At 71.9% G+C, this 57,671-nt stretch carries 45 protein-coding genes and 1 pseudogene (2 of these 46 only partly in view); 23 read left to right on the forward strand and 23 right to left on the reverse strand.

Annotation, left to right across the window (positions count from 1 at the left end):
* The 4 genes in view from ABZT87_RS28785 to ABZT87_RS28800 are tightly spaced (at most 26 nt apart) and all read left to right on the forward strand, a layout consistent with a single transcriptional unit that may run on beyond the window.
* A protein-coding gene (locus ABZT87_RS28785) for an SIS domain-containing protein (protein WP_354858387.1) crosses the window boundary here: on the forward strand, positions 1–54 show its 3' portion. The gene continues 696 nt to the left of window position 1, outside the view; only the last 54 of its 750 coding nucleotides appear in the window; its start codon lies beyond the left edge, outside the window; its stop codon occupies positions 52–54.
* Between the two features lie 26 nt (positions 55–80).
* Positions 81–1,520: an N-acetylglucosamine/diacetylchitobiose ABC transporter substrate-binding protein gene (gene ngcE, locus ABZT87_RS28790; protein ID WP_354858384.1), complete on the forward strand. Its 1,440-nt coding sequence runs from the start codon at positions 81–83 to the stop codon at positions 1,518–1,520.
* A gap of 18 nt (positions 1,521–1,538) precedes the next feature.
* Positions 1,539–2,447 carry a sugar ABC transporter permease gene (locus ABZT87_RS28795; protein ID WP_355067162.1) on the forward strand — a complete coding sequence of 303 codons (909 nt, stop codon included), beginning with the start codon at positions 1,539–1,541 and terminating at the stop codon, positions 2,445–2,447.
* Positions 2,447–3,373 (forward strand): carbohydrate ABC transporter permease, encoded by a 927-nt coding sequence (locus tag ABZT87_RS28800; protein ID WP_354858380.1) that lies wholly within the window; start codon positions 2,447–2,449, stop codon positions 3,371–3,373. The genes ABZT87_RS28795 and ABZT87_RS28800 overlap by 1 nt, the downstream gene beginning before the upstream one ends.
* A 4-nt stretch (positions 3,374–3,377) precedes the next feature.
* Here the strand turns inward: ABZT87_RS28800 and ABZT87_RS28805 are convergent, their stop codons facing one another.
* Positions 3,378–5,075, reverse strand: coding sequence for an ABC transporter ATP-binding protein (locus tag ABZT87_RS28805; RefSeq protein ID WP_355139490.1), 1,698 nt, complete (start codon positions 5,073–5,075; stop codon positions 3,378–3,380).
* 50 nt (positions 5,076–5,125) lie between these two features.
* On the reverse strand, positions 5,126–6,859 hold the full coding sequence (locus ABZT87_RS28810) for an ABC transporter ATP-binding protein (RefSeq protein WP_355139492.1): 1,734 nt from the start codon (positions 6,857–6,859) through the stop codon (positions 5,126–5,128).
* A gap of 99 nt (positions 6,860–6,958) precedes the next feature.
* Here ABZT87_RS28810 and ABZT87_RS28815 point away from each other — a divergent pair, with 99 nt between their 5' ends.
* The gene (locus ABZT87_RS28815) at positions 6,959–8,668 is read left to right on the forward strand and encodes a bifunctional 3'-5' exonuclease/DNA polymerase (RefSeq protein ID WP_355139495.1); all 1,710 of its coding nucleotides are present in this window, start codon (positions 6,959–6,961) and stop codon (positions 8,666–8,668) included.
* Between the two features lie 371 nt (positions 8,669–9,039).
* Positions 9,040–9,633 carry an NTP transferase domain-containing protein gene (locus ABZT87_RS28820; protein ID WP_355139497.1) on the forward strand — a complete coding sequence of 198 codons (594 nt, stop codon included), beginning with the start codon at positions 9,040–9,042 and terminating at the stop codon, positions 9,631–9,633.
* A 158-nt stretch (positions 9,634–9,791) separates the two neighbouring features.
* Here ABZT87_RS28820 and ABZT87_RS28825 read toward each other — a convergent pair whose 3' ends face one another.
* From ABZT87_RS28825 to ABZT87_RS28885, 13 genes are all read right to left on the reverse strand, one after another.
* Complete coding sequence (locus ABZT87_RS28825) at positions 9,792–10,169, reverse strand: hypothetical protein (protein ID WP_354858377.1); 378 nt, start codon at positions 10,167–10,169, stop codon at positions 9,792–9,794.
* A gap of 155 nt (positions 10,170–10,324) precedes the next feature.
* The gene (locus ABZT87_RS28830) at positions 10,325–11,734 is read right to left on the reverse strand and encodes a GH1 family beta-glucosidase (protein WP_355139398.1); all 1,410 of its coding nucleotides are present in this window, start codon (positions 11,732–11,734) and stop codon (positions 10,325–10,327) included.
* Entirely contained in the window at positions 11,731–13,971 is a 2,241-nt protein-coding gene (gene yicI, locus ABZT87_RS28835) for an alpha-xylosidase (protein ID WP_355139400.1), read from the reverse strand. Before yicI ends, ABZT87_RS28830 begins: the two co-directional genes overlap by 4 nt.
* Complete coding sequence (locus tag ABZT87_RS28840; protein ID WP_354858371.1) at positions 13,968–14,849, reverse strand: carbohydrate ABC transporter permease; 882 nt, start codon at positions 14,847–14,849, stop codon at positions 13,968–13,970. The genes yicI and ABZT87_RS28840 overlap by 4 nt, the downstream gene beginning before the upstream one ends.
* Before the next feature lies 1 nt (position 14,850).
* Entirely contained in the window at positions 14,851–15,819 is a 969-nt protein-coding gene (locus ABZT87_RS28845; RefSeq protein WP_355139402.1) for a sugar ABC transporter permease, read from the reverse strand.
* A gap of 67 nt (positions 15,820–15,886) precedes the next feature.
* On the reverse strand, positions 15,887–17,191 hold the full coding sequence (locus ABZT87_RS28850; RefSeq protein WP_355139404.1) for an extracellular solute-binding protein: 1,305 nt from the start codon (positions 17,189–17,191) through the stop codon (positions 15,887–15,889).
* 86 nt (positions 17,192–17,277) lie between these two features.
* Complete coding sequence (locus ABZT87_RS28855; protein ID WP_355067179.1) at positions 17,278–18,327, reverse strand: LacI family DNA-binding transcriptional regulator; 1,050 nt, start codon at positions 18,325–18,327, stop codon at positions 17,278–17,280.
* Between the two features lie 315 nt (positions 18,328–18,642).
* Positions 18,643–19,575 carry an amidohydrolase family protein gene (locus ABZT87_RS28860; RefSeq protein ID WP_355139406.1) on the reverse strand — a complete coding sequence of 311 codons (933 nt, stop codon included), beginning with the start codon at positions 19,573–19,575 and terminating at the stop codon, positions 18,643–18,645.
* Positions 19,572–20,381: a metal-dependent hydrolase gene (locus ABZT87_RS28865; protein ID WP_355067169.1), complete on the reverse strand. Its 810-nt coding sequence runs from the start codon at positions 20,379–20,381 to the stop codon at positions 19,572–19,574. Before ABZT87_RS28865 ends, ABZT87_RS28860 begins: the two co-directional genes overlap by 4 nt.
* Positions 20,382–20,483: 102 nt before the next feature.
* Positions 20,484–22,118, reverse strand: a complete 1,635-nt coding sequence (locus ABZT87_RS28870) for a serine/threonine-protein kinase (protein WP_355067170.1) — start codon at positions 22,116–22,118, stop codon at positions 20,484–20,486.
* A 118-nt stretch (positions 22,119–22,236) separates the two neighbouring features.
* On the reverse strand, positions 22,237–24,186 hold the full coding sequence (locus ABZT87_RS28875; RefSeq protein ID WP_355139408.1) for a protein kinase: 1,950 nt from the start codon (positions 24,184–24,186) through the stop codon (positions 22,237–22,239).
* Between the two features lie 82 nt (positions 24,187–24,268).
* Positions 24,269–25,603 carry a glycosyltransferase family 4 protein gene (locus ABZT87_RS28880; protein ID WP_355139409.1) on the reverse strand — a complete coding sequence of 445 codons (1,335 nt, stop codon included), beginning with the start codon at positions 25,601–25,603 and terminating at the stop codon, positions 24,269–24,271.
* A 137-nt stretch (positions 25,604–25,740) separates the two neighbouring features.
* Positions 25,741–27,684, reverse strand: a complete 1,944-nt coding sequence (locus ABZT87_RS28885; RefSeq protein ID WP_355139410.1) for an amylo-alpha-1,6-glucosidase — start codon at positions 27,682–27,684, stop codon at positions 25,741–25,743.
* Positions 27,685–27,726: 42 nt separating this feature from the next.
* Here ABZT87_RS28885 and ABZT87_RS28890 point away from each other — a divergent pair, with 42 nt between their 5' ends.
* The 3 genes from ABZT87_RS28890 to ABZT87_RS28900 all read left to right on the forward strand — a co-directional run bounded on the left by ABZT87_RS28890 (position 27,727) and on the right by ABZT87_RS28900 (position 32,392).
* Entirely contained in the window at positions 27,727–30,435 is a 2,709-nt protein-coding gene (locus tag ABZT87_RS28890; RefSeq protein WP_355139412.1) for a glucosidase, read from the forward strand.
* Positions 30,436–31,018: 583 nt separating this feature from the next.
* Positions 31,019–31,639 (forward strand): TetR/AcrR family transcriptional regulator, encoded by a 621-nt coding sequence (locus ABZT87_RS28895; protein WP_355139414.1) that lies wholly within the window; start codon positions 31,019–31,021, stop codon positions 31,637–31,639.
* Positions 31,640–31,681: 42 nt separating this feature from the next.
* Entirely contained in the window at positions 31,682–32,392 is a 711-nt protein-coding gene (locus ABZT87_RS28900; protein WP_355139416.1) for an HAD family hydrolase, read from the forward strand.
* Between the two features lie 366 nt (positions 32,393–32,758).
* Here ABZT87_RS28900 and ABZT87_RS28905 read toward each other — a convergent pair whose 3' ends face one another.
* The 5 genes and pseudogenes from ABZT87_RS28905 to ABZT87_RS28925 form a co-directional block, all read right to left on the reverse strand.
* Positions 32,759–33,076 carry a hypothetical protein gene (locus tag ABZT87_RS28905; protein WP_354860947.1) on the reverse strand — a complete coding sequence of 106 codons (318 nt, stop codon included), beginning with the start codon at positions 33,074–33,076 and terminating at the stop codon, positions 32,759–32,761.
* Between the two features lie 46 nt (positions 33,077–33,122).
* Complete coding sequence (locus tag ABZT87_RS28910; RefSeq protein ID WP_234589839.1) at positions 33,123–33,554, reverse strand: hypothetical protein; 432 nt, start codon at positions 33,552–33,554, stop codon at positions 33,123–33,125.
* Between the two features lie 185 nt (positions 33,555–33,739).
* Positions 33,740–33,958: pseudogene (locus tag ABZT87_RS28915) on the reverse strand (VOC family protein); the annotation flags it as partial.
* Positions 33,959–34,069: 111 nt separating this feature from the next.
* The gene (locus ABZT87_RS28920) at positions 34,070–34,258 is read right to left on the reverse strand and encodes a DUF397 domain-containing protein (RefSeq protein WP_355139418.1); all 189 of its coding nucleotides are present in this window, start codon (positions 34,256–34,258) and stop codon (positions 34,070–34,072) included.
* A complete protein-coding gene (locus ABZT87_RS28925) occupies positions 34,246–35,046 on the reverse strand; it encodes a helix-turn-helix transcriptional regulator (protein ID WP_355139420.1) in 801 nt (266 codons plus the stop codon). The genes ABZT87_RS28920 and ABZT87_RS28925 overlap by 13 nt, the downstream gene beginning before the upstream one ends.
* Before the next feature lie 279 nt (positions 35,047–35,325).
* On the opposite strand from ABZT87_RS28925, the gene ABZT87_RS28930 reads away from it, so the two are divergent.
* The 6 genes from ABZT87_RS28930 to malQ all read left to right on the forward strand — a co-directional run bounded on the left by ABZT87_RS28930 (position 35,326) and on the right by malQ (position 42,297).
* Complete coding sequence (locus ABZT87_RS28930) at positions 35,326–35,580, forward strand: flavin reductase (protein ID WP_354860951.1); 255 nt, start codon at positions 35,326–35,328, stop codon at positions 35,578–35,580.
* Between the two features lie 194 nt (positions 35,581–35,774).
* Positions 35,775–37,064 (forward strand): ABC transporter substrate-binding protein, encoded by a 1,290-nt coding sequence (locus ABZT87_RS28935; RefSeq protein ID WP_355139422.1) that lies wholly within the window; start codon positions 35,775–35,777, stop codon positions 37,062–37,064.
* A complete protein-coding gene (locus tag ABZT87_RS28940; protein WP_354860953.1) occupies positions 37,061–38,041 on the forward strand; it encodes a sugar ABC transporter permease in 981 nt (326 codons plus the stop codon). Before ABZT87_RS28935 ends, ABZT87_RS28940 begins: the two co-directional genes overlap by 4 nt.
* 1 nt (position 38,042) lies before the next feature.
* Positions 38,043–38,879 (forward strand): carbohydrate ABC transporter permease, encoded by an 837-nt coding sequence (locus ABZT87_RS28945; RefSeq protein WP_355139424.1) that lies wholly within the window; start codon positions 38,043–38,045, stop codon positions 38,877–38,879.
* 10 nt (positions 38,880–38,889) lie between these two features.
* Positions 38,890–40,098, forward strand: coding sequence for a sn-glycerol-3-phosphate ABC transporter ATP-binding protein UgpC (ugpC, locus tag ABZT87_RS28950; RefSeq protein WP_354860957.1), 1,209 nt, complete (start codon positions 38,890–38,892; stop codon positions 40,096–40,098).
* A gap of 174 nt (positions 40,099–40,272) precedes the next feature.
* Entirely contained in the window at positions 40,273–42,297 is a 2,025-nt protein-coding gene (gene malQ, locus ABZT87_RS28955; protein ID WP_355139426.1) for a 4-alpha-glucanotransferase, read from the forward strand.
* On the opposite strand, the gene ABZT87_RS28960 is transcribed toward malQ, so the two are convergent.
* Positions 42,279–43,400, reverse strand: a complete 1,122-nt coding sequence (locus tag ABZT87_RS28960) for a winged helix DNA-binding domain-containing protein (RefSeq protein WP_355139428.1) — start codon at positions 43,398–43,400, stop codon at positions 42,279–42,281. The genes malQ and ABZT87_RS28960 overlap by 19 nt on opposite strands.
* A 135-nt stretch (positions 43,401–43,535) precedes the next feature.
* Between ABZT87_RS28960 and ABZT87_RS28965 the strand changes: the two genes are divergently transcribed.
* The 4 genes from ABZT87_RS28965 (at position 43,536) to wrbA (ending at position 46,032) form a co-directional block, all read left to right on the forward strand.
* Positions 43,536–43,928 carry a hypothetical protein gene (locus tag ABZT87_RS28965; protein WP_354860962.1) on the forward strand — a complete coding sequence of 131 codons (393 nt, stop codon included), beginning with the start codon at positions 43,536–43,538 and terminating at the stop codon, positions 43,926–43,928.
* Positions 43,929–44,004: 76 nt separating this feature from the next.
* Positions 44,005–44,763 (forward strand): HipA family kinase, encoded by a 759-nt coding sequence (locus ABZT87_RS28970; RefSeq protein WP_354860964.1) that lies wholly within the window; start codon positions 44,005–44,007, stop codon positions 44,761–44,763.
* Positions 44,760–45,128: a DUF3037 domain-containing protein gene (locus ABZT87_RS28975; RefSeq protein WP_354860965.1), complete on the forward strand. Its 369-nt coding sequence runs from the start codon at positions 44,760–44,762 to the stop codon at positions 45,126–45,128. Before ABZT87_RS28970 ends, ABZT87_RS28975 begins: the two co-directional genes overlap by 4 nt.
* A 286-nt stretch (positions 45,129–45,414) precedes the next feature.
* The gene (gene wrbA / locus ABZT87_RS28980) at positions 45,415–46,032 is read left to right on the forward strand and encodes an NAD(P)H:quinone oxidoreductase (RefSeq protein WP_354860967.1); all 618 of its coding nucleotides are present in this window, start codon (positions 45,415–45,417) and stop codon (positions 46,030–46,032) included.
* Positions 46,033–46,145: 113 nt separating this feature from the next.
* On the opposite strand, the gene ABZT87_RS28985 is transcribed toward wrbA, so the two are convergent.
* The gene (locus tag ABZT87_RS28985) at positions 46,146–48,077 is read right to left on the reverse strand and encodes an anthranilate synthase family protein (protein ID WP_355139499.1); all 1,932 of its coding nucleotides are present in this window, start codon (positions 48,075–48,077) and stop codon (positions 46,146–46,148) included.
* Positions 48,078–48,348: 271 nt separating this feature from the next.
* Between ABZT87_RS28985 and ABZT87_RS28990 the strand changes: the two genes are divergently transcribed.
* From ABZT87_RS28990 to ABZT87_RS29000, 3 genes are all read left to right on the forward strand, one after another.
* Positions 48,349–49,761, forward strand: coding sequence for an FGGY family carbohydrate kinase (locus tag ABZT87_RS28990; RefSeq protein WP_355139430.1), 1,413 nt, complete (start codon positions 48,349–48,351; stop codon positions 49,759–49,761).
* Between the two features lie 95 nt (positions 49,762–49,856).
* Entirely contained in the window at positions 49,857–52,397 is a 2,541-nt protein-coding gene (locus ABZT87_RS28995; protein WP_355139432.1) for a nitrate- and nitrite sensing domain-containing protein, read from the forward strand.
* A gap of 5 nt (positions 52,398–52,402) precedes the next feature.
* The gene (locus ABZT87_RS29000) at positions 52,403–52,816 is read left to right on the forward strand and encodes a roadblock/LC7 domain-containing protein (protein ID WP_197281421.1); all 414 of its coding nucleotides are present in this window, start codon (positions 52,403–52,405) and stop codon (positions 52,814–52,816) included.
* Positions 52,817–52,895: 79 nt separating this feature from the next.
* Here the strand turns inward: ABZT87_RS29000 and ABZT87_RS29005 are convergent, their stop codons facing one another.
* Positions 52,896–54,239 (reverse strand): GH1 family beta-glucosidase, encoded by a 1,344-nt coding sequence (locus tag ABZT87_RS29005; RefSeq protein ID WP_355139434.1) that lies wholly within the window; start codon positions 54,237–54,239, stop codon positions 52,896–52,898.
* A gap of 845 nt (positions 54,240–55,084) precedes the next feature.
* On the opposite strand from ABZT87_RS29005, the gene ABZT87_RS29010 reads away from it, so the two are divergent.
* Positions 55,085–57,671, forward strand: the 5' portion of a protein-coding gene (locus ABZT87_RS29010) for a glycoside hydrolase family 48 protein (RefSeq protein ID WP_355139436.1). 320 nt of this gene lie beyond the right edge of the window; 2,587 of the gene's 2,907 nt are visible here — the first part of the coding sequence; its start codon is at positions 55,085–55,087; its stop codon lies off the right edge, out of view.

Below are 57,671 nucleotides of genomic sequence, written 5' to 3' on the forward strand. Positions count from 1 at the left end.
CACAACAACGCCCTCGAGTCGCGGTACGCCGGGCGTCTCCGGCGCACCGCCTGACCCGAATTCCACAAGGAGAGACGACGATGTCGATTACCCCCGAGCACCCGGCCGCACTCGACCGTCGCACGGTGCTGCGTCGCGCCGCCGCCGTGGGCATGCTCGCCACTCCGGCCATCGGCCTGCTCAGCGCCTGCGCGACGAGCAGCGGCGGTGACAAGGACAACGAGAAGGCCGCCGAAGGCACCAAGAGCGCGACCAACCCGCTGGGCGTCAAGGAGGACGCCCCCATCGAGGTGATCATCTTCAACGGCGGCTACGGCGAGAAGTACGCCACCGACGTGCACGAGCCGCTCTACAAGAAGGCGTTCCCCAAGGCGGAGATCAAGCACCAGTCCACGCAGGCCATCTCCACCGTGCTCCAGCCGCGGTTCGCGTCCGGCAACCCGCCGGAGTTCGTGAACAACTCGGGCGAGAAGCTGATGGACTTCGGCGCGCTGGTCGCCGACGGTCAGCTCCAGGACCTCACCGAGCTGTGGGACGCCCCGTCGGTCGACGACCCGGCCAAGAAGGTCCGCGACACCGTGGTGCCGGGCACCGTCGAGGCGGGCTCGTTCAACGGCAAGCCGTACGTGCTGTACTACGTCTCCACCGTCTTCGGCATCTGGTACTCGGCCAAGCTGTTCAAGGACAACGGCTGGGCGCCGGCGAAGACCTGGGACGACTTCATCAAGCTGCTCACCGCCATCAAGGCCAAGGGCATCACGCCGTACGGCTACGCCGGGGCGAACGCGGCGTACTACCAGTGGAACGTGATCCTCACCCAGGCCGCCAAGATCGGTGGCGTGGAGGTGCTGAAGAACATCGACAACCTGGAGGACGGCGCCTGGAAGCAGGACGCGGTCAAGCAGGCGGCCACGGCGTGGGCCGAGGTCGGGGCGAAGTTCAGCGACAAGAGCTTCGAGGGGCTCAAGCACACCGACGTGCAGCTGCGGCAGAACCAGTACAAGGTGGCCCTGTACCCCAGCGGTGACTGGCTGGAGGGCGAGCAGAAGCAGGACACCCCGGCCGGCTTCGACTACCAGCTCATGCCGGTGCCGAGCCTCACCGCGTCGGACAAGCTGCCGGCCACCGCGCTGCGGGCCACCGCGGGCGAGGGCTACTTCGTCTCGGCGAAGAGCAAGAACCCCAAGGGCGGCCTGGAGTACATGCGCCAGATGCTGTCCACGGCGGGCGCGAAGGGCTTCACCGAGGTGGTCAAGGCCCCGACCGTGGTCACCGCCGGCTCGGAGGGCTTCGCCTTCCCGCCCGGTGTGGCCAGCTCGCAGGCCGCGCTCAAGGCGGCCGGGCAGGACGTGTTCAACCTGTACTTCGACGGCTGGTACAAGGAGCTCGACACCGAGGCGCGCAGCGCCACGAACGAGCTGATGTTCGGCCGGATCAACGCGGACGCCTTCGTGGAGCGGATCCAGAAGCGCGCCGACGCGATCAAGAAGGACAGCTCGGTCGCCAAGTTCAAGCGCTGATCGATCGGAGCTAGGGTCATGCGGCACGGCAAGTATCCATTCGTGATCGGGTTCCTGTTCGCCCCGGTCGCGCTGTACGTGACATTCGTGATCTGGCCGTACGCCCAGGCGTTCCAGATCTCGATGACCAACTGGCGAGGGCTCTCCGCCCCGCAGTGGGTGGGCTTCGACAACTACCGGAAGCTGCTCGACGACGGCGCCTTCTGGAAGGCGGTCCAGCACCACGGCGTACTGCTGCTTGCCCTGCCGCTGATCACCATCGCCATCGCATTGTTCTTCGCCTTCCTGCTCAACGTGGGTGGCAAGAGCAGTGGCGGGCAACGCCAGGGGGTCTGGGGGGCGAAGTTCTACCGGGTGGTGTTCTTCTTCCCCCAGGTCCTGGCGGTGGCGATCATCGCGGTGCTGTTCCAGATGGTCTACCGGCCGAACGAGTCGGGTCTGATCAACGGCGTGCTGATGAAGCTCGGCCTGGATCCGATCCTCTTCCTGGTCAAGCCGAACCTGGCCCTCTGGTCGATCCTCGCGGTGCTGGTCTGGCAGGCCGTCGGCTTCTACGTGGTGCTCTTCTCGGCCGGGATGGCCTCCATCCCGGGCGAGATCTACGAGGCTGCGGAGATGGACGGGGCGACCAGGGTGACGCTGTTCTTCCGGGTCACCCTGCCCCTGCTCTGGGACACCCTCCAGGTCGCGTGGGTCTATCTGGGCATCGCGGCGTTCGACGCGTTCGCCATCGTGGCCGTGCTCTCGGTCGACGGTGGTGGCCCGGACGGCGCCACCACCGTGCTGGCCATGGAGATCTACCGCAACGCGTTCGTCTACTCGAAGTACGGTTACGCCTCCGCGATGGGCGTGGCGCTGTTCTTCCTCACCCTCACGTTCGCGGCGCTGACGCTGCGGCTCACCAAGCGGGAAAGCGTGGAGTACTGATGAACCCGCAGTCGACGCTGCCGCCGACGCCGGCGGCCCTACCGCCGAAGACCGGCGACCCGTCGCCCTCCGGCCGACGCGGCAAGGGCCCCCGCTCGGAGGTGCGGCTCTTCGCCGGCCTGGGACACATCGCGCTCGCCGTGTGGGCGGTGATCGTGATCGTGCCGATCCTCTGGACCTTCCTCGCCGCATTCAAGAACACCAGCGAGATCTTCAGCAGCCCGTGGACGCTCCCGGCGGAGCTGCGGTGGGAGAACTTCGGCCGGGCGTGGACCAAGGCGCACGTCGGCCGGTACTTCCTCAACAGCGTCCTCGTGGTCTCGTGCAGCACCTTCGGCACCATGCTGCTCGGCTCGATGGCGGCGTACGTGCTGGCGCGGTACCGGTTCTGGGGCAACCGGGCGATCTACTACCTGTTCGTCTCGGGGCTGGCGTTCCCGGTCTTCCTGGCCCTGGTGCCGCTCTTCTTCGTGGTGAAGCAGTTGGGCATGCTGGACACCTACCAGGGCGTGGTGCTGGTCTACATCGCGTACTCGCTGCCGTTCACGATCTTCTTCCTGGCCGCGTTCTTCAAGACGCTGCCGAGTTCGGTGGCCGAGGCGGGGATGATCGACGGCTGCGGGCACACCCGGCTGTTCTTCAAGGTCATGATGCCGATGGCGAAGCCGGGTCTGATCAGCGTGGCGATCTTCAACATCATCGGGCAGTGGGCGCAGTACCAGCTCCCGTTGGTGCTGCTCTCCAACGCCAAGGACAAGTGGGTGCTCACCCAGGGCATCGCCGACATCTCGGTCAACGCCGGCTACGAGGCGGACTGGTCCGGGTTGTTCGCCGCGCTGACCATCGCCATCCTCCCGATGATCATCGTGTACGCGGTCTTCCAGCGTCAGATCCAGGCCGGCCTCACCTCCGGCGCGGTCAAGTAGGCCGTCACCTCTGGCGCTCGTCGGCGTGGGCGTGCCACGAGCGCCAGAGGGCGGCGTACGCCCCGCCGGCCGCGACGAGGTCGTCGTGACTGCCGATCTCGGTGATCCGGCCGTCCGCCAGGACGGCCACCCGGTCGGCGTCGTGGGCGGTGTTGAGCCGGTGCGCGATGGCGATGACGGTCCGCCCGACGAGCACGGCGGCCAGGGCCCGCTCGGTCCGCCGAGCGGTGCTCGGGTCGAGCGCCGCGGTCGCCTCGTCCAGGATCAGCGTGTGCGGGTCAGCGAGCACCAGGCGGGCCAGCGCCAGTTGCTGGGCCTCGGCCGCGCCGAGCTGCCGGGCGCCGTCGCCGAGCGCGGTGTCCAGACCCTCGGGTAGCTCGTCGTACCAGTCGGCGCCCACAGTGGCCAGCGCGGCGCGCATCTGCTCGTCCGAGGCGTCCGGTGCGGCGAACGCGAGGTTGTCGCGTACCGAGCCGATGAAGACGTGGTGCTCCTGGGTGACCAGGGCGATCCGCCGCCGGCGTTCGGCCGGGTCCAGGTCGGTGACCGGGCAGCCGCCGATGCTGACGACGCCCCGTCGTGGCGCGTCGATGCCGGCCAGCAGCCGGGCCAGGGTCGACTTGCCGGCGCCCGACGGGCCGACGACCGCCAGCCGTTCGCCGGGCCGCACCTCCAGGTCGATGCCGTGCAGCACGTCGTGCCCGTCGGCGTACGAGAACCGCGCCTCGCGCACGACGAGCCGCTCACCCCGCGAGGTGGCCGTGGTCCCCGGCGGCTCCGGTGGGACCAGCCCGACGCCGAGCACCCGGGCGTACGACGCGAAGCCGCGCTGCGCCTGCTCCGTCCACTGCAACAGCTGGTCCAGCGGGTCGATGGCCTGCTGGAGGTAGAGCGCGGCGGCGACCACCGCGCCGAGCGAGACCCGGTCGGCGGCGAACAGGTAGCCGCCGACGAGCAGGACCATGGCGACGGGTAGCGGATAGCTGGCCTCCACGACCGAGAAGAACACGGTCCGCAGCGCGAGGGTCGCCCGGCGGGCCTGCCACACCCGGGTGACGCGGGTGGTGCCGTGCCGGATCCGGTCGTCGGCCAGCCGCAGCGCCTCGACCGTGCGGGCCCCCTCGGCGGTGGTGGTCAACGCCTCGGTCAACTCGGCCGCCTGGGCGCCCTCGGTGAGGTACGCGGAGCTGGCCCGCCGCAGGTACCACCGGGTCACCGCCACGATCGACGGCAGCCCGGCCAGCGCCGCGAGCCCGAGCAGTGGATGCAGCAGGAAGACCGCCCCGAACAGCAACGTCAACTGCACCGAGGCGATGACGATGGTGGGCACCACGTCCCGGACGGTGGTCCCGACCGTCGCCACGTCGACCGAGCTGCGAGTGGCCAGGTCTCCGGAGCCGGCGCGCTCGACGACCGAGACCGGCAGCCCGAGCGTCCGGGAGACGAACTCCTCGCGCAGCTCGGCGACGGCCCGTTCGCCGAAGCGGTGGCCGGCGTACTGGGCGTAGCGGGAGAGCAGGGCGCTGACCAGGACACAGCCGGCGATCGCCAGTGCCAGCCGGTCCACGGTGGCCACGCCGGCGCCGGCGCTGACCCGGTCGACGATGGCGCCCAGCAGCCAGGGCGGGGCGAGGCCGGCGACCGCGGCGGCGCTGTGCAGCGCCAGCACGACGCCGACGGCCCGGCGATGTCGGCTGATCATGTCCCGGAGGGCACGGCGTACGGTGCCGCGGTCCGCGATCGGCAGCCGGGTCACCGGTACGCCTCCTCGGCGTCGGCGGGCCGCTCGGCCACCGGGTCGTCGCCGCCCCGGGCCACCAGGTGCCGGTAGCCCGGGTCGTGGTCGAGCAGGTTCTCGTGGCTGCCGGTGGCGGTGATCCGGCCTCCGCTCAGGTGGGCGACCACATCGGCGCGGCCGAGCAGCAGCGGCGACGTGGCGAGCACCACTGTGGTCAGCCCCGCCCGAGCGGTCCGCAGCCGCTCGGCGATCCGCGCCTCGGTGTGCGCGTCCACGGCCGAGGTCGGGTCCACGAGGATCAGCACCTCCGGCTCGGCGAGCAGCGCCCGAGCCAGGCGGACCCGTTGGCGTTGCCCGCCGGAGAGAGTCCGGGCCCGGGCGTCCAGCGGGGTGTCCAGCCCGGCCGGGAGGGCGTCGACGATGTCGTCGGCCGACGCGGTCCGCAGGGCGGCGCCGAGCCGTTCGTCGCTGGCCCCGGGACGCAGCACGTCACGCAGTGTCCCGGCGAAGAGGTACGAGTCGTGGTCGGCGACCAGGATCCGGGCACGGACCTCGTCCAGGGCGACCCGGGTCAGCGGTACGCCGCCCCAGGTGGTGTCGCTGACGACGTACCGGCCCAGCCGGTCGGCCAGCGCCTCGGCGGCCGCCGGGTCGTCGGCGGCGACCGCGGTCAGCCGGCCGGCGCGTACGGTCAGCCCGGTCACCGGGTCGTGCAGGTCGGCGGGGCCGTTGGGCGCCGCCGCCGCGTGCGGGTGACGCGCGTCGGGGACGGCGGACGGCCACCGGCGACCCGGCCCGCCGACGTCGTCCGGGGTGAGCCGGAGCAGGTCGGTGATCCGCCGGGCGGCGACCCGACCCCGGATGAGCTGGTGGCTGCCCTCCAGGAGGAACCAGACCGGCACGATCAGGCTCGCGACGATGCCGTAGACGGCGACGAGTTCACCGACGCTGACGGTGCCGCTGACCACCATCCGGGCCGTCAGCCACACCACCGCCGCCAGGAACAGGCCGGGGATGGCGACGGTCGCCGCGTCGATCCAGCTGATGACCGCGCCGACGCGGTAGCCCTCGGCGCGCAGGTCCGCAGAGCGGGCCGCGTACCGTCGGGCGAAGAGGTCCCGGCCGCCCACCCCGGCCAGCACGCGCAGTCCGGCCACGATGTCGCCGGACCGGGCGGTGAGCGCGCCCTGCTGCCTCCGGTAGACCGACTCCGCGCGTTCCAGTCGGCGCAGCAGCGGCCCGACGACCAGCGCGACAGCCGGCATACCCACCAGCACGCAGAGCGCGAGCAGCGGGGAGATCGACCAGAGCACCACGGCGATGACCCCGTACGCGACGATCGCGCCGACCCCCGGCCCGGTCAGTGTCAGCACCTGCGCCGACCAGTCGATGTCGGAACCGCCCACGGTGGCGACCTCACCGGCGGCGGAACGGCGGGGCAGCGCCGCGCCGACCCGGGACAGCTGGCGCAGCAGCACCTCCGCCGAGCGGGCCTTGGCGTCCTCCCGGATGAAGGTCATCGTGCGGTGTCGCATGATGCCCAGGTACGACAACGCCACCCCCGCCACGACGATCGCCACGACCCACAGGGCCAGCGCGCGGCTGTCGCGGGCGCGCAGGCCGTCGTCGACGGCGCGGGCGATCAGGTAGGGCCGGGCCGAGAGCCCGACCATCCAGGCCGTGCCGAGCAGGCTGCCGCGCAGCACCCGCCAGGGCTGGCACCGGACCAGCCACCACAGGTACCGCATCGGACCGCGGGTGTCGGGGGTGCCGGGGTCGGAGTGTGGGATCTGGGGAGGCACCTGGCCACGCTATCGAGCACCGGGCCGACGCACCGACCTGTTTTCCTGTCGGAGGGGGAAGGCAGAATCACATTCGTGCTGGTGGCGGTGGTGGCGGGCGAACGCGGTGGGGGAGAGCTGCGTCCGCTCGACGCCGCCGGCCGACCCGTCGGCCCGATCGAGACCGTCAGCGACCTCGCGGCCGCGATGGCCGCACGGGAGGCGGCCGAGCACCCACGGTGGGTCTGGGCCACCGCGGGCGCGATCTACCCGGCGCTGTTGCGGGCCGGGGTGCGCGTCGAGCGGTGCCACGACGTGGAGTTGACCGAGGCCCTGTTGCTCGGGCAGGCCGGCCGTTGGGGTGAGCCCCGCTCGCTGGCCGCCGCCTGGGCCCGCCTGACCGGTGCTCCGGTGCCGGCCGACCCGCCGCCGCGCGCCGCCGCGCCGCCCGGGCACGGCCAGGGTGCGCTCTTCGACACGCTGCCCGGTCCGCCGGGGCCGGGCATCGAGGCACTGACCCGGGTGTACGCCGACCAGCTCGCCCGGGTCGCCACCACCGAGCACCCGGGCCGGTTCCGGCTGCTGGTGGCCGCCGAGTCGGCCGGCGCGTTGATCGCGGTGGAGATGGGCGTCGCCGGGCTGCCCTGGCGGGCCGAGGTGCACGACGCGATCCTCGCCGAGCTGCTGGGGGAGCCGTCCCCGGTCGGCGGGCCGCCGCGCCGGTTGGCCGAGTTGGCGGCCCGGATCGCCGACGCGTTCGGCGTCCGCCAGCTGCACGCCGACTCCCCGGCCGAGCTGCTCAAGGCGTTCGCCCGGGCCGGGGTGGAGCTGCCCAACACCCGGGCCTGGGTGTTGCGCGGGGTGGACCATCCGGCGGTGCCCCTGGTGCTGGAATACAAGGAGCTGTACCGGATCTGGACGGCGCACGGCTGGTCCTGGCGTGAGCAGTGGGTGCGCGACGGGCGGTTCCAGCCGGAGTACGTGCCGGGCGGGGTGGTCTCCGGCCGCTGGGCGACCCGGGGCGGTGGCGCGTTGCAGATCCCCAAGGTGATCCGCCGGGCGGTGGTGGCCGACCCGGGCTGGCGGCTGGTGGTCGCCGACGCCGGCCAGTTGGAGCCCCGCGTCCTGGCGGCGGTCTCCGGCGACGCGCGGCTGGCGGCGGCGGGCGGCGCCGGTGACCTGTACGCCGCGCTCGCCCGGGACTCGTTCGGTGGTGACCGTCCCCGGGCCAAGGTGGCCCTGCTCGGGGCCATGTACGGGCAGACCGGCGGTGCGGCGGTGCCCGCGCTTGCGGTGCTCAAACGCAGCTACCCGACGGCGTTCGGCTACGTCGAGGCGGCGGCGCGCACCGGCGAGGCGGGCGGGTTGGTGCGCTCGTGGCTGGGGCGCACCTGCCCACCCGGCTCGGTCGGCCTCGGTGACCCCGACGAGGGGCCGACCGATCCGGACGCCGCGGCCGATCGGCAGAGTCCTCGGGCGCGAGCCGCCCGGTCCCGGGGGCGCTTCACCCGCAACTTCGTCATCCAGGCCACCGCCGCGGAGTGGGCCTCGACGCTGCTGGCCACACTGCGCACCGAGTTGTCCGGCACCGACGCCGAGCTGGTCTTCTTCCAGCACGACGAGGTCATGGCGCACTGTCCGGCCGAGCAGGCCGAGGCCGTGGCGGCGGCGGTGAGCCGGGCGGGTGAGCGGGCCACCGCGCTGCTGTTCGGTGACACCCCGGTGCGCTTTCCCCTGGATCTGTCCATCGTCGACTGCTACGCCGACGCGGCCTGACCGGCTCGCACTGCGTGGCCGGTTCGGCGAGCGTGGCCGGTTCGGCGGAGGTCATCGCGCGCGATGATCAACTCCACATCGCCGACGTAGCGGCATCCAGGCACCTGAATACCCCCAGGTGGGCGACGTGGAGTCGATCGTCCACCCGGGGGTGCGCCAGTCGGTCGCCGGGCCGTCCGGTGCTGCGGCGGTGGCGGAGTACGCCATCGCAGGCCTCGCCGTCGGTGGTCCGGTGCGTAACGGTTGCACTATTTTCCCTTTTCGCCCCGCCACTCATGCGCGGCCCTCCTCGTTGCAGTGTCCGTAGGAGGGGGCCGGCCGTCAGGGTCGATCCCGTGCTTGAGGGGGCGCAGCTGAACCGGATCGCAGGAATGATCATCGCCGCAGGAGGGGGACGCCGTATCGGGGGTCCCGAGGCGCTGCTGCACCAGGGAGGAAAGCCCCTGGTCAACCAGATGATCGACACGATGACCGAGGCGGGCTGCGAGCAGATCGTGGTCGTGCTGGGGGCCGCCGCGGACCAGGTCCGGGAGACCACCGACCTGGGCAAGGCGACCGTTGTGATCAACAAGGCGTGGGGCACCGGGGTCGGCTCGTCCATCCGCGCCGGTCTGGCCGCCATGGACGACGCGGGGATCGAGGCGGTGGTGGTGGTGCCCGTCGACATGCCGGGCCTGACCGCCGCGGCGGTCCGCCGGGTGGCCGCGCTGCCGTACCCGGATGTGCTGGTCTGCGCCACCTACGACGGGCTGCGCGGGTACCCGATGCTGTTCGGCCGCCGGCACTGGCCCGGCATCGCGACCCTGGCCAGCGCAGACGTGGGCGCCCGGCCGTACCTGTTGGCGCACAAGGACCAGATCGTCGACATCGCCTGCGACTCGGTGGCCGACGGCAGCCGGGTCGACAGCCCGGAGCTGATGGCGCTCTACGGGCTCACCGTCCCGCCGCAGCGCGTCGGCGTCTAACAGATCACCACCCCGCCCCGCGCCGATCTTGTAGTTTCGGTTGTTGGAATGCGTTGAATGGGCAGAGTCGGCGCCGCCAGCGACAACGCCGCCATGGAATCCTTCTTCGGACTTCTGCCGAACAACGGAGCAATTGTCAAGACCTGTGGATGGATCGCTCAGGGGACGTAGACGAGGTGCACGCGGTAGCGGTATCCGGGCCCGTGCTCGAAGACGTGGACATCGAGGACCAGGTCGCTCCTGCCTTCTTCTTCGGTCCAGAGGTCGACCAAGCAGCGCCAGTGATCGCCGTACCACAGTGCAACAGACGTGTTCCAGGATTCGTCTGGTGGGGTGATCAGCGTGACCGCGCCGTAGTCGTCGACCGCCTGGAGGCATTGTTGCGAGATTTCGGGCGGAACTGGCTCTACTGACGGCAGAGCTGCGCCGATAACGGCGTCTCGTCGCACCAGCGAGTCCACGACCGCCTTGAGCGCCGGCCGCCAGACCTCTGGAATGGGAACCTCGAGCGAGGCATCCTTCACCGGATCGCCCACCTGTGCCTCCTCTGCGATGCCCACGGATGATTGCGTGATCTTGGTTAGGCTGCGGTACGGACCTTGGCCGGGGTCGGTGCGGCGGTCAGCCCAGGGCAGGGCAGGGCGGCGCTGGGGGCGTGCGGAGCCGGGGCGCGGCGTGGGGAGGCAAGCCGTTACTCCGCGGGCTGGTCCAGCTCGCCGGTGGCGGCCAGTCGCCGGTACCAGTGCGCGCTGTCCTTCCAGATGCGTTCCTGCGTGTCGTAGTCGACGCGGATGATCCCGAACCGGCGGTCGTAGCCGTAACCCCACTCGAAGTTGTCCAACAGCGACCAGACGAAGTAGCCCCGCACGTCCACGCCCTGCTCGCGGGCGTCCGCCACGGCGGAGATGTGCCGGCGCAGATAGTCGATCCGCCGGTCGTCGTGGATCCGGCCGTCGGCCGACACGACGTCGTCGAAGGCCGCGCCGTTCTCGGTGATCATCATGGGCTGGTTCGGGTACTCGCGGTGCAGGCGCAGCAGCAGCTCGGTCAGGGCCGGCGGGTCGATGTTCCACCCCATCGCCGTGTACGGGCCGGGCTGCGGCAGGAAGTCGACGTCGTCGGCGCCGACCCACGGCGAGTGTGCCGACGCGCCGTGACCGTCAGCGTCCGAGCGGGCCGAGTGCCCGTCCCAGGCGCGAACCAGGGTGCTGGAGTAGTAGTTCACGCCCAGCACGTCCAGGGGCACGGCGGCCACCTTCTCGTCGCCCTGGTGCACGAACGACCAGTCGGTGACGCCCGCCGTGTCGGCCAGCAGGTCGGCCGGGTACGCCCCGTTCAGCATCGGGCCGAGGAACGCCCGGTTGGCCAGCGCGTCGATGCGGCGGGCCGCGTCGACGTCCGCCGCCGAGTCCGACGCCGGGCGAATCACGTGCAGGTTCAGCGTCACCGACAGCTCGGCGGTCGGGGCCAACTCCCGGACCACCCGGCCGGCCAGGCCGTGCGCGAGGTTCAGGTGGTGCACCGCCGCCAGCGCGGCCGCCGGCTCGGTCCGTCCCGGCGCGTGCACGCCCGAGCCGTAGCCCAGGTACGCCGAGCACCACGGCTCGTTCAGCGTGGTCCAGGTGTGCACCCGGTCGCCGAGCGCGGCGACGATCCCCGACGCGTACTCCTCGAACCGCAGCGCCGTGTCCCGCACCGGCCACCCACCGGCGTCCTCCAGCTCCTGCGGCAGGTCCCAGTGGTACATGGTGGCGACCGGGCGGACGCCGCGCTCCAGCAGGCCGTCGACCAGCCGGGAGTAGAAGTCCAGGCCGGCCTGGTTGAACCGGCCGGATCCGCCCGGCTGCACCCGCGGCCAGGAGATCGAGAAGCGGTACGCGCCCAGGCCCAGCTCGGCGATGTGGTCGAGGTCCTGCGGCCAGCGGTGGTAGTGGTCGGCGGCCACGTCGCCGGTGTCGCCGTTCAGCGTCCGCCCCGGGGTGTGGCTGTAGGTGTCCCAGATGGACGGCCCTCGGCCGTCCTCGGTGGCCGCGCCCTCGATCTGGTACGCCGCCGTGGCCGAGCCCCAGAGGAAGCTCTCCGGGAAGGTGCGTGCCGTCATCGTCCTGCTACCTCCGTCCCGGCGACCACGCAGTGGTACGCCGACGAGTCACCCGCCACCAGTTCCGCGGTGGCCACGCCGTCGCGGAAGCTCACCTCGAACTCCGCGCCCGGCCCCTCGCCGGGCGACGGAATCCGTACCCGTTGCCGTTGCCCCTCCGCCGGAGCGTAGAGGCGCAGTTGCACACCGTCCGCCCAGTCGTAGTCGGGCCGATCGGAGCGCGATCCGAACGGGATCACCGCGCCCGGCCGGGCGAGCACCGGCAGGCTGTCGAACTCGTGCTTCTCGGTCACCCAGGCCGGGCCGGTGAGCTGCGTGCCGGTCACCAAATGCGTCCACGTGCCGGCGGGCACGTAGAAGGTGACCTGGCCGTCGGCGCTGAGCACCGGCGCGACCAGCACGTCGGAGCCGAGCATGTACTGCCGGTCCAGGTGCGCCGCGGCCGGGTCGTCCGGGAACTCCACGATCATCGGACGCATCATGGGGATCCCGTCGCGGTGCGCCTCCTGCGCGGCGGCGGCCAGGTACGGCATCAGGCTCAGCTTGAGCCGGGTGAAGTGCCGCAGCACGTCGACGGCCTCCTCGTCGTACGCCCACGGCACCCGGTACGAGCCGGAGCCGTGCAGCCGGGAGTGCGAGGAGAGCAGGCCGAAGGCGATCCACCGCTTGAAGACGGCCGGGTCGGGGGTGCCCTCGAAGCCGCCGATGTCGTGGCTCCAGTAGCCGAAACCGGACGACGCCAGGGACAGCCCGCCGCGCAGCGACTCGGCCATCGCGACGAACGTCGACTCGCAGTCGCCGCCCCAGTGCACCGGGAACTGCTGCCCGCCGGTGGTGGCCGAGCGGGCGAACACCACCGCCTCGCCCTCGCCCCGCTCGGTCTCCAGCAGCTCGAAGACGGCCTTGTTGTAGAGGTAGGAGTAGTAGTTGTGCATCCGCTGCGGATCCGAGCCGTCGTGCCACACCACGTCGGTCGGGATGCGCTCGCCGAAGTCGGTCTTGAAGCAGTCGACGCCCATGTCCAGCAGGACCTTGAGCTTGCCGGTGAACCAGCGGACCGCGTCCGGGTTGGTGAAGTCGACGAGCGCCATGCCGGCCTGCCACTTGTCCCACTGCCAGACCGACCCGTCCGGGTTGCGGACCAGGTAGCCGGCCTGGCGGCCCTCCTCGAAGAGGTACGAGCGCTGCGCGATGTACGGGTTGATCCAGACGCACACCTTCAGGTCGCGCTCGTGCAGCCGGCGCAGCATCCCCTCGGGGTCGGGGAAGGTCGCCGGGTCCCAGACGAAGTCGACCCAGTGGAACTGGCGCATCCAGAAGCAGTCGAAGTGGAACACCGACAGCGGCAGGTCCCGCTCGGCCATCCCGTCGACGAACTCGGTCACCGTCTTCTCGTCGTACGAGGTGGTGAACGACGTGGACAGCCACAACCCGTACGACCAGGCGGGCACCCGGGCCGGCCGGCCGGTCAGCGCCGTGTACCGGCGCAGCACGTCCTTGGGGGTGGGCCCGTCGATGACGTAGTAGGTGAGGGACTGGCCCTCGACGCTGAACTGGTTCTGCGCCACGACCTCCGAGCCGACCTCGAACGACACGTGCTCGGGATGGTCCACGAAGACCCCGTAGCCGGCGCTGCTCAGATAGAACGGCACGTTCTTGTACGCCTGCTCGCTGGCGGTGCCGCCGTCGGCGTTCCAGATGTCGACGGTCTGGCCGTTCTTCACGAACGGGCCGAATCGCTCGCCCAGCCCGTACACCGTCTCGCCGACGCCGAGGGCGAGCCGCTCGTGCACGTGCCGGCGGCCCTCGCCGTCGGTGACGATGCCGACGCTGCGCGCGGTGGAGGCGGTGATCAACCGGTCGCCGTGCAGGAACTCGACCCGCCAGCCGTCGATGAGCGCCACCCGGGCGGTCAGTTCGCCGGTGGTCAGCGACGCGGTGATGCCGGTGATGTCGACGGTGACCGGGTGCGCGTCGTCGGTGGTCAACCCGAAGTGCGGCTCGCGGGGCAGCCCGCCGCTGTGGTGACCGATGGTCACCCCGACGACGCCGGGGGCGGGGGAGAAGAACCGGACGGTGACGACGGGCCGGTTGAGGGTGTCGCCCCGACCGGTGATCTGACCGGCCGGCGCGAAGACGGTGAAGCCGCGCTCGTCCGGCTCGACCGATTCCACTGTGCCGGGGCGCAGCACGCTGACCCCCGGGCGCAGTTGCCAGTACCCGTCGGTGAACTTCACTTCTCGGCTCCTGCCGTGATGCCGCGCGCCAGAGTGCGCTGGAAGATGAGGAAGAAGAGGATGGCCGGCACCAGGCTGATCAACGCGCCGGCGTTGGTCGTCGGGGCGTCCATCAGCCGGTCGCCCTGCAACGACGCCAGCGCGACCGGGATGGTCTGCGTCTGGTTGTCGATGAGCATGACCAGCGGGATGAGGAACTCGTTCCAGGTCCAGATGAAGAAGAAGATGAGGAGTACGGCGAGCGTGGGCCGCAGATTGGGGAAGACCACCCGCCACAGCACCGTCCACTTGCCGGCGCCGTCGAGCGCGGCGGCCTCCAGCAGCGAGCGCGGGAACGTGCCCAGGACCGAGGCCAGCAGGTACGTGCCGAACGCGCTCTGGATCACCGTGAAGATGATGATCACCGAGAGCCGGGTGTTGTAGAGGCCGATCTCCTTCGCCACGTAGTAGAGCGGGTAGATCAGCGCCTCCTGCGGCAGCATGTTGGCCAGCAGGAACAACCCGACGATCCACAGCCGGCCGCGGACCCGGCCGATGCCCAGGGCGTACGCGTTGAGCAGGGACACGACGACGCCGAGCACCGCCACGGATCCGGCGATGAGCGCGGAGTTCCACAGCTTGAGGGGGAAGTTCACCTCGGTCCAGTACGTCCGCAGACCCTTGGTGTAGAACTCGCCCGGCCAGCTCAGCGGCCCGCCCGACGAGTAGTCGCCGGGCGACTTGAACGCGTTGAGCAGCATGAACGCGAACGGCACCAGCATGACGAGCGCGCCGAGGGTGACTCCGACGAGCACGACCCAGCGGCTGACGCCGCGGTGGTGCCGGTCGCGGACGGGCCGGTGCACCGGCGTGGGCACCGGCGTGAGCGTCACGGCCATGTCAGAACCCCCGGTCCCGGCGCTCGCTGCGCGCCTGCATCCAGATGAAGACCACGGCCACCACGACGATGATCAGCGTGAGCACGGTGGAGATCGCGGAGCCGTAGCCGACCTGGAGTTTCTTGAAGAACGTGTAGTACGCGAAGTACGACGGCACGTTGGTGGCGTTCTCCGGGCCACCGCGGGTCAGCGCGAAGATCGGCCCGAACACCTTCAGCGCGGCGATGGTGCAGGTCAGGGCCACCACGAAGGTCTCCGGCCGGATCTGCGGGAGGGTGATCGCCCGGAACCGGTGCAGCCAGTTCGCGCCGTCGACCTCGGCCGCCTCGTACAGCTCCGGGTCGACCCGCTGCAACGCCGCCATGAAGACGACCACCGGGTAGCCGATCTGCACCCAGATCATCACCGCCATGACGGCCGGCAGGGCCGTGCCCGGGTCGCCGAGCCAGTCGTGGCGCAGCGCGCCGAGGCCGACCGCGTGGAGCAGGCTGTTGAACGCGCCGTCGGGGCGCAGGATCCAACCCCAGACGATGCCGGCCACCACCACGGGCAGCACCTGCGGCAGGTAGAACGCGGCCCGCAGCGCGGCGGCGGTACGCGGCTTGAACCGGCGCCCGATGACGTCGAAGAGCACCGAGGCGAGCAGCAGCCCGAGCAGGGTGGGCACCACGACCATCGCGACGATCATCGCCACGGTGTTGCGGAACGACGCCCAGAACACCTCGTCGTGCAGCAGGCGCTGGTAGTTGTCGAACCCCACGAAGGTGGGGTCGCCGATGCCCGACCACTTGGTCAGCGACAGGTAACCGGTGCCGACCAGGGGCGCGCCGATGACCAGGACGAACAGCACCGCTCCGGGGAGCAGGTAGAGCCAGTAAGCCGCGTTGCGGCCGCGCGGTCCGCGGCGGGGCTTGGGCGGGGTGGGGGTCGCCGTCGGGTGTGGGGCGGCGACGGTCTCGGAGACTGCCATGGAAGATCCTTCCCGGCGGGGCGGGCGGGCACGCCGGTCGTGCCGGTCGTGCCCGCCGCTCGCCGTGTCACTTGCCGGTGATCTCCTTGACGCCATCGGCGTACGGCTTGGCGATCGTGTCGAGCACCTGGTCGGGGGACTTCGACCCGTTGATCAGGCCCTGGAAGCCACCGACCAGCACGTCGTAGTAGCCGGGCACCGGCCAGTCCGGGTAGAAGGCCAGGCCGTCCTGCTTGCTGACCGTGTTGAAGTCCTCGATCAGCTTGCGGTCCTTCGGGTCGCTGATCTTCGACGCGTCAGCGGCGACCGGGACGCCACCGTTGTTGCCGATCAGGTCCTGGATCTCCGGACGCAGGGTGATGTCGATGAAGTCGTACGCCAGGCTCTTGGCCTTGCTGTTCGACGGGACCACCCAGATGTTGCCCGACGAGCCGGCGTTGAGGGTGTTGCCGGGGAAGAGGAACGTGTCCCAGTTGGCCTTCATCTCGGTCTTGAACCGGCCGTACCACCAACTGCCCGAGACGATCATCGGGGTCTTGCCGGCGATGAACGCGGTGCCCATGTCCTCGGCCTTGAGGCTCGCCGAGTTCTTGGCCACGTAGCCCTTGCGCACCCACTCGGCGAAGGTGTCCGCGCCGTACTTCAGCGGGTCGGCCTTGAAGTCGACCGGGTTCTTGTAGAGCTGGTAGTTGTCGACGAACTGCCGGTCGGCCTTGGAGAGCGCCAACTGGTAAAAGAGCTGCCCGGCCGGGTACTCCGCGCCGGCCATGCCCAGCGGCGTGACGCCCTTGCCGACGAAGGTGTCCATCGCGGCGGTCATCTCAGCCATGCTGGTCGGCACCTTGACGCCGTTGCGCTCGAACAGGTCCTTGTTGTAGTAGACCGTGACGTACTCGCCGTAGTTCGGCACGCCGAACCAGTTGCCCGACCCCATCACGCCCTTGTCGCTGTACCGCGCGGTGGTCTGGAGGCTGGGGCTGAGCTTGCCGGCCCAGCCGCGCTTGTCGGCCTCGGCGCTCAGATCGGTGAGCAGACCCTGCGACGACAGCAGGCCGGCCGTCGCGTTGCCCTTGTTGTACTCCATGATGTCCGGGCCCTCGGACGAGTTGATGATCATGCCGGCGTTCTGCTGGATCTGCTCGAACGCCTTGCGCTCGAAGCGCACCTCGACGCCCGGGTGCTCGGCCTTGAAGATCTCGATCGCCCGGTTCCAGCCGACCCCCATCGCGCTGTTCTCGCTCTCGTAGTGCCAGAGCTTGAGGGTCTTGGCCCCGCTGTCGTCCTCGCTCTCGCCGCCGCCGCACGCGGCCACGGTGGTCGTCGCGGTCGCCGCCAGGGCGATCGCCGCGACGATCCGGCGGAATCGCTGCATTGCTATCCTCCTCGTTGAGTATCGAGCCCGGTACTTCACTGGGTCCGTCGTCGCGTTGCCGCGCGGCGGCGGGCCGTTTTCGCTGGTCAGCCCCCGCCCGTCGGGGACGGTTCGGTGGTGACTCGTGCCGGCCGACGTGGCCCGGCGGTCGATCCCCGGATCTCCAGCGCGCACGGCAGCAGTTGCTGGTGGCGCTCGTGACCGGGCCCGTCCAGGTGGCGCACCAGCGCCTCGATCGCGATCCGGCCCAGGGTCGACCCGGGCGACGTCATCGCGGTCAGCGCCGGGGTGGCCAGCTCGGCGACCTGTGGCGAGGTGACCATCGAGACGACCGAGACGTCGTCGGGAACCGACAGCCCCCGTCCGGTCAGCTCGCCGAGGATGCCGAAGATCGCGGTCTCGTTCATCGCCAGCACGGCGGTCAGCTCCGGCGTCCGCGCGAACGCGGCGGCCAGGGCGGCCCGCCCACCGGCCGCGCTGTCCTCGGCCGGAATCATGACCGGCTCCAGGCCGTGCCCGGTCATCGCCGTGACGAACGCGTCCCGGGTGCGCAACGCGGGACCGTAGCCGCTGGCGAGCGTGGCGGCCGAGTGGTTGACGTAGACGATGTGGCGGTGTCCCAGGCCGACCAGGTGCGCGACGGCCTCCCGCACGGTCTGCTCGAAGTCGATGTCGACGTAGGAGAGCCCGGTGGTGTCGCCGGTGCGCCCGATCAGCACCAACGGCACGCCCGCCTCCTGGAGCACGGTGACCCGCTCGTCGGCGAGCTGCACCTCCATCAGCACGACGCCGTCGAGCATCCGCTGGCTGGCCAGCCGCCGCAGGTCGTCGAGGTTGCCCCCGCCGACCGGTGAGAGCACCAGGTGATAGCCGACGGCGCTGGCCGCGGCGGCGGCGCCGGTGACGAACGCGGTCTCGGTCGCGCCCAGGCCGCGCTCGTCCATCGGCATCAGCAGGCCCAGGATGCGGCTGCGCCGGCTGGCCAGCCCGCGGGCCATGGCGTTGGGCTGGTAGTCGAGCTCGGCCATAGCGGCGAGCACCTTGTCCCGGGTGGCCTGGGAGATCGGCCGGGTGCCGGTGAGCACGTACGACACGGTGCTGACCGAGACCTGCGCAAGGCGGGCGACGTCGTGCATCGTGGCCACCGCGCACCTCCTCCGGCCCGGCGTGGGATCGCTCCCGAATGATCGTCGAAGCGTTTCGACGAAGCGTTTCGACAGACGCTAGGCCACCTGTTACGGCGACGTCAATAGCCGATGTCGAAAACAAGTCGGGCCCACTCAGCCGCCCTCCTGGGCCCTTCGCGCACACCCGCCGCGCCGTGCCGTGACGCGCCATGATCGCGCTCGATCCTGGAAGTAGTGCCCTCGAACCGTGGGGAGGCCACTACATCAAGGATCGAGCACGATCATGGGCGCGGGCGGCGTGGTGACGGCCCCGGCTGGGGCGCTTTACGGCAGGTCGAACAGGGCGGCGGCGTTGTTCCAGCAGACCGCGCGTAGCCAGTCGTCACCGAGGTCCAGCCGGGCCAGCCCGGTCAGTTGGTCGGCGTACGGGTAGGGGATGTTGGGGAAGTCGCTGCCCAGCAGCACCTTGCCGGCGAGGCCCAGGTCGCGCAGCCGGGGCAACTCGTCGGCGGGAAAGGGCACGAACCGGTCGAAGAACGGCGTGAACGCCATGGTGGTGTCCAGCCGGACCCGCTCGTACGCCTCGGCGAGGTCGAGGAAGGCCCGGTAGTCCGGCGCGCCGAGGTGCGCCACCACTGCGGTCAGCCGGGGGTGCCGGGCGAGCAGGTCGGCGAACGGGGCGGGCCCGGTGTGTGTCGTCCCCACCGGGGCGTGCCCGGCGTGCACAACCACCGGCACCTCGGCGTCGGTCAGCGTCCCCCACACCTCGTCCAGCGCCGGGTCGGTGGGGGAGAAGCCGCCGACCTGCACGTGCACCTTGAACAGCCGGGCTCCGTCGGCCAGCGCGGCCTCGACGTACGCGGCGGCGCCGGGCTCGGGGAAGAAGGTCGCCGAGGGCAGGCAGCCCGGGGTGTCCCGAGCGAACTGCAGCGTCCAGCGGTTGAGGTCCGCCGCCATGCCCGGTCGATGGGGGTACGCCAGCGCGCTGAACGCCCGTACCCCGAGGTGGCGCAGGTGGGCGACGCGGTCCGCGTCGCTCCACCGGTAGCGGATCGGCCACTCGGTGCCGACCAGCGGCCCGGCGGCGTCGAAGTACTCCCACACGCGGCGCAGCAGCCTCGGCGGCAGGAAGTGCACGTGCACGTCCGCCAGCCCGGGAAGTCCCAGCGCGCGCCAGAACTCCGGCACCCGCCCGTCCTCGGCCGGCGGTGACGGCGGGCTCTCCGCCGGGGGTGACGCGGGGGCGGCGTGGGTCATACGTCGATGTTGAACCGTTGCAGCACCGATGGCGCGACCAGGCCGGCGGTGGCGAGCACCGAGACCACGGTCAGCACGGCGCGCAGCACGACGACCTCGGTCTTGCTGCCGGTCCGCAGCGCGATGCTGTTGGGCAGGCCGATCATCGTCCACATGCGTCGGCGGATCGGGATCGGCCAGAGGATCGGCACCCCGGCTCTGGTGATCATGTCGCCGAGGATGTGCACGAAGCAGCCCACCCCGACGGCCGTGCCGATCAGGGGGTAGCCCCGCCCACCCGGCAGGTTGGCGAAGGTGAACCAGGCCGCGCCGGCCGACGCGAGCGTCACGATCACCCAGCCGGCCCGTTCGGCCCACTCGTCGAAGAGCCCGCGCAGGGCGAGACCGAACATGAAGAACAGGATCGTGATCACCGCCCACTTGCCGTACGCGGCGCAGAGGGCGGTGGTGCCCCAGCCGACCAGCAGCGTGAACGGAAGCGTGTGGGTCAGCGTCCGGTGCCCGTTGTTGCGACGCGGATCCTTGCTGAGCTTCGTCGCGTAGTAGACACCGAGCGAGATCTTCTCCATCACCTCGGCGACGAAGAGCGAGAAGACCCCGAACGTGCGGGCGACGGTGGCGCCACCCTGGTTGCGGGTCACCTTGCCGGACAGGTCGAGGTCGGGAAAGAGCGCTCCGCCCGCGCACACCGCCGTGCCCACCGCCAGCGCCAGCGGCGACTGGTGGTAGTCGGCGAACTGGTCCAGCGCCCAGGACCCGGCCAGCCATACCGCCGCGCCGGACAGCGCGTGCGACGGTCCCATCATCTCGGCTCACCCTCCCCAGGGATCTTGAGCGCCAAAACTACGCCACTGTAGCCAGCGCCGGTGTCGCAGGGGCGTCAGTCATGCGGTCCACATCGGACAGTGTCAGAGGGTGGGCGTGAAGCTCTGCCGGATCATCACGAAGTATGCCGCGTTGACCTGCCAGTCGAACTCTTTTGTCAACCACGAGACGGTGTAGGCGCGCCCGGCCGAGGTGTTGGCGAGCAGCCGGATGCTGTGCACCCGCTCACCGGCGGCGTTCTCCCAACTGCACTCCCAGAGGGCCCCGCCGTCGAAGACGTCGAGCGCCGAGATGTCCACCTTGCGGTAGCCCGGCAGCGCGCCACCGGCGACGAGCCGCTTCTCCTCGGCCTTCCAGTGCGCCACCGGATCGACCTGCGGCGGCCCCGCCTCGACGCTGAGCACCCGGGCCCCGCTGGGCTCCCGGAAGCAGGTCACCGCTCCTTCGGTCCAGCGTGCCCAGGCCACCGGTGCTGCGATGCGAAAGCCGGTCGGGTCGACGTGCCAGGTCCAACCGTCCCGCAGTCCGTACCGCGCGTCGCTGGGCGGCGACGCCGACGGCACCGGGGTGGCCGTCGGCGGCGGAGGTGCCGCGCAGGCGAACGCGGCCGGTCGGGTGGCGGTCGCGCCACCTCCGGCGCCGGACGGCGGCATCCGCTCGTCCTGGTGGTTGAGCAGCGTCGCCGTGACACCCCCGGCGACGAGCAGGACGGCGGCGGTCGCCGCGCCGCTGAGTGCGATCAGCCGTCGGCGTCGGCCGTTCGGGCGGGCCGTCGGCGGGCGGATCGGCGGCGCCGCGTCGTCCGGCGGACCCGCCGGGCCGACCGGGGTGGACGCTGCCGACCGGCCCGCGCTGCGGACCGCCGCCACCGCCGATGTGGGAGCCGGCCCGGCTGGCCGGTCGCGGTCGGCGGCCGCGGCGCGCAGCAGTTGCTCGGCCTCGATGGCGGTCAACCGCCGCCAGGGGTCGCGCTGCAACAGGCCGGTGATCACCGGACGCAACGGGCCGGCCCGGCGCATCGGATCCGGCGGTTCGGTGGCCAGCGCGCTCAGCGTCGCCATCGCGCTGGACCGGGCGTACGGGGACTGCCCCTCGACCGTGGCGTAGAGCGTCGCGCCCAACGACCACAGGTCGGTACGCGGATCCGACACGCCCTCGCGGGCCCGCTCCGGCGCGACGAACTGCGGCGAGCCGAGCACCAGGCCCGGGCCGGTCATCGCCCCGTCCCCGCCGTCGAAGGTCGCCAGCCCGAAGTCGGTGAGCACCACCCGCCCGTCGTCGGCGACCAGCACATTGTGCGGCTTCACGTCGCGGTGCAACACGCCGGCGCTGTGCGCCGCCCGCAACGCCGCGAGCACGGCCAGCCCGATCCGGGCGGTACGTTGTGGACTCAGCGGGCCCTCGGTGTTGATGATCTGCTGCACCGACCGGGATGCCACGTACTCCATCACGATCCACGGATTTTCCCGGTCGTGCACCACGTCGTAGAGACGCACGACGTTGGGATGGTTGAGCCGTGCCGCCGTGCGGGCCTCGCGCATCGTCCGCAGTCGTAGTTCGGCGCGCTCGGCCTCGGCCAGCCAGGATGGCGGCACGACCTCCTTCACCGCCACGTCCCGGTGCAGCATCTCGTCGCGGGCCAGCCATACCCGGCCCATCCCGCCGGTGCCGACCAGGTCGAGCAGCCGGTACCGACCCGCGATCAGCAACTGCTGCACGGTCGCTCCCCCTCGGTCACCCCGAGTTACACGATAGCCACCAACGCGGCTTTTCTCATCCGCTGAGCGGCCTCGATCCACGCCGGACGGAGGGCCGAGCAGGGCCATACGGCGCAGGTCAGCGGGGTGGTCGGAAACTCTCTCGCACCGTCGTCCAGTCCGCGTCGGCGGCCGTCCAGTCCCGGTCGTCGGTGATCCAGCCCAGGGTCCAGCGCTCGTCCGGGAGGACCTCCTGCCGGGCGTGCAGCACCGGGCCGTACGGGGCCGTCCACCGGCACTCCCACTCCGCGCCGCCGCCGCCCGCGGCGAGCCGGATCTCGTCGTAGTTCGGCAGCGCCCCGACCCTGGCCGCGTCGTCGCGGGCCGACCGCAGTCGGGTCAGCGGGTCGGCCTCCGCACCCTGCGCGACGCTCAACGCCCGACCGGTGGCCGGGTCCTGGAAACAGACCACCGCGCCTTCGCGTGAGTAGTGCCAGGTCGCCGGCACGGAGACCCGGAAGCCGGTGCTGTCGGCGTGCCAGACCCAACCCGTGGGTGGCCGCAACCGCTCGCCCGGCAGGGGCGACCCGGCCGCGACCGGCGGCCCCGCGACGTCCGGATGGACGCAGGGGAACGGCGGCGGGGGCACGTCGCGGCCATTCGGCGGCGGGCCGGGCCGGCCGGGGCCACCACCGCCGTACGGCCCGCCGGGCCCGCCACCGCCGTACAGGCCGCCCCGGTCATCGCCGGAGCCCTCGTTCGTGCCGCTGCCGTCGTTCGGACGATCCGCCCCTGGCGCGGTGGACCGCCCGGCGGTGTCGGTCGGGGCGTCACCGGCGACGGCCAGCGCGGTGCCCACGCCGGCCGCGGCGGCCACGAGCAGCGCGGTGACGACCAGCGCGGCCCGCCGCGCCGTCGGCCGCTCGCTCAGTCGTCCGCCGAGTCGCTCGGACGTCGCAGGGGCGGGGGTTGTCGCATCCGCCGAGGCCCGGACGTCCGGTTCGCCGCTCGGGCGGGCGTCGGTCGCAGCGTTTCCCGGTGGAACGGCCTCGCTGCCGCTGGTGGTGGCGGTCGGGTCGGACTCGGGCAGCGGGATGGTGACGTCCTGGTCGGCCGGTTCCCCGGAGGCGGACGCCGCCGAGGCCGAGGAGCCGGTCGCAGCCGAGGAACCGGTCGAGCCGGTCGAGGCCGAGGAGCCGGTCGAGGCCGGGGAGCCGGTCGCGGGCGAGGAGCGGGTCTGGGCGCCGGCTGCGGCTTCCCGCGAGTGCGCCGGCGGGCTGGGATGGCCGGTGGCGGCGGCGGTGAGCAGCCGGCGGGCCCCGTCGTGGTCGAGGCGGTCGCGCGGGTCGCGGCGCAGCAGCCCGGCGAGCACCGGGGCGAGCGGTCCAGCGTGCGGGGCCGGGTCGGGTGGGCCCGCGGCCAGGGCGCTGAGCGTGGCCATCGCGTTGCTGCGGGCGTACGGGGAGCGGCCCTCCACGGCGGCGTGCAGGGTGGCCCCGAGCGACCAGAGGTCGGCGGCCACCGTGGACACCCCCTCGGCGGCCCGCTCCGGGGAGACGTACTGCGGGGAGCCGAGCACCAACCCGGGGCGGGTCATCGCGCCGTCCCCGCCGTCGAAGGTGGCCAACCCGAAGTCGGCGAGCATCACCCGGCCGTCGTGGGCGACGAGCACGTTCTGCGGTTTGACGTCGCGGTGCAGCACTCCGGCCGTGTGCGCGGCCTCCAGCGCGCCGAGCAGGGCCAGGCCGATCCGGGCGGCGCGGGCCGGCTCCAGCGGCCCCTCGGCGTCGATGACGTCCTGCAGGGTGCGCGACGGGACATACTCCATCACGATCCACGGGCTGCCCTCGACCGGGACGACGTCGTAGAGCCGGACCACGGCGGGGTGGTTGAGCCGGGCCGCGGCGCGCGCCTCCCGCAGCGTGCGCGAGCGCAGCTCGGCCCGTTCGTGGTCGGCCAGCCAACTGGGCGGTACGACCTCCTTGACCGCGACCTCGCGGTGCAGCATCTCGTCGCGGGCTCGCCACACCCGACCCATGCCCCCGCGACCCACCAGGTCGAGCAGCCGGTACCGACCGGCGATCAGCACCTCTGCACGCTCCTCCTCGGCCGCTGTCCGGGGTACACCCTAACCAGCGGATCGGAAGTCACCTATCGGTCGTCCGATTGGCTCAGCAGGCGGCGTGGTCGGCGGCGGCGAGCAGATTGCCCTCCGGGATGGCGATCCGGTCACGCCCGCCGGCCAGTCGGGCGGTGGCCCGCCGGGCCTGGAGCGGACCGTGCTCGCGACGGGCGGTGGCATAGGTGGCGGCGGTGCGGGCCGCGATGCTGGCCCAGCCGTACCGCTCGCCGACCATGCTGCGGGCCCGTCGGGCCACCCGCCGGGCGAAGACCTCGTCATCGAGCAGTTGGTCGACCGCGCCCGCGAGGGCCGCCGGGTCGCTGTGCGGGAACGTCACACCGGTCACGCCGGGCTCGACGATCTCGGCGAGGCCGCCGGTGCGGGCCACCGCCAGCGGCGCTCCCGCCGCGGCCGCTTCCAGGGCCACCATGCCGAACGGCTCGTAGAGGCTGGGGACCACCGTCGCGTCGGTCGCGCCGAGCACCGCCGGCAGTTGGGTGGCGTCGAGGAAGCCAGTGAAGCGGACGGTCGAGCCGAGCGCCAGGCGGCGGGCCTCGGCCTCCAACTCGGGGCGGTACGGGCCGTCGCCGGCGATCACCACGCGCAGGCCGGGGTGCCGCTCGCGCAGCCGGGGTACCGCGTGCACGAGGTGCTGCACGCCCTTCTCGTACACCAGGCGTCCGGCGTACCCGACGAGGGGGCCGTCCGCGGCGAACCGTGCGCGGGCCGTGGCGACCGCGCGCGGGCGGGCCCGCCAGGCCCGGTCGTCGACCCCGTTGGGCACCACGTCGACCAGCCCGGTCGGCACGTCGAACAGCGCGCTGACCTGGTCGCGCATGTAACCCGAACAGGTGATCACCCGGGTGGAGGACCCGCTGAGCCAGTGCTCGACGCCGTGGATGGTGCGGTTCATCTCCTCGGGCAGCCAGCCCTGGTGCCGGCCCGCCTCGGTGGCGTGGATGGTGGTGACCAGCGGCAGGTCGAGGTGTTCGGCGAGGGTGGTCGCGGTGTGGGCGACGAGCCAGTCGTGGGCGTGGATGACGTCGTAGCTGCCGGCCTGGGTGGCGCGTAGGGCGGTGCGGGTGAGGGTGTGGTTGAAGGCCATGGTCCAGGCGAGCAGGGAGCTGGTGGCGAGGGGGAAGGTGACGGGGTCTTCGGGGGCGCGCAGGATGCGGACGCCGTCGGCGTATTCCTCCAGGGGTGCGCCGTCGGCGTGGCGGGTGACGACGGTGACGTCGTGGCCGGCGGCGGCGAGGGCGACGGAGAGGGCGTGCACGTGTCGGCCGAGGCCGCCGACGAGCACCGGCGGGTACTCCCACGACAGCATCAGCACCCGCAGCTGACGGGCGGGGTGGATGTCGATCACGTGGGCGTCGGGTGACATGCGGCCCCCTTTGAGTTGTCCCCGGGCGCGCGCCGACCGACACCGGAGTCGGTGTCGCCGTCGCGTCTGGATCGGGGCCAATCCTGCCGGGGCCGAGATAACCAGCGGAGACACCGCCGTTGCGGTCGTGTAAAGCGCTACTGGCCCTTTCGGCGCACCCGCAGCAGCTCGGCCACCGACCACGCCTGGAACGGGCAGCCGGTCGCGGAGTGCGGCGCGACGCCGTCGGCCGTCTCGCTTACCGAGCCTAGCCCATATTCGGTCAGATGGGACTCAATACCGATCAATACGTCATCGACTGACATCTTGCCCCGGCGGCAGGCGTCCACGTACGGCCCGAGCAGCCACGGCCACACCGTGCCCTGGTGGTAGCCGCCGTCGCGCTCGGCCGGGCCACCCCGGTGCCGACCCACGAACTCGGGCGAGTCCGGGGCGAGGCTGCGGGGCCCGAGCGGGGTGAGCAGCCCGGTCGCGATCCGGCGCAGCGTCGGCTCGTCCGGCTCCAGCGGCGCGAACGGCAACGACCAGGCGAGCAACTGGTTGGGGCGCAGGGCGTCGTCGTCGTGCAGGGCCGCCCCACCGAGTGGGTACGCCGGCGCGGGCGCGTCCAGCACGTCGTGCAGCCAGCCGGTCGGGGACGGGAAACGGTCCCGGAACGACGCGGTCGCCTGGGCGTGCCGCCGCCACAGTTCGGCCGCGTCCTGCCCGGCCAGCTCGGTCAGCTCGGCGAGACCGGCCAGCCCGTTGATCCACAACGCGTTGACCTCGACCGGCTTGCCCGTGCGCGGGGTGACCGGCACCCCGTACACGCGGGCGTCCATCCACGTCAGGGCGGTGCCCGGGGCGCCCTGGGCGAGCAGCCCGTCGGCCGGGTCGACGGCGATCCCGTAGCGGGTGCCGGCCACGTGCGCGTCGACGACCGTGCGCAGCGCCGGCAGCAGCTCGTCGCCGAGATCGGTGTCGCCGGTGACCGTCACGTGCCGGCTCACCGCGTGCAGGAACCACAGCGTGCCGTCGACGGTGTTGTACTCCACCCGCCCGGTGTCGGCCGTGTTGGCGAGCATCCCCTCGGACAGCGTCGCCGCGTACGCCCGCAGCAGCTCGCGCCCCTCGGCGGCCCGGCCCGTGCAGAGGAACAACCCCTCGTACGAGATCATCGTGTCCCGCGACCAGGCGCCGAACCACGGGTACCCGGCCACCACGTCGACCGCCGCGCCGCCGGGACGGACCACGAACGCGTCGGCGGCCAGCGCGAGCGTCGCGTCCACCTCGTCGGCCGGCTTCGCCGCGGCCACCACCTGCCGGTTGCGTCGCCGGGCCGTCGCCACGATCTCGGCGGCCGGCGGCGGCTCCTCGTCCAGCCGGCCCGCCCAGGCCCGCACCGACACCGTGTCGCCGGGGCGTTCCAGCTCGCCGGCGAAGCGTCCCGCGTACCAGAGGTCCTCGTCCGGGTGCAGGCCCCGGGTGGCCTCCTCGCGGTGGTGCACGCCCAGCCACCACTGCCCCTCCGGCGTCCAGCCGGGCCCGGCGAGCCGGTACGCGCCCTCGACCACCGCGCCGTCCGCGACCGCCTCGACCTGCGGCGTCGGGCCGTCGGCCCGACGCTCGCCGTGCGCGTCGCGCCAGGTGCACGCGGCCGACAGCTCCAGCCGGACCGGACCGCCGGCGACCAGCCGGTGGACGACCGCCACGCAGGAGCGGCCGGGCAGCATGGCCAGCTCCCGCTCGATCACGACGGCGCCGATCCGCCACCGCCACCGGGGCAGCCCGTCGACCAGGTCGAAGCGCTCCAGCAGCTCGAAGCCGCGCGGGTCGACGACGCCGGAGGACCACTCGTGGGCGCCGAGCCGGACCCGGGCGCCGGACGGCAGGGTGACCGCCGGGTCGAGGCTGACGAGTCCCACCTGGCGGGACGCGGGAGTTTCGCCCGGCACCACCAGCAGACCGTGGTAGCGGCGGGTCCGCAGCCCACCGACGGTGCCCATCGCGTACCCGCCGATGCCGTCGGGCACCAGCCACTCCCGGCTGGACGCGCTGGTCAGATCGCCGCAGACCTGCGGGCCGAAGTGAATGTCGATCAACTTTCCTCCACCGCCGCCGAGGTGTAACACGCCACGACGAGAATGGCCGCTGTGGTGAAGTACCTCGGCGGCGTCAAAGATGTGCACGTGATCACTGACCGATCGTCCTCCGACGCCTCGCCACCCGACGCTGAGCGGCTCCGGCTCGCCCAGGCCGACTCGGGGGAGCAGGACTGGCGTGCATGGGGTCCCTATCTGTCCGAACGGGCGTGGGGGACGGTACGGGAGGACTACAGCGAGCACGGTACGGCGTGGGACTACTTCCCGCACGACCATGCGCGGTCCAGAGCCTACCGCTGGAATGAAGACGGGATGGCCGGCGTCTGCGACGACCGACAGACCTTCGCCTTCGCCCTGGCGCTGTGGAACGGCAAGGACCCGATCCTCAAGGAGCGGATGTTCGGCCTCGGCGGCGACGGCGGCAACCACGGGGAGGACGCCAAGGAGTACTGGTGGTACGAGGACTCCACGCCCACCCACTCCTGGATGCGCTGGCGCTACCACTACCCGCAGGCCGCCTTCCCGTACGACGAGCTCGTCGCGGTGAACGCGCTGCGCGGCCGGGACGACACCGAGTACGAGCTGGTGGACACGGGGATCTTCGACGACGACCGGTACTGGGCGGTGACCGTCGACTACGCCAAGGCGTCCCCGACCGACCTGTGCATGGTGGTGACCGTGGCCAACCGGGGCGATGAGGCGGCGACCCTGCACGTGCTGCCCACCCTGTGGTTCCGCAACACCTGGGCCTGGGGACTGCCCGGCGGCGACCGGATCCCTCGGCTGACCGGGGACGGCACCCGACTGGTCGGTGAGCACCGGGTGCTCGGCCAACTGCTGCTGGAGGGCGACGGCGGCCCGGTGCCGCTGCTCTGCGACAACGACACCAACGCCGAGCGGCTGTGGGGGCTGCCCGGCCGCTCGCCGTACCCGAAGGACGGCATCAACGACCACGTGGTCAACGGCGCCCCCACGGTCAACCCGGCCCGCGAGGGCACCAAGGGCGCGTTGCATTACGTGCTCGACGTGCCGGCCGGCGGCCAGCGCCAGATCCGGCTGCGGCTGACCCGTACCGCGTCGCCGCCGGCCGCCGCCCCGCCGCCCCCGGCCGACCTCCGGGACGGCTTCGAGGCCGTGGTGTGGGCACGGCGGGCCGAGGCGAACCGCTTCTTCGCCGGCGTGATCCCGGAGGCCGCGACCGCGGACGAGGCGCTGGTGGCGCGGCAGGCCATCGCCGGGCTGATGTGGGGCAAGCAGTTCTACCACTTCGACGTCAAGCGCTGGCTGGACGGCGACCCGGGCTCGTCGCCCCCGCCGGCCGGGCGCCGGCACGGGCGCAACAGCGCCTGGTGGCACATGACCAGCTTCGACGTCATCTCCATGCCCGACCCCTGGGAATATCCCTGGTACGCGGCGTGGGACCTGGCCTTCCACTGCGTGAGCATCGCCCGGGTCGACCCGGGCTTCGCCAAGGAGCAGATCCTGCTCCTGCTACGCGAGTGGTACCTGCACCCCAACGGGCAGATCCCGGCGTACGAGTGGGCGTTCGGGGACGTGAACCCGCCGGTGCACGCCTGGGCGGCGCTCAAGGTGTTCGAGATCGACGGTGGCAAGGACTTCGAGTTCCTGGGCCGGGTGATGCACAAGCTGCTGCTCAACTTCACCTGGTGGGTCAACCGCAAGGACACCGGCGGCAACAACGTCTTCGAGGGCGGCTTCCTCGGGCTGGACAACGTCGGGCCGTTCGACCGCTCGGCGGCGCTGCCGGTGGCCGGTGTGCTGGAGCAGTCCGACGGCACCGGCTGGATGGCCATGTACGCCCTCAACCTGCTCGACATGGCCATCGTGCTGGCCGAACATGACCGGACCTGGGTGGACACCGCCACGAAGTTCTTCGAGCACTTCCTCTACATCGCCGCAGCCGCGTACGAGCAGGGGCTGTGGGACGACGAGGACGCCTTCTTCTACGACGTGCTGCGCCTCGCCGACGGCACGAAGGTGCCGCTGAAGGTCCGCTCGGTGGTCGGGCTGCTGCCGCTGGCCGCCACCACCCGCCTCACCGCCAAGACCCTGCACCGGCTGCCGGAGCTGGGCGCGCGGCTGCGCTGGTTCCTCACCAACCGCCCCGAGTACGCCCAGGTGATCGGCACCCGCCGGCTCGGCCCGGACGGCCGCCAGCAGCGGCTGCTGTCCATGGTCGGCCAGGATCAGGTGGTCCGGCTGCTCGCCCGGATGCTCGACCCCGACGAGTTCCTCTCCGACTTCGGCCTGCGGACGCTGTCCCGCGCGCACCTGGACAAGCCGTTCTCCGTCACCCTCGGCGGCCAGGAGTTCTCCGTCGGCTACGAACCGGCCGAGTCGACGAGCGGCCTGTTCGGCGGCAACTCGAACTGGCGCGGGCCGATCTGGATGCCGACGAACTTCCTGCTGATCAGCGCACTACGCGACTACGCGGCGTTCTTCGGCGACGACCTCCAGGTGGAGTATCCGACCCGCTCCGGGGTGAAACGCTCGCTGGACGAGATCGCCGACGACCTGTCCGCCCGGCTGATCTCGCTCTTCACCCAGGACGACTGGGGCCGACGGCCGATCTACGGCGCCGCTCAGATGTTCCAGACCCACCCCGACTGGCGCGACCTGATCGCCTTCCCGGAGTACTTCCACGGCGACAACGGCGCCGGCCTGGGCGCCTGGCACCAGACCGGCTGGACGGCCCTGATCGCCGACCTGATCCTCACCCTGCGCCGCTGACCGACGCCCCGTCCGACCGCCGCGCCGCGCCCTGCGTACCGCGCATGATCGTGCTCGATCCAGGATGTAGTGGTGTCGGTGGCGTGGTGAGGCCACTCGATCCTGGATCGAGCACGATCATGGAGCGGCGCTCACTCGTACCCGACGTGGATGACCAACTGGCCGTCCTTGGGCTGCGCCACCACGTAGACGGATCCGGGGTCGAGCAGCGTCGGCGGCTCGCTCCGGTCCTCGGCGAGACCCATCTCGTCTGCCAGGTCCGCCGCGGACTGCCCCGCCGCGGGCGCGAGCGTGACCTGCCACGAGCACCCACCGGAGCCGCACGCTTCGCTCTCGTCGACGACGGTCGCCCCGGAGGGTACGTCCGGGATTCGCCACTTCGCCCGCCGCTTTCCCCGCGGGCATGGGCCGGCGCCGCCGAATGACCACGTGGCCTCCCGTCGCGGTGATCTCCCCACCTGTCGAACGAGCATGGGGTACGGCAGTGTGCGGCGCGGCCTCGGCTGCCGATCTGCCGAGGAGGCAACAGTCACCAATCCGTCATGAGGCGGATACGAACAGTGCTGGTCGTTACGCTCGGCCCGTGTCCGTACCTGCCGAGGAGGCAACCGAAGAGGACCGGCGACATCTCATCGTCACGGCCGCCCGCGAGCTGGCCGAGGCTGAGGGTTGGACGGGGCTGAACGGCCGACGGCTCGCCGAGCGGGCCAACGTGGACGTCGGCGACCTCTACCGGCATTTCGCCGACCAGGAGGCGGTGCTGGCCGCCGTCGCGGTGCACGGCTTCGCCGAGCTGGCCGCCGAGCTGACCGCCGCCCACGCCGACAACCCCTTCCCGGAGCGGGCCTGGGCGGTGATGGCGAACGCGTACCTCGACTTCGCGTACGCCAATCCAGCTGTCTACGACGCGATGCTCGCGCTGACCCCGGACCTCGCCCTCGGCGCGGCCGGGGTGCCGGCGGCGCCGCGGGCGGTCTTCGCCGCGCTGCGGGCGGCCCTGCTCCCGCTGGCCCAGGGGCGTGATCCGGACACCCTCGCCGAGGTGGGCTGGAGCCTCCTGCACGGCGTCGTGATGCTCACCCGCGGCGGCCGGCTGCGCCCCGAGGCGCAGGAGGAGCGGGAGGCGATGATCACCGAGAGGCTGCTGTGGTGGCCCTGCCCGGCGGACGGGAACTCGCTGGGTGCCCGGGGCGGAATGCCCTAGAGTTCGCGTCCCGCACGAGCATGATCGCGAGGAGGTGCCGGCATGACCACGGACCAGGCGGCCCGTCGACGGGCACAGGTATTGATCTTCGACGCGGACGACACGTTGTGGGAGAACAACGTCGTCTTCGAGCGGGTGATCGACGACTTCCTGGCCTGGCTCGACCACCCCACCCTGGACCGGGCGGAGACCCGGGCGATCCTCGACGACATCGAGCGGGCCAACGCGGTGGCGCACGGGTACGGCAGCAAGGTCTTCCTCCGCAGCCTCGCCGAGTGCCTGGAGCGGCTGCGCGAACGGCCGGCCACCGACGCCGAGCGCCAGGAGATCGACCGGCTGGCACTGGCGCTGGTGGAGCACCGGGTGGAGCTGATGCCCGGTGTCGCTGAGGCGCTCGACGAGTTGGCCGGCCGGCACGAACTGCTGCTGCTGACCAAGGGTGAGCGGGAGGAGCAGCAGCGCAAGCTGGATGCCTGCGGACTGCTGCACCACTTCGGGGCGGCGCACATCGTCGCCGAGAAGAACGTCGACACCTACCGGTGGCTCATCCAAGAGCACGGGTTCGAGCCGGCCGACGCGTGGATGATCGGTAACTCCCCGAAGTCCGACATCCTCCCGGCGCGGGCGGCCGGGCTGAACGCGGTGTTCATTCCGAACGAGAACACCTGGGTGTTGGAGGACGACGAGCTGGACCCGACCGACACCGGCGTGCTGCGACTGGCCGCCTTCCGGGACCTGCTCCGGCACTTCTGACCGTCGAACCCGAACAGCGTCGAAGATCATGGTCGCGTTACGCGCACATGCCGCTTTTTCCCCTTGAGATCAGTCACGTCCCGGACGGTCCCGCAACGCTTGTCCGCCCCGTCGGGATCCGCCTAACCTGGGCCGGCGCTCACGGCCTTTCGGGGTGTGCCGGGGGCGCACCGGTGTCCGGCGGGTGGGCACCGTGGAGCTGAGTGCAGGGCGGCCGGACCTCCCCGCCGGGCCGCGTGGCGTCGTGCCGCGCCCACGCGCGCGGTGGGTGCCGGACCTGTCCGCTCCCCGTCGGACGGCCGGACGTCAGGACCGGGTAGTTGCGGACCCGGTCCTGACCCGGCCACTGCGATCGGTGCCGGCCCGCTAGGCGCGGTGCCGGCCGTCGCCGGTGGGGCGGGCGTCCGGCTCGTCGGACCCGCCGCGGACGATCGAGATCGCCACCCGGCAGAACTCGTCCATGTCCGGGTTGAACCCGGCCGCGATGTCGGGATGCAACCCGGAGCGGGTCTCGTCCAACAGCCGCTGGCACACCTGCTCGACCGGCTCGCCGGCGTAGCCGGCGCGAATCCGGTCGGTGGCTGCCTGGAGAGCCGAGGTCAGCTGGTCCTCCAGCGGCCCGCGCAGCTTCTGCTGCACGGGATCGAGCCCGCGCGGGTCGAGCGTGACATGTGGCTCCGACATCGTGCTCCCTTCGTCGGCGTCCGCGATACCCCACCGCGGCCGTCGGTCAAACGCCGGAAGGTACGGCGGCTACCCGCACCTGGTACGAGAAGTCCTCCGCCGGCTCCTCGTGGTACGACAAGCGGCGGATCTGCCGGTCGTCGTCGTAGAGGGCGACATCCACCAGGACGCCGAGGTGCGCCAGGCCGATGGTGGAGACCCGCTTCTTGTCCTGCAGCACCGCGCAGACGCCGCCGAGCAGGGTGCTGGCGTCGGATGTCCGGTGCCCGGGCGGGCAGCGCAGAACCAGGTCCACCTCGATCGGCCCGGGCAACGGCGTCCAGCCGGTGCGCTGGGCCGCGCCCAGGGCGGCCTGGAGCAGGGTGCGGACCCTCGTCGCCTGCCGGTGTCCGGCGGCGAAGATGGACAACGCTTCGGTCTTGACCGGTGGCAGACCGCTCACCTCGAAGGTCAGGGCGAGAGCGCGGGTGTCCTGCACGACGGCACCTCCCTCATTGGGACGATCCTGCCGAACCGGTGCAGCGGCGGTGGGACGTTCCCGCGATAACCAACCGATCGGGCAGGCTGGGCCGGCCGGAGGCGTGTCGACGTCGGCGGCGAACGCGCTGGCTGCGGCGCTACGGAAACGCTAGTCGACGCCGCCCGCGCTGGGTAGTGGGTCGTTCACCCGGTGGTGCGTGGCGGAAAGGCGCAGAACTCGTTGCCCTCCGGGTCGGCCAGCACCCACCAGCCGACCTCGCGGTCGGGTTCGCGGACCAGCCGGGCGCTGGCCGCGAGCAGCGGCGCCGGCTCCGCCCCCGCCAGCCGCAGATCCAGGTGTACGCGTGTCTTGCCGACCCGAGGCTCGGGCACCTGGTTCACCCAGATCGACTCGGCGTCCGAACGCGCGGAGCGGGGGTCGACGCGGGTGTCGCTGCCCCCGGCGGCCCTGACGCAGCAGTGTCCGGGATGTTGTGCGGATCTTGCGGCGCGTTGGCCCGGGAGAGGGCGCGGTCAGCGCTGTTTGGCGTAACCGATGAATGCCTTCCAGGCATTCGGGGTGACGTGCAGGGTCCCGCCGTCGCGGTCCTTGGTGTCGCGCACCAGCACGACGTGCGGCAGGTTGTCGGCGACCTCGACGCAGGAACCGCCGTTGCCGCCGGACCTGGTCGACTTGCGCCAGCGTGGAGTCAGGGCATCCATGACTTCGCCACTTCCTTGATCAGCTCGATTGACTGCCGGCGGGGGAGGGCCTCGTTGCGAACGATCTCCCACGTCTTCGCCAGCTTAGCGACGTCGGTCGACGCGTCGACGAACTGCGCGATGAGCTGGTTGTCGGCGTGCGCCACCCGCTCGCCGTCCGGCATCTCGGCGATGATGAACTGACCGGCCAACCCCAGGTACATCCCCGCGTCCACCGGGACGACGTGCACCTGGATGTGCTCCTGGGCTGCCAGCTCCACCAGGTGCTCGCACTGCTCGACCATGAGGCCCGGCTGGTCGAGCACCGGACGGCGGAGTACCGCCTCGTCCAGAACGGCGATGAGCTGCGGCGGGCGCGGGCGTCGCAGGATCGCCTGCCGCTCCAGCCGTGACGCGACGATGCGGTCGACGTCCTCGGCGTCGAACCGGCCGCCCGCCAGCGTGGCGCGGGCGTACCGCTCGGTCTGGAGCAGGCCCGGCACGTACGCCAACTCGAACCAGCGCAGCGTGGTCGCCTCCCGCTCGAACTCGATCCACTCACGCAGCCAGGCCGGTTCGGCGTCGAGCCGGCCCAACCGCTCCAGCATCCGCTGGAAGCGCTCGCCGGTCCGGTGGTGGTTGTCGACCGCCCGCATGTACTCCTTCGTGGGCGGTCGCCCGCCCGTCTCGACGGAGCTGACGTGCGAGCCCGAGTAGCCGATGGCTCGGCCGAAGTCGTCCTGGCTGAGCCCTGTCTCCGCCCGGAGTAGCCGCAGTTCCTCCAGCACGTAGTCGGTGACGGTCCCCATCAATTCCCCAATCTCTGCCCAACCCGCATCGGCGTGTCGGTCCCGACCGCTCGCCTGAGTCCATGAGCTGCGCGGATGGCGCGAGCGCGTATCGAAGGTAGTCGAGTCATCGCAGACTGTCACCAATGGCGGGTTCGCTGGTGGCCGCAACGGCGGTGGCGGGCTCTGCCCCCGGGGGTCGCTCCCGTTCCCCCCTTGCGGGAGCGGCCCCTTCCCCATGCGCGAGGAGGCCGATGTGCTGAGCCCGACAGACCACCACGACGAGACACGGTGGTGGTGATGGTGGTTCGTCCGCCCACCCCGCATGTCGCCATGCGTCCGCTGTGGCGGTGCCGCAATTGCGGCCGGGAGTGGCCCTGCCAACCGGCCAAGCTCACCCTGTTGACGGAGTACCGGACCGACCGGACGGGTCTGCTGATCTACCTCGGCACCCTGATGAACGAGGCGACCCACCAGCTCACCCAACTCCACCCGGACCACCCGCCGACACGGATGACCGAACGCTTCCTCTCCTGGGCGCGAGCCCGGGGCTGACGCTTGTCGGTCGGGGCGGGGTGCTCGTCTTGCCCGTTGCGGGCAGGTTTCGCGGCGCGGGGAGTGGGGCAGTGTAGCCGCACGGAGCATCCGGGCCTGGTCATTTCCGCAGCTCATCGGCCCGGAAAGGTCTCGCCGTGCGCCGGGGCACGGATGCCCCTCCCCGGTTTCTCGCCGAAGAGAGGGGGAGGGCGATGACGGACCCCGAAACGGCTCGACACCGGCGTCGGCCGGCTGCCCGGCTTGGCGCCGCGGCCGCCGCGCTGGCGCTGGTCGCGCCGTTGGCCGCGTGCGGCGCCGACGACGGTGGCGGCGGTACGCCGACGATCAACCTGTACTACCCGCCGGAGCAGAACCTGCAGAAGGTGGTCGACGACTGCAACGCGCAGGCCCAGGGACGTTACAAGATCGTTTACCGGGTGCTGCCCCGTCAGGCCGACGACCAGCGGGTGCAGATGGTGCGCCGGCTGGCCGCCGAGGACACCGGGATGGACGTGCTCGGCCTGGACGTCACCTGGACCCAGGAGTTCGCCAGCGCCGACTGGATCCGCGAGTGGACCGGCCAGGAGAAGTCCGACGTCGAGCAGGGCACCCTCGCCGGGCCGCTGGACACTGCCCGCTACGAGGACAAGCTCTACGCCGCGCCGAAGAACACCAACGTCCAACTGCTCTGGTACCGCAAGGACCTGGTGCCGCAGCCGCCGACCACCTGGGACCAGATGATCACGGCCGCCCAGCAGCTCAAGGACCAGGGCAAGCCGTACCAGGTGCTCACCATGGGCGCCCAGTACGAGGGCCTGGTCGTCCTCTACAACACCCTGGCCGAGAGCGCCGGCGGAAAGGTCCTCTCCGACGACGGCAAGAAGGCCGTGATGGACGACGGCACGGTCCGGGCGCTGGAGCAGTTGCAGCGGTTCGCCACGTCGGGCGTGACCTCGCCGTCGTTCAGCAACGCCACCGAGGACCCGGTCCGGCTGGAGTTCCAGTCCGGCTCGGGCGCGTTCCAGGTGAACTGGCCGTTCGTCTATCCGGCGTTGCAGGAGGCCAACCCGGAGCTGGCCAAGCAGGTCGGCTGGGCGCGGGTGCCCGGCATCGACGAGAACACCCCCAGCAAGGTCACCATCGGCGGCGTGAACCTGGCGGTCAGCTCCTACTCCCGGCACCCGGAGCAGTCGTTCGAGGCGGCCCGGTGTCTGCGCAGCCCCGAGCACCAGAAGTTCTCCGCCATCAACGACGGCGTGCCACCGACCATCGAGGCGGTCTTCGACGAGCCGGAGATGACCGAGGCGTACCCCATGAAGGACACCATCCTCGAAGAGCTGAAGGAACCGGCGACCCGTCCGCTGACCCCGGCCTACCAGAGCATCTCGACCGTCATGTCGGCGATCCTGTCGCCGCCGTCGGCGATCCGTCCGCAACAGACGGCCGATGAGCTGCGCGGCGCCATCGCCGACGCCCTCCAGTCCAAGGGGGTCCTGCCGTGAGTGTCAACGCCACGCCGGCCGGCGCGCAGGTGAGCGCCGAGGCGGAACGGGCCACCACCGTCCCCACCCAGCGGGGCGGCCGTCGCCGGCCGCCGCTGAGTGAGAACAAGAAGGCCGAACGGCGACTCGGTTGGCTGCTCTGCGCGCCCGCCGCGCTGGTGATGGTCGCGGTGACCGCGTACCCGATCATCTACTCGGTCTGGCTGTCGTTGCAGCGCTACGACCTGCGCTTTCCCGACCAGCGTGAGTTCATCGGGCTGGAGAACTACGTCACCGTGCTCACCAACGAGTTCTGGTGGACGGCGTTCGGGGTGACCACGCTGATCACGGTGGTCACCGTGGCCGTCGAGCTGGTGCTCGGCATGGGGCTGGCGCTGATCATGCACCGTACGCTTGTCGGGCGCGGCCTGGTGCGGACCTCGGCGCTCATCCCGTACGGGATCGTCACGGTGGTCGCCGCGTTCTCCTGGCGGTACGCCTGGACGCCCGGCACCGGCTACCTGGCGGACGTGTTCAGCGACGGTGCGCCGCTCACCGAGCGGGCCAGCTCGCTGGCGATCATCATGCTGGCGGAGATCTGGAAGACCACGCCGTTCATGGCGCTGCTGCTGATGGCGGGGCTGGCGCTGGTCCCGGAGGACCTGCTCAAGGCCGCCTCCACCGACGGGGCGACCGCCTGGCAGAAGTTCACCAAGGTGATGCTGCCGGTGATGAAGCCGGCGATCCTGGTCGCGCTGCTGTTCCGCACCCTGGACGCGTTCCGGGTCTTCGACAACATCTTCGTGTTGACGGCCGGCGGCAACGAGACCTCGTCGGTGTCGATGCTCGCCTACAACAACCTGATCCGGGGTCTCAACCTCGGCATCGGCTCGACGATGTCGGTGCTCATCTTCATCACCGTGGCGATCATCGCCTTCGTCTTCGTGAAGCTGTTCGGCACCGCTGCCCCCGGCAGCGACGACGGGGAGAGGCGCTGACATGGCTGTCGAAACCACCACCCGGGCGAAGGTGCGCTGGGGTCTGCTCGACGTCCTCGTGGTCGTCTTCGCGATGGTCCCGGTGCTGTGGATCGCCTCGCTGTCGTTCAAGACGCCGGCCACCCTCACCGACGGGAACTTCATCCCCCGGGAGTGGACGCTGGACAACTACCGGACGATCTTCGACACCGACCAGTTCGTCCGCGCGCTGATCAACTCCATCGGCATCGCCCTGATCGCCACGCTCATCGCGGTGGTGCTCGGCGCGATGGCCGCGTACGCGATCAGCCGGCTGGACTTCCCCGGCAAGGGGTTGCTGGTCGGGGTGTCCCTGTTGATCGCGATGTTCCCGCAGGTGTCCCTCGTGTCGCCCCTGTTCGAGATCGAGCGTCAGCTCAAGATCTTCGACACCTGGCCGGGACTGATCCTGCCGTACATCACCTTCGCGCTGCCGCTGGCGATCTACACGCTGTCGGCGTTCTTCAAGCAGATCCCCTGGGACCTGGAGAAGGCGGCGAAGATGGACGGCGCCACCCAGGCACAGGCGTTCCGGCGGGTGATCGCGCCACTGGCCGCGCCCGGCCTGTTCACCACGGCGATCCTGGTCTTCATCTTCTGCTGGAACGACTTCCTGTTCGCCATCTCGCTGACCTCCACCGAGCGGTCCCGCACGGTGCCGGCCGCGCTGTCGTTCTTCACCGGCGCCTCGCAGTTCGAGGATCCCACCGGGGCGGTCTGCGCCGCCGCCGTGGTGATCACCGTTCCGATCATCCTGTTCGTCCTCTTCTTCCAGCGCCGCATCGTGTCCGGCCTGACCTCCGGCGCAGTCAAGGGATAGGTGAGTAGTCATGGCTGACATCGTGCTCGACAAGGTGAGCAAGAGTTTCCCGGACGGGACCGTCGCCGTGCAGGACGTCGACCTGGAGATCGCCGACGGCGAGTTCGTGATCCTGGTCGGCCCCTCGGGCTGCGGCAAGTCCACCACCCTCAACATGATCGCCGGGCTGGAGGACATCAGCTCCGGCGAGCTGCGCATCGGCGGCCAGCGGGTCAACGACAAGGCCCCCCGGGACCGGGACATCGCGATGGTGTTCCAGTCCTACGCGCTGTATCCGAACATGACGGTGCGGGAGAACATGGCGTTCCCGCTGCGGCTGGCCAAGCTGGACCGGGAGACCATCAACGCCAAGGTCGACGAGGCGGCCAAGGTGCTGGAGCTGGTGCCGCTGCTGGACCGCAAGCCGGCCAACCTCTCCGGTGGTCAGCGTCAGCGGGTGGCGATGGGCCGGGCGATCGTCCGCCAGCCCAAGGCGTTCCTGATGGACGAGCCGCTGTCCAACCTGGACGCGAAGCTGCGCGTGCAGATGCGCACGGTGGTGTCCCGGTTGCAGAAGCAGCTCGGCACCACGACCGTCTACGTCACCCACGACCAGACCGAGGCGATGACCCTCGGCGACCGGGTGGTCATCATGCGGGGTGGCGCGATCCAGCAGGTCGGGCCTCCGCAGGAGCTGTACGACCACCCCCGCAACCTCTTCGTGGCCGGCTTCATCGGCTCCCCGTCGATGAACTTCCTGCACGCCGCCGTGCAGGACGGCAGCCTGCACACCGCGCTGGGCGAGGTGCCGCTCGGCGACCGGGTCCGCCGCGAGCTGGAGGCGGCCGACGCGCCCCGCGAGCTGATCCTCGGCGTACGCCCCGAGCACTTCGAGGACGCCGAGCTGGTCGACGAGGACACCCGTCGCCGGGGTCTGGAGTTCGAGGCGCCCGTGGAGATCGTCGAGTCGATGGGCTCGGACAAGTACGTCTACTTCACGGTGGAGGGGGAGCGGGCCAGCGCCGCCGAGTTGGAGGAGCTGGCCGCCGACGCGGGCGGGGGCGATTTCGCCGGCACCGGTGGCAACCTGGTCACCCGGTTGTCGGCCGAGTCGCCGGTCGCGGAGGGACAGTCCCGCCGCGTCTGGTTCAACCTGGAGAAGATCCACCTGTTCGACCCGACCAACGGCCGCAACCTCACCCTGCACGAGGGCAGGTCGGCCGGCGCGCTCGCCGACTGACGGCCCGACCCCGCCGCCAGTCCCCGCCGATCTTGCAGTCTCCGTTGTCGACCTGGGCCGAATGTCCCCTGTGTCGCAACAGGAACTGCAGGATCGGCGGGGGCAGGGTGCGCTGCGGTCGGTGGGTGGGCGTGGCAAGGTGGTCGAAGGTCGCATCGTGAGGCGGAGGGCGGGATGGACCGACGACTGGCCGCGCTGGCCAAGGCGCACGGCGTGTCCACCTGGTACGAGGACTGGCGGCACCGTCGAGTCGAGGTCGCACCGGAGACCGTCGTGGGCGTGCTCGGCCTGCTCGGCGTGGACGCCACCAGCCCGGCCGCCGTGGCCGACGCGCTCGCCGCCGCCCGCGCGGTCGATTCGACCGCGTTGCCGGCGACGGTGGTGCTGACCCAGGGCACAACCCGGGCGCTGCCCGGCCCGGGCGTGGTGACCCTGGAGGACGGCGGCCGCCGCGACGTCGACGGCGAGTTGCCGGAAGACCTGCCGCTGGGCTGGCACCGGTTGGGCTGCGCCGGCCGCGAGACGACGCTCGTGGTGGTGCCCCGTCGGCTGCCCGTGCCGCCGCGCACCTGGGGTTGGATGCTCCAGCTCTACGCGCTCACCTCGGAACGCTCCTGGGGCATGGGCGACCTCGGCGACCTGGCCGAGTTCACCGGCTGGGCCGGTGCCACGGGCGCGGGGCTGGTGCTGCTCAACCCGCTGCACGCGGTGGGACCCGCGCATCCGGTGGCCGCCTCACCGTATTCACCCGCCAGTCGGCGCTTCGTCAACCCGCTCTACCTGCGCGTCAGTGACACCGCCGCGTACGCCGCGGCAGACCCGGCGACCCGGGCGGTGGTGGACGCGCTGCGCCCCGACCGCGGCGACCTGATCGACTACGACGAGGTGTGGAGCGCCAAGCGGCACGCCCTCGAGCTGCTGCACCCGTACGCCCGGCCGGTCGACCTGGCCGCGGACCCGCAGCTGGCCAGCTTCGCCACCTGGTGCGCGCTGGCGGAGCGGCACGGCAACGACTGGCGTGCCTGGCCGGCGGAGCTGCACCACCCGGACGCCCCGGCGGTCGCCGAGCAGCGTCGGCAGCTCGCCGACCGGGTGGCCTTCCACGCCTGGCTGCAACACCTGTGCGACGAGCAGCTCGACGCCGTCACCGCGGCGGCCCGGGCGGCCGGGATGCCGGTCGGCGTGGTGCACGACCTGGCCGTCGGCATCGACCCGGGCGGCGCGGACGGCTGGCAGCTCGCCGATGTCCTGGCCCAGGGGGTGCGGGTCGGCGCCCCACCGGACGACTTCAACCAGCTCGGCCAGGACTGGGGCCTCGCCGCATGGCGGCCGGACCGGCTCGCCGAGACCGGGTACGCGGCGTACCGGGACATGCTGCGGCGGACCCTGCGGCACGCGGGCGGCCTACGGGTCGACCACGTCGCAGGGCTGTGGCGGCTGTGGTGGGTGCCGCCGGGCGCCAGCGCCGCCGAGGGCACCTACGTCCGATACGACGCCGAGGCGATGCTCGGCATCCTCGCGCTGGAGGCCCACCGGGCCGGCGCGGTGGTGGTCGGCGAGGATCTCGGCACGGTCCAACCCGCCGTGACCCGGGGCCTGCGGGGGCGCAACATGCTCGGCTCGACCGTGCTGTGGTTCGCCCGGGACGACGACGGCACCTTCGTCCCGCCGGCCCGCTGGCCGCGTAACGCGCTGGCCAGCATCTCCACCCACGACCTGCCCACCGCGCCGGGCTTCCTGACCGGGGAGCACGTCCGTGTCCGCGACGAGTTGAAGTTGCTCGGCACCGACGTGGCGGTCGAGCGCGCCCGGGCCGCCGCCGACCGCGAGCGACTGCTGGCGATGCTGCGCGACGAGGCGCTGCTGCCCGAGCCGGCCGACCCGGGGTCGACGCCCGGCGGCGAGCCGGGCCCACCCGACGACGACGTGGTGGTGGCGATGCACGCGGCGCTCGCGGCCAGCCCCACCCGACTGCTCGGCGTCTCCCTCTACGACGTGCTGGGTGAGGTGCGCCAGCCCAACATGCCGGGCACGGTCGACGAGTATCCGAACTGGCGGCTGCCGCTGCCGGCGACCGTGGCGCAGATCCGCGCCGACCCGAGGGTGACGCGGGTCGTCGACCTCCTCACCGCCGCGCGTCCCCGATCGACCGCCCCGCGCCGGTCCGGGACGAGCAGCCCTCAGGCCGACCAGTCGTAGCGGGCGGGCAGCCCGAGGAAGTCGGCGTACCGCCCCAGGGCCTGCTCCACCCGGGCTCGCTCGCCGGCGTCCAGCGTCGTCAGCGGCCGGATCGCCACGGTGACGGCGGCCCGGCCGAGCGCGCGCTTCCAGACGCCCACCACCCGGCCGGCACGGACCACGGTCGCCTGGAAGATGCCGTTGTTGCCGGGCACCACGGCCGCCTGGTGCGCGGGGTCGAGCATCAGCGTGCGGTCCCGGTAGCCGAGCAGGTACTCGTCGAAGCCGGGCAGCGCCAGCACGTCGGCCTGCGGCGCGCGCGCACCGGCCAACGCCGTGTCACACAGCGCCGCGTCCACGTGCATCGGCTCGCCGTCGACGAGCACCGTGCTCAGCAGTTCGCCGGCGGCTGCCAGGCCGCGCCGCGCGTCGGTCAGGGTGAGGCCGCTCCAACCGGCGAACTCGCGGGTGGTGACCGGCCCGTGCCCGCGGACGTAGCGGTGGGCGAGCAGGGCCAACGCCTCGTCCCGATCCAGGTGGCGTTGCTCCGGCGCCCACTCGTCGAGCAGGGCGAAGGTCTGGTCGGTGCCGACGTTCGGCGCCACGCAGGTCACCCCGCGCACACTCGCGTACCAGAGCAGGTGGTAGCCGCGCTGGCCGTCCGTCGACAGGCCCGCCGCGCGAAGGGCCGCCAGGCACTCCGCCCGCGTGAGCCGGCGCCCGCCGACCAGCGCGGCGCCGAGCACGTCCAGCGCCCGGTCCGCGTCGGCCTCGGTGAGCCCGAGTTGCGTTCGACGGGCCGCCGCGCCGGCCAGCGAGCGGACGCCGGTCAGCTCCAGCATCCAGCGGGTGTCGGCGGGAGGAACGAGGTGCACGGTGCCCCGCATCGGCCAGGTGCGCAGAGCTTCGCGGCGCTCCAGCGCCGCCTGCACGTCGGACCTGGTCCACCCCGGCAACCGGGCGCCCAGCGACCACAGCCCGCTCGCCAGATCCTGCGCCTGCATCGCGCCGAACCACTCGACCACCTCGGCCACCGCGCCGGGCCGGATGCTCGGGTGCGGTCGCAGCAGGAGGCTCGTCATCCGCAGACCGAGCGCCTCGGACGCGGTGAGTTCCGTGGTCATCGGACTCCCTTCCCCGGAGGTGGCTGCGACAGGGTAGGGCACCCGGCCGACAGTGGCTCGTGTGCATAACCACCTGAGCAGCGGGAAGGCGGCCCCCCGGAAGTACGCGAGCCGCGCGTACGGAGGGGGAGTCTCATGACTGCCGCAAGCGAGCCGGCCCGGGGTGCCGGCGTACCGGCCGGGTCTCGGAGCCACCGGGGGGAAGCCAACGCGAAGACCAGTGCGGCCGCCACCTTCGCTCTGGTGTTCGGCGTCGCCGGCCTGTTCAGCGTGTTGACCGCCATCCTCGCGTGGCTGGGGCTGGTGCTCGGCATCATCGGAATCATCCTCGGCATCGTCGGGCTCAAGATGGCGCAACGACCCGGGGTGACCGGCCGCGGGGTGTCGATCGGTGGTCTGGTGCTGAGCATCCTGGCGGTGCTGATCGGCCTCGGCCTCGCCGCGGGCATCACCACCTTCGTCAACAACGAGAACGCGGTGGACCGCCTCCAGACGCAGGTCAACAAGCTGCGCGACAAGCTCGACTGACGCGGGCCGCCCCGACGGGGAGCACGTTCGACGACGCGGGGCGGGTCGCGACCCGGGCCCCAGTAGGGTGGGCGACGTGCTCCGCCAGGTCAACGCCATCCGCTACGTCACGCCGCTGCGCGAGGGTGGCTCGCTGCCGGGCGTCGTGGAGGCCGACGACCTCGGCACGTACGTGGCGAAGTTCTCCGGCGCCGGGCAGGGGCCCAAGGCGCTCATCGCCGAGGTGATCTGCGGTGAGCTGGCCCGCCGGCTGGAGTTGCGGGTGCCGCCGCTGGTGGTCCTCGACATCGACCCGGTGATCGGGCGGGCCGAGCCCGACCAGGAGGTGCAGGAGCTGCTGCGCAACAGCGGCGGCGCCAACCTGGGGATGGACTTCCTCCCGGGCGCGCTCGGCTTCGACCCGGTCGCACACCCGGTCGATGCCGTGCTGGCGTCCCGGGTGCTCTGGTTCGACGCGTACGTGGAGAACGTCGACCGGAGCTGGCGCAACCCGAACCTGCTGGTCTGGCACCGGGAGCTGTGGCTCATCGACCACGGCGCCGCGCTGTACTTCCACCACAACTGGCCGCGCGCCGACGCCGCCGTGCACCGGGCCTACCGCGCGGACGATCACGTGCTGGAGCCGTACGCGTCGCGGCTGGCCGAGGCCGACGCGGAGCTGGCACCCCGGGTCACCCCGGAGCTGCTGCGGGAGGTGCTGGCGCTGGTGCCGGCCCAGTGGCTGACCGCCGCCGACTTCGACTCGGCCGACGCGGCGCGGGAGGCGTACGTGGCGCACCTGTCGCGGCGGGTCGCCCGCCCGACGGACTGGCTACCGGCGGGGAGCGTGGCGTGAGGCATCCCTTCGAGTACGCCCTCATCCGGCTGGTGCCCCGCATCGAGCGCGGCGAGCAGATCAACGTCGGGGTGCTGCTCTACTGCCAGCAGCGCGACTTCCTGGCCGCGCGGACGCACCTGGACGCCGACCGGGTCCGCGCGCTGGCATCCGACGTCGATCTGCCGGCCGTGGCCGCGGTGCTCGACTCCCTGGACCGGACCTGCTCCGGTGACGGGCCGGCGACCCGGATGCGGCTCGGTGAGCGGTTCCACTGGCTGGCCGCGCCCCGCAGCACGATGATCCAGGCGGGCCCGGTGCACACCGGCCTCACCGCTGACCCGGCCGGCGAGTTGGACCGGCTGATGGCGGCGCTGGTCCACTGAGCGCACCGGCCGGGAGGTTCGGGAAGTGCCCCTGATCGCGCTGCGCCAGCGTCGTTGCCAGCGGAGCGCGATCCCCCGTTCAGGCGCCCGGTGCCATCCGGCGGCAGGATCGCGCCGGCACCGATGGCATCAGGATGGCCGCCCGCGCGGGCGGCCGGGCCGCAACGACCGCGAACTTGCGGAAAACTTGAGCCCGGACGACCGGAAGGCCGCTGTCGGCGTCGTTTGTCACCGCACCTGGGGGGTAGTCGCGGGAGCTGACCCGAGACGAGAAGGGGACAATCTGATGGCTGCCCAGACCAAGGTAGCGGTGATCTATTACAGCGCCACCGGCATCACGTACCAGATGGCGCAGGCCACGTGCGAGGCCGCCGGGGAGGCCGGCGCCGACGTGCGCCTGCGCAAGGTGCGGGAGCTGGCGCCGGACGAGGCGATCCGCTCCAACTCCGGCTGGCAGGCGCACCACCTGGAGACCCAGGACGTGCCCGAGGCGATGATCGACGACCTGGCCTGGGCCGACGTGGCGATCTTCGGATCCCCCACCCGGTACGGCATGATCGCCGCCCAGCTGAAGCAGTTCATCGACACCACCGGTCCGCTGTGGGCGCAGGGCGCGTTGGCCAACAAGGTCTACGCGGGCTTCACCTCCACGGCGACCTCGCACGGAGGGCAGGAGACGACCCTGACCTCGCTCTTCAACGTCTTCTACCACTGGGGTGGTGTCGTGGTGCCCCCCGGCTACACCGACTCCAGCCAGTTCATCGCCGGCAACCCGTACGGCGCCTCGCACACCAGCAACAACGGGGAGATCGCTCCGGACGCGGTGGCGCTGGGCGCCTGCGCCCTCACCGCCCGCCGGGCAGTGCAGATCGGCGCCGCGCTCAAGCAGGGCATGGGCGGCTGACGGATGGTGCGACCGGTGGCGCGGGCGGAGGCTCTCGGCCCGCTCGCACCACCGGTCGCACCAGCCCTACCCCACGAGGGCGGTGGCTATGCCGAGCGGACGCGGCCGGTCGGCTACGCCTGGTGGGCCGGGCCGGTCGGCGATGCCTGCCGGGCCGGGCGTGGCGCCGGCAGCAGATCGGCCAGCAACTCGGTCAGCACGGTCAGCCCGTCCGGGCTGAGCACCGACTCCGGGTGGAACTGCACCCCGGCGAAACCCTGCCCGCGCAGGGCGTGCACGGACCCGTCGCGCGTGTCCCGGGCCAGCTCCACCGTCCCGTACGCGGTGTGCAGCCGGTCCGCCTCGGCCCGCGCGGTGAACGAGGAGTAGAAGCCGACCCGGCGGGCCCGGCCGAACAGGGCGACCTCCCGTTGCAACCCCTGATAGGGCGCGTCGCGGCGGTGCAGGGGCAGCCCCAGCAAACCGGCCAGCACCTGGTGCCCCAGGCAGACCGCGAGGGTGGGCCGGCCGGTCGCCAGCAGCCCGTCCAGCAGCTTGCGCAACGCGGCCATCTTCGGGTCGTCCGAGCTGCCCGGGTCGCCCGGTCCGGGCCCGGCCACCACCAGGTCGTACTCGTCGACCGGGCCACCTGCGTGCCACGGCCGCAGCGTGACCGCGAGACCCAACGCGCCCAGTTGGTGCGCCAACATGCCGGTGAAGGTGTCCTCGGCGTCCACGATCAGTGCCCGCAGACCGACCAACCCGGGCAGCCCCGGCGCGTCCGGCGCCCGCTGGTCCAGCCAGAACCGGGCCAGCGGCGTGTTCCGCGCGGCGAGCGCGTCGCGTACCGCCGGGTCGTCGGCCAGCCGCACGACCGGCCCGCGGTCGCCGGCGGGCGCCGCCGGGCCGAGACCGAGCGCGGCCAGCACTCCGGCGGCCTTGGCGTGCGTCTCGGCCACCTCGCCGGCAGCCGTCGAATGCCGGACCAGGGTCGCGCCGACCGGCACCCGCAGCCGGCCGGTGGGGGAGATCTCGGCGGTACGGATCAGGATCGGCGCGTCCAGCGTCTGGCGACCGGCGTCGTCGTGACCGAGCAGGGCCAGCACGCCCGCGTAGTAGCCCCGGCCCCGGCGCTCGTGCCGGGCGATCACCCGGCAGGCGTTCTCCATCGGGCTGCCCGTCACGGTGGGCGCGAACATCGTCTCCCGCAGCACCTCCCGCACGTCGCGGGTGCCCCGCCCGGCGAGCAGGTACTCGGTGTGCGCCAGGTGGGACATCTCCTTGAGGTACGGGCCGATGACCTGGCCGCCGTGCTCGGCGACGGTCGCCATCATCTTCAGCTCCTCGTCGAGCACCATGTAGAGCTCCTCGACCTCCTTCGGGTCGGCGAGGAACCGCAGCAGCGCCTCCCGGTCCGGGGTGTCGCCGCTGGGCCGGAAGGTGCCGCTGATCGGGTTCATCATCACGAGCCCGTCGTCGACGCTGACGTGTCGTTCCGGGCTGGCGCCGACCAGGGTCCGGGTGTCGGTGTGCACCACGAACGTCCAGTAGGCGCCGCGCTCGGCGACCAGCAGCCGGCGCAGCGCGGCCAGCGCCGCCACCAGCGGGGCGCCCTGCACGCTGGCGTGCAGGGTGCGGTGGATGACGAAGTTCGCGCCCTCGCCGCGGCCGATCTCCTCGGTGAGCACCCGCTGCACGATCCGCGCGTACTCCTCGTCGCTGACGTCGAACGCGGCGTCGCGGGTGCGGACCGGCTGGTCGGGCAGCGCGGCCAGGGCCTCGGCCAGGGGGATCCGCCGGTGCTCGCGGACCTGGAGGCACTCCAGCGGGGCGTCGTCGTCGACGCAGGCGAAGCCACGCTCGGCGATCTGCCGGAACGGCACCAGGGCCAGCGTCCGCGCCCCGGGCGCACCCGGCGACAGCGGGATGTCCGCCAGGCGGTCGACGGTGGCGACGACGCCGGTGAACAGTTCCAGCTCGTCGGCGCCCTCGCGGCGCAACAGCGCGAACGGGCCGGGGTCGTCGCCACGGGAGATGGCGGCGAGCAGGTCGGTCAGGTGGGTCAGGCTGGTCATCGTGGTCTCCGTGGGCCGGGCGCCGCCAGCGGTGGCGGCCATCCGGGCCGGGAGATCCGGCGGCCGCCTCGGTGGCGGCCGCGTGGATGGAGCTACGCGCGGGGGGTGGCCGCCGGGTCGGCGGGCCACCAGGAGGTTGGGTGCGCGAGCATGCGGTCCACCTTACGCGGCCGCAGGCCGGCTCGGGACCCCTTCGGGCGTACCGGTGTGCCCGGCCGGACCTCCGTTCCCGCGCGGCCGGCACCGGGTAACTTGACCGGCGATGAACATTCTCGCGCTCGACCTGGGCACCTCCTCCGTACGGGGGCTGGTGCTGGACGGGGAGACCCAGCCGCTGCCCGGCGCCCTGGCCCGGCGGAAGGTCAACCTCGCCCTCGGTGACGACGGCACCGGCACGCTCTCCGGCCCCGACTACCTCGCCTGTCTCATCGAGTGCCTGGACGAGCTGGCCGAGGCGGGGCACCTGCACGACGTCGACCTGGTGGCGACCTCCGCGCAGTGGCACTCGGTGCTTCCGCTGGACCGCGACGGCACTCCGCTGGGCCCGGTCGTCACCTGGTTGGACACCCGGCCCGCGCCGGTCGGCGACACGTCCGGCCCGGCCGACCCGGACGCCTTCCACCAGCGCACCGGCTGCTGGTGGCACCGCTCCTACTGGTCGGTGCGCCTGCCCTGGCTGCGGGAACAGTCCGGCACGCCGATCGCCCGGTTCGTCGGCCTGCCGGAATACGTGCTGGGCGAGCTGCTGCAGGCGGCGCCCATGTCGGTCTCCCAGGCCTCCGGCACCGGCCTGCTGGATTTGAGCAGCCTGCGCTGGGATGAGGAGGCGTTGACGCTGGCCGGTGCGCGACCGCGCGACCTGCCGACCCTGGGTGAGCTGGACTGGCACGGCCGGCTCCGGCCCGACCGCGCCCGCCGCTGGCCGCAGCTGGCCGAGGCCCGGTGGGCGCCGCCGGTGGGTGACGGCGGGGCGTCGAACGTCGGCTCGGGCTGCGCCGACCCGAGCCGGGCCGCGGTCACGGTGGGCACCTCCGCGGCCGTACGCCTGATGCAGCGGATCCCGGCCGGAGAGCCGCTGCCACGACTGCCCGAACGACTCTGGCGCTACCGGGTCGACCACGACCACGTGGTGACCGGGGCTGCGTACTCCAGCGGTGGCAACCTGTTCGCCTGGGCGAACAGGGAGCTGCGACTGCCCCACGGGGATGAGCTGGACGCGGCGCTGGCGTTGGTGCCGGCGGGCGGCGGCCGGCCGACCGACCCCCGTTTCGGGGGCGACCGGCCGCCCGGGTTGGCGCCGGCCGGCTCGGGCGAGCTGCGCGGCCTGAGCTTCAGCACCACGGCGGTGGACATCCTGGCCGGGTTGATGCAGGGGCTGTGCGAGCTGGTCGCCGACGATCTCGCGGTGCTGGAGTCCATGGTCGACAAACCGGTCGGGGTGGTGCTGGGTGGCGGCGCGGTGGCCGCCTCGGTGTGGTGGCGGCAGGCGTTCGCCGCCGCGCTCGCGCCGCGACCGGTGTCGCACCAACGCAACCCGGAGATCGGTGCCACCGGCGCCGCGTTGGTCGCGCTGGGCCGCTTTGGTGCGGCGGCCGAGCTCGCCGACATCGGCCAGACGGATGAGCTGGTCTTACCGACCACGACAGGACGATCCCACCCGCAGTATCCTTCCTGAACTTTCGCCCTGCCCGGGCCGTTGACAGCGCTACCGAGCCTGGTTGGATGGACTGCGCTCCCCGGGTCGCGGTGGACGCGGCAGGAGGAGGCAGGGTGGCGGGAGGTCCCGATCCGGCGACCGGCGGGGTGTCGAACCACCGCCGGCGACGCTTCGACGTCCGCGTCGTTCCGCATCGACGCCGCTCGCCGTTCCGGCTGCGGGACTGGCGGATGAGCACCAAGCTGGCCACCGTGCTGGTGGTGCCGTCGGTGGCGTTCCTGGTGCTCGCGGGCGTGCAGACCAGTGCCCTGGTCGGACGGACGACCGCGCTGAACGACTTCTCCCGGCAGGTCGGCATCGGCCGGCAGATCACCGCAGTGGTGCACCAGCTCCAACAGGAGCGGGACCGCTCGGCGGGTGAGCTGGGCGAGCTGCGCCGCGGTGGCGACCGGCAGGCCGCCGCCACCGCGCTGCGACCGTTGCAGGCGGCCTCCGACCGGGCGATGGCCGACCTGAGCCGGGCGGCGGGGCCGTTGGCCGACGCCGACGCGTCCTGGCGGGTGGCCTTCTCCGAGGCGCAGGAGGCGTACGACCAGGTGATCGACATCCGTCCGGCGATCCCGCCGGCGGTGCTCAGCAACGACACCATCCTGAGCAACTACCACCGGGCCGTGGGCGCGCTGCTGGACCTGCTCGCCGAGCCGACGCCCGGTCAGGACCGGGCGGCGCTGAGCGACTCGGTGCTGCGCTACGTGCAGCTGGCCCGGGTCAAGGAGCTCTCCTCCCGCGTCCGCGCCCAGCTCTACGCCGCCGCCCGCGCCGGCCGGTACGGCACGGAGGACCGGGTGGTCCTCACCGACCTGCGCGCCCAGCAGTTGACCGCCCTCGGCGCGTTCCGGGTGGCCGCCACCACGGATCAGATCCGCCGGTACGACGAGACCTCGGTGAACCCGCTGTTCCTGGTCGCCACCCAGCTGGAGGAGCGCAGCCTGCCGGCCGGGAACGCCGCGCCCGAGGTGCTGCCGTCGGAGCAGTGGTGGTCGGCCAGCCAACAGCGCCAGGAGTTGCTGCGCCAGGTCGAGGCGGGGGTGCTGGACGACGCGGTGCGCCAGGCCGACGACGCCAGCAGCGGCCAGTTGCGGGCCACCCTGCTGGTGGTGGGCGGTGTCGTCGCCGTGCTGCTGGTCGCCCTGCTGATCTCACTGCTGGTGGGGCGGTCGGTCGCCCGGTCGATGCGGCTGCTGCGCAGCCAGGCGCTGCGCATCGCGCAGGTCGAGCTTCCGGACGCGCTGGATCGGCTGCGGACCGTCACCGGCGGGGTGCCGAGCATCGACGTCGCGCCGGCGGTGGTCCGTTCGCTCGACGAGATCGGTGAGCTGGCGGAGGCGTTCGTCGCGGTGCACCGCAGCGCCGTGACCGTCGCCGTCGAGCAGGCGCTGATGCGTCGCAACGTCAATGCGATGTTCGTCAACCTGGCCCGCCGCAGCCAGGTGCTGGTGGAGCGCCAACTGGAGCTGCTCGACGACCTGGAGCGCGAGGAGAGCGACCCGGACCAACTCGGCAACCTGTTCAAACTCGACCACCTGGCCGCCCGGATGCGCCGTAACGACGAGAGCCTGCTGGTGCTCGCCGGTACGGACTCCACCCGTCGGTGGAACCGTCCGGTGGGTCTCGGCACCGTGCTGCTGGCCGCCGCCGCCGAGATCGAGCAGTACCAGCGGGTCCGGCTGGATTCGGTGGGCGAGGTCAACGTGGTGGGGCACGCGGTCGGGGAACTGGTGCACATGCTGGCCGAGCTGCTGGAGAACGCGACCGCGTTCTCCCGTCCGGACACGGTCGTGCTGGTGACCGCAAGGGTCGAGGCTTCGGGCGCGTTGATCGAGATCGTGGACGACGGCCTGGGCATGAGCCCGACCGCGCTGGCCGAGGCGAACGCGGTGCTGGCCAGCCCACCGGCCGCGGACGTCGCGGCGGTCGAGCGGATGGGCCTGTTCGTGGTCAGCCACCTGGCGAGCCGGCTGGGCGTGCGGGTGCAGCTCGACGCACGCCAGAGCGGCCTGGTCGCGCGGCTGGTGCTGCCGGCCGCCCTGCTGGCTCCGGCCGGTGCGGTGGAGCTGGATCCGCCGGCGCCGGCCCGGATGCTGGCGGCGAGTGCGGCGCGGGGCGCCGCGGCGCAGCGGATGGCGGGGGCGCCCCGGTCGGCTGGTGCCCGTGGGCCGGCCGTCGGCCCGCTGGACCTGCCGGTGGCCGGTCGCCCGCCGGCTGCCACCGTGCCGCGCCAGACCCGCCCCGTGCCGGTACGCGCCGAGGACGTGTTGGCTCCGGCCGCCTCCGATGACGGCGGCGGCTGGTGGTCCCGGCAGGGGCCGACCGGGGCGGCGGCCCCCGGCCCGGCCGCGCCGCCCGCCACTCCGGTGACGGCCGGCACGAACGAGCGGGGCCTGCCGGTACGCGTGCCGATGGCGCAACTCTCCGCGGTCACCCGCCCGGCCCAGCCGGAGTCGGCGCCGGCGCGCGCCGAACTGGACCCGGAGGCGGTCGGCGGCATGCTTTCCCGGCTCTACAGCGGGGTACGGCGTGCCGAGGCCGAGGACACCACCGAGATATCGGTGCCACCCTCGTGGGGGCACGACGAAGGAGGACGACGACAGTGACGACGTTGAGCCAGGAGGCACGTGACCTGAGCTGGCTGGTGAGCGCGTTCGCAGAGCGGGTGCCGGGTGTGGCGCACGCGGTGGTGGTCTCCTCCGACGGGCTGCTGGTGGCGATCTCCGACCATCTGCCCCGCGACCACGCGGACAAGCTCGCCGCGGTGACGTCCGGGCTGATGAGCATCACGGCGGGCGCGGCGCAGATGTTCGACGGCGACATCGTCAAGCAAACGGTGGTCGAGATGGGCCGGGGCTACTTCCTCGTGATGCAGGTGCGCGACGGATCGATCCTGGCCACGCTCGCGGCCGGCGACGCGGACATCGGCGTGGTGGGCTACGAGATGGCCCGGCTGGCGAAGCAGGCGGGGGAGATGCTCACCCCTGCCCTGCGAGCGGAGTTGCAGCAGGCGCTGCCCCGCTGAACGTTGCCGACCGTGACCCGGACGGTCACCGGCTCACCCGGAGCCGAGCCGTCCGGGCCCGGCCGTCCGGGCGGCCCGCTCAGAAACCGCCCTCGGCGATGACGGAGCGGTACCAGTGGGCGCTGCGCTTGAGCACCCGGCGCTGGGTGGCGTAGTCCACGTAGACCAGGCCCCAGCGTTGGTCGTACCCTTCGTCCCACTCGAAGTTGTCGAGCATCGACCACACGTGGAAGCTCTCCAGCGGCACTCCGGCGCTGATGGCGCGGTGCGCGGCGGCCAGGTGGTCGCGCAGGAAGGTGATCCGGCCGCTGTCGTCGACGGTGTCGTCGGCGGCCAGGGTGTCGGGGGTGGGCAGGCCGTTCTCGGTGACGGTGAGCGGGATCGGGCCGTAGTCGCGGGTGACCCGGGTCAGGATGTCGTACATCCCGTCGGGGTAGATCTGCTGCCAACCGGCCTCGGAGGTCGGCCACCGGTGTTCGGTGCTGCCGTCGGCCGTGACGTAGATGGGCGTGTAGTACTGCACGGCCAGCAGGTCGACCGGCGACGAGATCACCGCCAGGTCGCCGTCGCGGATGCCGCGAACCATCCGGCTCTGCGGGCCCAGGTCGGCCAGCACGTCCTGCGGGTAGCTGCCCTTGAGCAGCGAGTCGAGGTAGAGGCGGTTCTCGTAGCCGTCGTAGAGCTGGGCGGCGGCGGCGGCCTCGGGGGAGTCGTCGGTGGGGTAGCAGGGGTGCAGGTTGAGCGCGGGGCCGATCCGGCCGGTGCCGTTGGCGGCGCGCAGCGCGCGGACCGCGAGGCCGTGGGCCAGTTGCAGGTGGTGGGCGACGAGGTAGGCGGCGTCCGGGTCCTGCCGGCCGGGCGCGTGGTGGCCCATGAGATAGCCGTTCTGTACGACGGTCTTGGGCTCGTTGATGGTGAGCCAGACCGGCACCCGGTCACCGAGGGCGGTGAACACCGCGTCGGCGTAGTCGGCGAAGCGGTGGGCGGTGTCGCGGGACTCCCAGCCGTCGGCGTCCTGCAACGCCTGCGGCAGGTCCCAGTGGAACAGGGTGGCCATCGGGGCGATGCCGCGCTCGTGCAGGCCGTCCAGGAGGCGGCGGTAGAAGTCGAGCCCGCGCTGGTTGGGCGCGCCGGTGCCGTCGGGCTGGACGCGGGGCCAGGAGATGGAGAAGCGGTAGCTGCGCAGACCCAGGTCGCGCATCAGGTCGAGGTCTTCGGCGTACCGGTGGTAGTGGTCCGCGGCCACGTCGCCGGTGTCGCCGTTGCGGGTACGCCCGGGGACACGACTGAAGGTGTCCCAGACCGACTCGCCGCGGCCGTCCTCCTTGGTGGCGCCCTCGATCTGGTAAGCGGAGGTGGCCGCGCCCCAGCCGAAGTCGCGGGGAAAGCGCAGCGGGCCGGCGGGCCCGGTAGGTATCGACATGGATTCTCCTCGTGGATACGGGGCCGCCGCCGAGATTCGGGAGCGCTCCCAGAATAGGCCAGGAGCGGCCGGCCCCGTGAGCCGGCCGTCACGGCGGCCGGACATGGCGGGTCGAGGCGGGTGAGGGCCCCGGACAGCGAACGAGGCCGACCGGGCGGCGCTTGGCGCCTGTCCCGTCGGCCTCTTTTCCCATTGTGTACGGGGGTTTAGTGTGGGGACGGGGGAGGGCAACCCCCGTCCCCACCGTAACTGCACACACACGGGCGGAATTTGGGTCCTGCCGTGCGTGTCGCGCGGGAGCCGGGCCACGCGAGTGGCTCTGGTTCCACCTCCCTCCCTGTGGCGGGATGATGGCTGACGGCGGCGTCCGGGCTGGCCCGCCGTCGGCCTTCGGGTTGGTTCCCCGGGGCCCGCCACGAGGACGGTCCCGGTGATCTTCCAGTTGGAACCTTTGTCGATGGAAGCGCTCCCATCGACCGATGTTGCGACTGTAACGCCCGTCACGCCTTTGTGAAAGACCCAAAACGAGATCGAAACAACTGGGTGATCCCGTCCCCTGTGCGCTTGTTGTGGGAGCGCTTCCATGGCACACTGTCGATTCAACGCGACAGGAGCCAGATCGCGTGGGCGCGGGTCCGCCGAGGGCAGCCGGCAGCACGACTTCCGGTCACGGCACCCGAGCGCAGCCGGCGGGACCCCCTCCCGCGCGGGCCGCACCGCCGCACCCCGGCCGGGCCCGGGGCAACCACCTTCCCGGCGCCTCGAATCCCCCGCGTACCACCACACCCGCGGGCAGGCGCCTCGCCGGGGACCATCCCGGCCTGGTCCGAGGAGACACCGCGCACATGAGACAACTGGCACGACGCCGCCGAGTGGCGATCCTCGCCGCCGCCGCGCTCGCCATCGGCGGGGTGACCCTGCCCGCCGGCGCCGCGCAGGCCGCACCCGCCTGCGACGTGGTCTACGCAACCAACGACTGGAACACCGGTTTCACCGCCAACGTGACCATCAAGAACCTGGGCGACGCGGTCAGCAACTGGACGCTCAAGTGGACCTTCCCGAACAGCAGCCAGCGGGTCACCCAGGGCTGGTCGGCCAGGTTCAGCCAGTCCGGCAGTGAGGTCACCGCAACCAACGAGTCGTACAACGGCAACCTCGGCACCGGGGCTTCCACCACCATCGGCTTCAACGGGTCCTACTCGGGCAGCAACCCGAAGCCCACCTCGTTCACCCTGAACGGCACCTCCTGCAACGGCACCCCGGCCAACCAGCCGCCGACGGTCTCCCTCGCCCTGCCGAGCGGGCCGTTCACCGCCCCGGCAGACGTGCCGCTGACCGCCACGGCCAGCGACCCGGACGGGACGATCAGCAAGGTCGAGTTCTACCGCAACGGCCTGCTGATCAACACCGACACCACCGCGCCGTACACGTACACGCAGGAGGACCTGCCGGCCGGCAACTACACGGTGCAGGCCAAGGCGTACGACAACGCCAACGGCATCGGGGTCGCCGAGAAGGCGTTCACCGTCGGCGCCGCCAGCGGCCCGACGCTGATCGCCACGCCGTCCGCGGTGAGCGTCAACGAGGGTGGCACGACCACCTTCAACCTCAAGCTCAGCGCCGCGCCGACGGCCAGCGTGCCGGTCACCCTCACCCGCAGCGGGGACACCGACGTCACGGTCTCGCCGACCACCGCCACGCTGACGCCGACTAACTGGAACACCGGGGTCACCGTCACGGTCGCCGCGGCGGAGGACACCGACACCGTCGGCGGCACCGCCACCATCACCGCGTCCGCCACCGGTCTCGCACCCCTGGCGGTCACCGCCACCGAGATCGACAACGACACCCCCGGCGGCGACAACGCCTACATCAAGAAGTTCCTCACCCAGTACGGCAAGATCAAGAACTCGGGCTACTTCAGCCCCGAGGGCGTGCCGTACCACTCGGTCGAGACGCTGATCGTCGAGGCGCCCGACCACGGCCACGAGACCACCTCGGAGGCGTTCAGCTTCTGGATCTGGCTGGAGGCCCAGTACGGCCGCGTCACCCAGAACTGGGCGCCGTTCAACAACGCCTGGACGGTGATGGAGAAGTACATCATCCCGTCGCACGCCGACCAGCCCACCGCGGGCTCCGCCGGCACGCCGCAGTACGCCGCCGAGTACAACCTGCCCAGCCAGTACCCCTCGGCGTTGCAGCCCAACATCTCCGTCGGGCAGGACCCGCTCCGCTCGGAGCTCCAGTCCACCTACGGCACCGGCGACATCTACGGCATGCACTGGCTGATGGACGTCGACAACACCTACGGCTTCGGCCACTGCGGTGACGGCACCACCAAGCCGGCGTACATCAACACCTTCCAGCGGGGCACCCAGGAGTCGGTGTGGGAGACCGTCCCGCAGCCGTCCTGCGACACCTTCAAGCACGGCGGTCAGTACGGCTACCTTGACCTGTTCGTCAAGGACACCGGCACTCCCGCCAAGCAGTGGAAGTACACCAACGCCCCGGACGCCGACGCCCGTGCCGTGCAGGCCGCGTACTGGGCGCTGACCTGGGCCAAGGCGCAGGGCAAGCAGGCCGACGTCGCCGCCACCGTGGCCAAGGCCGCCAAGATGGGCGACTACCTGCGGTACGCGATGTTCGACAAGTACTTCAAGAAGATCGGCAACTGCGTCGGGGCCAGCACCTGCCCCGCCGGCAGCGGCAAGGACTCGGCGCACTACCTGCTGTCCTGGTACTACGCCTGGGGCGGCGCGTACGACGCCAGCCAGAACTGGTCCTGGCGGATCGGTTCCAGCCACAACCACTTCGGCTACCAGAACCCGTTCGCGGCCTGGGCGCTGACCAACACCCCGGAGCTCAAGCCGCAGTCGTCGACCGCGGTCGCCGACTGGACCAAGAGCTTCGACCGGCAGCTGGAGTTCTACACCTGGCTGCAGTCGTCCGAGGGCGGCATCGCCGGCGGCGCGACCAACAGCTGGGACGGCAGCTACGCCCAGCCGCCGTCGGGCACCAGCACCTTCTACGGCATGTTCTACGACGTCGACCCGGTCTACAACGACCCGCCGTCGAACCAGTGGTTCGGCATGCAGGCGTGGTCGATGCAGCGGGTCGCCGAGCTGTACCTGCAGACCGGCAACGCGAAGGCCAAGGCGCTGCTGGACAAGTGGGTGCCGTGGGCGATCGCCAACACGACCGTCGGCACCAACTGGTCGATCCCGTCGGACATGAAGTGGACCGGTCAGCCGATCACCTGGAACCCGTCCAGCCCGCAGCCCAACACCAACCTGCACGTCGAGGTGATCAGCAAGGGCCAGGACGTCGGCGTCGCCGCCTCCTACGCCCGGACCCTGATCGCGTACGCGGCCAAGTCGGGCAACGCGGCGGCGAAGACCACCGCCAAGGGCCTGCTGGACGCGCTCGACGCCG

Origin of the sequence: Micromonospora sp. NPDC005237, assembly GCF_040607775.1 — a bacterium.
Taxonomy (GTDB): Bacteria; Actinomycetota; Actinomycetes; order Mycobacteriales; family Micromonosporaceae; genus Micromonospora.

Coding starts and splice junctions, on each gene's coding strand:
- ABZT87_RS28925 (WP_355139420.1), bottom strand. CDS start 35,046: ATGGGGACCGTCACCGACTACGTGCTGGAGGAACTGCGGCTACTCCGG.
- ABZT87_RS28990 (WP_355139430.1), top strand. CDS start 48,349: ATGAACATTCTCGCGCTCGACCTGGGCACCTCCTCCGTACGGGGGCTG.
- ABZT87_RS28865 (WP_355067169.1), bottom strand. CDS start 20,381: ATGATGGGACCGTCGCACGCGCTGTCCGGCGCGGCGGTATGGCTGGCC.
- malQ (WP_355139426.1), top strand. CDS start 40,273: ATGGACCGACGACTGGCCGCGCTGGCCAAGGCGCACGGCGTGTCCACC.
- ABZT87_RS28890 (WP_355139412.1), top strand. CDS start 27,727: ATGGCCGCTGTGGTGAAGTACCTCGGCGGCGTCAAAGATGTGCACGTG.
- ABZT87_RS28820 (WP_355139497.1), top strand. CDS start 9,040: ATGATCATCGCCGCAGGAGGGGGACGCCGTATCGGGGGTCCCGAGGCG.
- ABZT87_RS28960 (WP_355139428.1), bottom strand. CDS start 43,400: ATGACCACGGAACTCACCGCGTCCGAGGCGCTCGGTCTGCGGATGACG.
- ABZT87_RS28930 (WP_354860951.1), top strand. CDS start 35,326: ATGGTGGTTCGTCCGCCCACCCCGCATGTCGCCATGCGTCCGCTGTGG.
- ABZT87_RS28900 (WP_355139416.1), top strand. CDS start 31,682: ATGACCACGGACCAGGCGGCCCGTCGACGGGCACAGGTATTGATCTTC.
- ABZT87_RS28840 (WP_354858371.1), bottom strand. CDS start 14,849: ATGGCCGTGACGCTCACGCCGGTGCCCACGCCGGTGCACCGGCCCGTC.
- ABZT87_RS28935 (WP_355139422.1), top strand. CDS start 35,775: ATGACGGACCCCGAAACGGCTCGACACCGGCGTCGGCCGGCTGCCCGG.
- ABZT87_RS28810 (WP_355139492.1), bottom strand. CDS start 6,859: ATGCGGTACCTGTGGTGGCTGGTCCGGTGCCAGCCCTGGCGGGTGCTG.
- ngcE (WP_354858384.1), top strand. CDS start 81: ATGTCGATTACCCCCGAGCACCCGGCCGCACTCGACCGTCGCACGGTG.
- ABZT87_RS28830 (WP_355139398.1), bottom strand. CDS start 11,734: ATGACGGCACGCACCTTCCCGGAGAGCTTCCTCTGGGGCTCGGCCACG.
- ABZT87_RS28860 (WP_355139406.1), bottom strand. CDS start 19,575: ATGACCCACGCCGCCCCCGCGTCACCCCCGGCGGAGAGCCCGCCGTCA.
- ABZT87_RS28945 (WP_355139424.1), top strand. CDS start 38,043: ATGGCTGTCGAAACCACCACCCGGGCGAAGGTGCGCTGGGGTCTGCTC.
- ABZT87_RS28905 (WP_354860947.1), bottom strand. CDS start 33,076: ATGTCGGAGCCACATGTCACGCTCGACCCGCGCGGGCTCGATCCCGTG.
- ABZT87_RS28845 (WP_355139402.1), bottom strand. CDS start 15,819: ATGGCAGTCTCCGAGACCGTCGCCGCCCCACACCCGACGGCGACCCCC.
- ABZT87_RS28965 (WP_354860962.1), top strand. CDS start 43,536: ATGACTGCCGCAAGCGAGCCGGCCCGGGGTGCCGGCGTACCGGCCGGG.
- ABZT87_RS28880 (WP_355139409.1), bottom strand. CDS start 25,603: ATGTCACCCGACGCCCACGTGATCGACATCCACCCCGCCCGTCAGCTG.
- ABZT87_RS28855 (WP_355067179.1), bottom strand. CDS start 18,327: ATGCACGACGTCGCCCGCCTTGCGCAGGTCTCGGTCAGCACCGTGTCG.
- wrbA (WP_354860967.1), top strand. CDS start 45,415: ATGGCTGCCCAGACCAAGGTAGCGGTGATCTATTACAGCGCCACCGGC.
- ugpC (WP_354860957.1), top strand. CDS start 38,890: ATGGCTGACATCGTGCTCGACAAGGTGAGCAAGAGTTTCCCGGACGGG.
- ABZT87_RS28805 (WP_355139490.1), bottom strand. CDS start 5,075: ATGATCAGCCGACATCGCCGGGCCGTCGGCGTCGTGCTGGCGCTGCAC.
- ABZT87_RS28920 (WP_355139418.1), bottom strand. CDS start 34,258: ATGGATGCCCTGACTCCACGCTGGCGCAAGTCGACCAGGTCCGGCGGC.
- ABZT87_RS29005 (WP_355139434.1), bottom strand. CDS start 54,239: ATGTCGATACCTACCGGGCCCGCCGGCCCGCTGCGCTTTCCCCGCGAC.
- ABZT87_RS28800 (WP_354858380.1), top strand. CDS start 2,447: ATGAACCCGCAGTCGACGCTGCCGCCGACGCCGGCGGCCCTACCGCCG.
- ABZT87_RS28795 (WP_355067162.1), top strand. CDS start 1,539: ATGCGGCACGGCAAGTATCCATTCGTGATCGGGTTCCTGTTCGCCCCG.
- ABZT87_RS28850 (WP_355139404.1), bottom strand. CDS start 17,191: ATGCAGCGATTCCGCCGGATCGTCGCGGCGATCGCCCTGGCGGCGACC.